At 28.2% G+C, this 57,301-nt stretch carries 60 protein-coding genes and 6 tRNA genes (2 of these 66 running past the window's edge); 51 read left to right on the top strand and 15 right to left on the bottom strand.

What is annotated here, in order from left to right; all coding sequences use genetic code 11:
• The 3 genes from AC5SL3_RS03465 to AC5SL3_RS03455 all read left to right on the top strand — a co-directional run.
• A protein-coding gene (locus AC5SL3_RS03465; protein WP_494578766.1) for an amino acid ABC transporter permease crosses the window boundary here: on the top strand, positions 1 to 1,234 show its 3' portion. The gene continues 47 nt to the left of window position 1, outside the view; the window shows 1,234 of its 1,281 coding nt (coding positions 48-1,281); the start codon falls outside the window, past its left edge; the stop codon is at positions 1,232 to 1,234.
• A gap of 3 nt (positions 1,235 to 1,237) precedes the next feature.
• Positions 1,238 to 1,972 (top strand): amino acid ABC transporter ATP-binding protein, encoded by a 735-nt coding sequence (locus tag AC5SL3_RS03460; protein ID WP_006996961.1) that lies wholly within the window; start codon positions 1,238 to 1,240, stop codon positions 1,970 to 1,972.
• 173 nt (positions 1,973 to 2,145) lie between these two features.
• The gene (locus tag AC5SL3_RS03455) at positions 2,146 to 2,517 is read left to right on the top strand and encodes a helix-turn-helix domain-containing protein (protein ID WP_018414103.1); all 372 of its coding nucleotides are present in this window, start codon (positions 2,146 to 2,148) and stop codon (positions 2,515 to 2,517) included.
• Between the two features lie 112 nt (positions 2,518 to 2,629).
• Here AC5SL3_RS03455 and AC5SL3_RS03450 read toward each other — a convergent pair.
• A tRNA-Asn gene (locus tag AC5SL3_RS03450) sits at positions 2,630 to 2,705 on the bottom strand.
• Positions 2,706 to 2,755: 50 nt separating this feature from the next.
• Positions 2,756 to 2,829, bottom strand: a tRNA-Cys gene (locus AC5SL3_RS03445).
• A 128-nt stretch (positions 2,830 to 2,957) separates the two neighbouring features.
• On the opposite strand from AC5SL3_RS03445, the gene AC5SL3_RS03440 reads away from it, so the two are divergent.
• The 3 genes from AC5SL3_RS03440 to AC5SL3_RS03430 are packed head-to-tail and all read left to right on the top strand — an operon-like array spanning position 2,958 to position 8,508.
• Complete coding sequence (locus tag AC5SL3_RS03440; RefSeq protein WP_494578765.1) at positions 2,958 to 5,585, top strand: valine--tRNA ligase; 2,628 nt, start codon at positions 2,958 to 2,960, stop codon at positions 5,583 to 5,585.
• Entirely contained in the window at positions 5,585 to 7,303 is a 1,719-nt protein-coding gene (ilvD, locus tag AC5SL3_RS03435) for a dihydroxy-acid dehydratase (protein WP_027306939.1), read from the top strand. Before AC5SL3_RS03440 ends, ilvD begins: the two co-directional genes overlap by 1 nt.
• On the top strand, positions 7,303 to 8,508 hold the full coding sequence (locus AC5SL3_RS03430; protein ID WP_494578763.1) for a sugar phosphate nucleotidyltransferase: 1,206 nt from the start codon (positions 7,303 to 7,305) through the stop codon (positions 8,506 to 8,508). The genes ilvD and AC5SL3_RS03430 overlap by 1 nt, the downstream gene beginning before the upstream one ends.
• 3 nt (positions 8,509 to 8,511) lie before the next feature.
• Here the strand turns inward: AC5SL3_RS03430 and AC5SL3_RS03425 are convergent, their stop codons facing one another.
• Both AC5SL3_RS03425 and AC5SL3_RS03420 read right to left on the bottom strand, forming a co-directional pair.
• Complete coding sequence (locus tag AC5SL3_RS03425; protein ID WP_494577388.1) at positions 8,512 to 9,030, bottom strand: hypothetical protein; 519 nt, start codon at positions 9,028 to 9,030, stop codon at positions 8,512 to 8,514.
• Between the two features lie 12 nt (positions 9,031 to 9,042).
• Positions 9,043 to 9,180 (bottom strand): hypothetical protein, encoded by a 138-nt coding sequence (locus tag AC5SL3_RS03420; protein ID WP_494577387.1) that lies wholly within the window; start codon positions 9,178 to 9,180, stop codon positions 9,043 to 9,045.
• A gap of 299 nt (positions 9,181 to 9,479) precedes the next feature.
• Here AC5SL3_RS03420 and AC5SL3_RS03415 point away from each other — a divergent pair, with 299 nt between their 5' ends.
• From AC5SL3_RS03415 to AC5SL3_RS03405, 3 genes are read left to right on the top strand one after another with little or no spacing between them, the layout of a single operon-like run.
• The gene (locus AC5SL3_RS03415; RefSeq protein WP_494577386.1) at positions 9,480 to 9,842 is read left to right on the top strand and encodes a Fur family transcriptional regulator; all 363 of its coding nucleotides are present in this window, start codon (positions 9,480 to 9,482) and stop codon (positions 9,840 to 9,842) included.
• A complete protein-coding gene (locus tag AC5SL3_RS03410; RefSeq protein ID WP_494577385.1) occupies positions 9,842 to 10,240 on the top strand; it encodes a hypothetical protein in 399 nt (132 codons plus the stop codon). Before AC5SL3_RS03415 ends, AC5SL3_RS03410 begins: the two co-directional genes overlap by 1 nt.
• A 14-nt stretch (positions 10,241 to 10,254) precedes the next feature.
• Entirely contained in the window at positions 10,255 to 11,253 is a 999-nt protein-coding gene (locus AC5SL3_RS03405) for an Ldh family oxidoreductase (RefSeq protein ID WP_494577384.1), read from the top strand.
• On the opposite strand, the gene xth is transcribed toward AC5SL3_RS03405, so the two are convergent.
• Positions 11,245 to 12,021, bottom strand: coding sequence for an exodeoxyribonuclease III (gene xth, locus AC5SL3_RS03400; RefSeq protein ID WP_494578761.1), 777 nt, complete (start codon positions 12,019 to 12,021; stop codon positions 11,245 to 11,247). The genes AC5SL3_RS03405 and xth overlap by 9 nt on opposite strands.
• On the bottom strand, positions 12,021 to 12,338 hold the full coding sequence (locus tag AC5SL3_RS03395; protein ID WP_006996950.1) for a HesB/IscA family protein: 318 nt from the start codon (positions 12,336 to 12,338) through the stop codon (positions 12,021 to 12,023). Before AC5SL3_RS03395 ends, xth begins: the two co-directional genes overlap by 1 nt.
• A gap of 50 nt (positions 12,339 to 12,388) precedes the next feature.
• Between AC5SL3_RS03395 and AC5SL3_RS03390 the strand changes: the two genes are divergently transcribed.
• From AC5SL3_RS03390 to secF, 13 genes are read left to right on the top strand one after another with little or no spacing between them, the layout of a single operon-like run.
• On the top strand, positions 12,389 to 13,504 hold the full coding sequence (locus tag AC5SL3_RS03390; RefSeq protein WP_494578760.1) for a deoxyguanosinetriphosphate triphosphohydrolase: 1,116 nt from the start codon (positions 12,389 to 12,391) through the stop codon (positions 13,502 to 13,504).
• Positions 13,504 to 15,237 (top strand): arginine--tRNA ligase, encoded by a 1,734-nt coding sequence (argS, locus tag AC5SL3_RS03385; RefSeq protein WP_494578758.1) that lies wholly within the window; start codon positions 13,504 to 13,506, stop codon positions 15,235 to 15,237. Before AC5SL3_RS03390 ends, argS begins: the two co-directional genes overlap by 1 nt.
• Positions 15,237 to 15,500 carry a hypothetical protein gene (locus AC5SL3_RS03380; RefSeq protein WP_011282074.1) on the top strand — a complete coding sequence of 88 codons (264 nt, stop codon included), beginning with the start codon at positions 15,237 to 15,239 and terminating at the stop codon, positions 15,498 to 15,500. The genes argS and AC5SL3_RS03380 overlap by 1 nt, the downstream gene beginning before the upstream one ends.
• Complete coding sequence (locus AC5SL3_RS03375) at positions 15,493 to 16,440, top strand: glycoside hydrolase family 3 N-terminal domain-containing protein (protein ID WP_494578756.1); 948 nt, start codon at positions 15,493 to 15,495, stop codon at positions 16,438 to 16,440. The genes AC5SL3_RS03380 and AC5SL3_RS03375 overlap by 8 nt, the downstream gene beginning before the upstream one ends.
• 8 nt (positions 16,441 to 16,448) lie before the next feature.
• Positions 16,449 to 17,189, top strand: coding sequence for a segregation and condensation protein A (locus tag AC5SL3_RS03370; RefSeq protein WP_494577379.1), 741 nt, complete (start codon positions 16,449 to 16,451; stop codon positions 17,187 to 17,189).
• A complete protein-coding gene (scpB, locus tag AC5SL3_RS03365) occupies positions 17,186 to 17,887 on the top strand; it encodes an SMC-Scp complex subunit ScpB (protein ID WP_494577378.1) in 702 nt (233 codons plus the stop codon). The genes AC5SL3_RS03370 and scpB overlap by 4 nt, the downstream gene beginning before the upstream one ends.
• Before the next feature lie 42 nt (positions 17,888 to 17,929).
• Entirely contained in the window at positions 17,930 to 18,130 is a 201-nt protein-coding gene (gene tatA, locus AC5SL3_RS03360) for a twin-arginine translocase TatA/TatE family subunit (protein WP_006996943.1), read from the top strand.
• Positions 18,131 to 18,135: 5 nt separating this feature from the next.
• Entirely contained in the window at positions 18,136 to 18,357 is a 222-nt protein-coding gene (tatB, locus tag AC5SL3_RS03355; protein WP_020169402.1) for a Sec-independent protein translocase protein TatB, read from the top strand.
• Positions 18,344 to 19,108: a twin-arginine translocase subunit TatC gene (gene tatC / locus AC5SL3_RS03350; RefSeq protein ID WP_494578754.1), complete on the top strand. Its 765-nt coding sequence runs from the start codon at positions 18,344 to 18,346 to the stop codon at positions 19,106 to 19,108. The genes tatB and tatC overlap by 14 nt, the downstream gene beginning before the upstream one ends.
• A complete protein-coding gene (gene serS / locus AC5SL3_RS03345; protein ID WP_494577376.1) occupies positions 19,101 to 20,360 on the top strand; it encodes a serine--tRNA ligase in 1,260 nt (419 codons plus the stop codon). The genes tatC and serS overlap by 8 nt, the downstream gene beginning before the upstream one ends.
• A gap of 50 nt (positions 20,361 to 20,410) precedes the next feature.
• A complete protein-coding gene (gene yajC / locus AC5SL3_RS03340) occupies positions 20,411 to 20,698 on the top strand; it encodes a preprotein translocase subunit YajC (RefSeq protein ID WP_420887231.1) in 288 nt (95 codons plus the stop codon).
• A gap of 12 nt (positions 20,699 to 20,710) precedes the next feature.
• Positions 20,711 to 22,264, top strand: coding sequence for a protein translocase subunit SecD (gene secD, locus AC5SL3_RS03335; RefSeq protein ID WP_494578752.1), 1,554 nt, complete (start codon positions 20,711 to 20,713; stop codon positions 22,262 to 22,264).
• Positions 22,264 to 23,151, top strand: coding sequence for a protein translocase subunit SecF (secF, locus tag AC5SL3_RS03330; RefSeq protein ID WP_020169406.1), 888 nt, complete (start codon positions 22,264 to 22,266; stop codon positions 23,149 to 23,151). The genes secD and secF overlap by 1 nt, the downstream gene beginning before the upstream one ends.
• 2 nt (positions 23,152 to 23,153) lie before the next feature.
• On the opposite strand, the gene AC5SL3_RS03325 is transcribed toward secF, so the two are convergent.
• Both AC5SL3_RS03325 and uvrA read right to left on the bottom strand, forming a co-directional pair.
• Positions 23,154 to 23,747: a urate hydroxylase PuuD gene (locus AC5SL3_RS03325; protein WP_020169407.1), complete on the bottom strand. Its 594-nt coding sequence runs from the start codon at positions 23,745 to 23,747 to the stop codon at positions 23,154 to 23,156.
• Between the two features lie 27 nt (positions 23,748 to 23,774).
• Positions 23,775 to 26,654 carry an excinuclease ABC subunit UvrA gene (uvrA, locus tag AC5SL3_RS03320; RefSeq protein ID WP_494578750.1) on the bottom strand — a complete coding sequence of 960 codons (2,880 nt, stop codon included), beginning with the start codon at positions 26,652 to 26,654 and terminating at the stop codon, positions 23,775 to 23,777.
• A gap of 90 nt (positions 26,655 to 26,744) precedes the next feature.
• On the opposite strand from uvrA, the gene ssb reads away from it, so the two are divergent.
• From ssb to AC5SL3_RS03290, 6 genes are all read left to right on the top strand, one after another.
• Entirely contained in the window at positions 26,745 to 27,203 is a 459-nt protein-coding gene (gene ssb / locus AC5SL3_RS03315; RefSeq protein ID WP_494577373.1) for a single-stranded DNA-binding protein, read from the top strand.
• A 5-nt stretch (positions 27,204 to 27,208) separates the two neighbouring features.
• Complete coding sequence (gene gyrA / locus AC5SL3_RS03310; RefSeq protein ID WP_271486805.1) at positions 27,209 to 29,758, top strand: DNA gyrase subunit A; 2,550 nt, start codon at positions 27,209 to 27,211, stop codon at positions 29,756 to 29,758.
• Entirely contained in the window at positions 29,758 to 30,252 is a 495-nt protein-coding gene (gene coaD, locus AC5SL3_RS03305; protein WP_011282085.1) for a pantetheine-phosphate adenylyltransferase, read from the top strand. Before gyrA ends, coaD begins: the two co-directional genes overlap by 1 nt.
• Positions 30,245 to 30,799: a peptidylprolyl isomerase gene (locus AC5SL3_RS03300; RefSeq protein WP_494577372.1), complete on the top strand. Its 555-nt coding sequence runs from the start codon at positions 30,245 to 30,247 to the stop codon at positions 30,797 to 30,799. Before coaD ends, AC5SL3_RS03300 begins: the two co-directional genes overlap by 8 nt.
• Positions 30,800 to 30,817: 18 nt before the next feature.
• Positions 30,818 to 31,930, top strand: a complete 1,113-nt coding sequence (gene tgt / locus AC5SL3_RS03295; protein WP_494577371.1) for a tRNA guanosine(34) transglycosylase Tgt — start codon at positions 30,818 to 30,820, stop codon at positions 31,928 to 31,930.
• 199 nt (positions 31,931 to 32,129) lie between these two features.
• Positions 32,130 to 32,205: transfer RNA gene (locus tag AC5SL3_RS03290), tRNA-Lys, on the top strand.
• A 20-nt stretch (positions 32,206 to 32,225) separates the two neighbouring features.
• On the opposite strand, the gene AC5SL3_RS03285 is transcribed toward AC5SL3_RS03290, so the two are convergent.
• Entirely contained in the window at positions 32,226 to 33,053 is an 828-nt protein-coding gene (locus AC5SL3_RS03285) for a M48 family metallopeptidase (protein ID WP_494577370.1), read from the bottom strand.
• Between the two features lie 123 nt (positions 33,054 to 33,176).
• Between AC5SL3_RS03285 and AC5SL3_RS03280 the strand changes: the two genes are divergently transcribed.
• Positions 33,177 to 33,791, top strand: coding sequence for a DUF502 domain-containing protein (locus tag AC5SL3_RS03280; RefSeq protein ID WP_494578748.1), 615 nt, complete (start codon positions 33,177 to 33,179; stop codon positions 33,789 to 33,791).
• Here AC5SL3_RS03280 and AC5SL3_RS03275 read toward each other — a convergent pair.
• Entirely contained in the window at positions 33,788 to 35,839 is a 2,052-nt protein-coding gene (locus AC5SL3_RS03275) for an ATP-dependent DNA helicase RecG (protein WP_494577368.1), read from the bottom strand. The genes AC5SL3_RS03280 and AC5SL3_RS03275 overlap by 4 nt on opposite strands.
• Positions 35,840 to 35,863: 24 nt before the next feature.
• On the opposite strand from AC5SL3_RS03275, the gene AC5SL3_RS03270 reads away from it, so the two are divergent.
• A complete protein-coding gene (locus tag AC5SL3_RS03270; RefSeq protein WP_018414115.1) occupies positions 35,864 to 36,130 on the top strand; it encodes a succinate dehydrogenase assembly factor 2 in 267 nt (88 codons plus the stop codon).
• On the opposite strand, the gene AC5SL3_RS03265 is transcribed toward AC5SL3_RS03270, so the two are convergent.
• Positions 36,131 to 36,220: transfer RNA gene (locus tag AC5SL3_RS03265), tRNA-Ser, on the bottom strand.
• Between the two features lie 92 nt (positions 36,221 to 36,312).
• Here AC5SL3_RS03265 and rarD point away from each other — a divergent pair.
• From rarD to AC5SL3_RS03220, 9 genes are read left to right on the top strand one after another with little or no spacing between them, the layout of a single operon-like run.
• Positions 36,313 to 37,194 (top strand): EamA family transporter RarD, encoded by an 882-nt coding sequence (gene rarD / locus AC5SL3_RS03260; protein WP_494577367.1) that lies wholly within the window; start codon positions 36,313 to 36,315, stop codon positions 37,192 to 37,194.
• Positions 37,181 to 38,182: a lytic murein transglycosylase gene (locus AC5SL3_RS03255; RefSeq protein WP_494577366.1), complete on the top strand. Its 1,002-nt coding sequence runs from the start codon at positions 37,181 to 37,183 to the stop codon at positions 38,180 to 38,182. The genes rarD and AC5SL3_RS03255 overlap by 14 nt, the downstream gene beginning before the upstream one ends.
• A complete protein-coding gene (locus tag AC5SL3_RS03250; protein ID WP_494577365.1) occupies positions 38,172 to 38,930 on the top strand; it encodes a hypothetical protein in 759 nt (252 codons plus the stop codon). Before AC5SL3_RS03255 ends, AC5SL3_RS03250 begins: the two co-directional genes overlap by 11 nt.
• On the top strand, positions 38,923 to 40,074 hold the full coding sequence (locus AC5SL3_RS03245; protein ID WP_494577364.1) for a D-alanyl-D-alanine carboxypeptidase family protein: 1,152 nt from the start codon (positions 38,923 to 38,925) through the stop codon (positions 40,072 to 40,074). The genes AC5SL3_RS03250 and AC5SL3_RS03245 overlap by 8 nt, the downstream gene beginning before the upstream one ends.
• Positions 40,067 to 40,678 (top strand): dTMP kinase, encoded by a 612-nt coding sequence (gene tmk / locus AC5SL3_RS03240; protein ID WP_494577363.1) that lies wholly within the window; start codon positions 40,067 to 40,069, stop codon positions 40,676 to 40,678. The genes AC5SL3_RS03245 and tmk overlap by 8 nt, the downstream gene beginning before the upstream one ends.
• Before the next feature lie 4 nt (positions 40,679 to 40,682).
• Positions 40,683 to 41,615 carry a DNA polymerase III delta subunit-related protein gene (locus AC5SL3_RS03235; RefSeq protein ID WP_494578746.1) on the top strand — a complete coding sequence of 311 codons (933 nt, stop codon included), beginning with the start codon at positions 40,683 to 40,685 and terminating at the stop codon, positions 41,613 to 41,615.
• Positions 41,616 to 43,157 carry a methionine--tRNA ligase gene (metG, locus tag AC5SL3_RS03230; protein WP_494578744.1) on the top strand — a complete coding sequence of 514 codons (1,542 nt, stop codon included), beginning with the start codon at positions 41,616 to 41,618 and terminating at the stop codon, positions 43,155 to 43,157.
• Entirely contained in the window at positions 43,150 to 43,914 is a 765-nt protein-coding gene (locus tag AC5SL3_RS03225) for a TatD family hydrolase (protein WP_494577360.1), read from the top strand. The genes metG and AC5SL3_RS03225 overlap by 8 nt, the downstream gene beginning before the upstream one ends.
• Entirely contained in the window at positions 43,914 to 44,693 is a 780-nt protein-coding gene (locus AC5SL3_RS03220; protein WP_494578742.1) for an MBL fold metallo-hydrolase, read from the top strand. The genes AC5SL3_RS03225 and AC5SL3_RS03220 overlap by 1 nt, the downstream gene beginning before the upstream one ends.
• Here AC5SL3_RS03220 and AC5SL3_RS03215 read toward each other — a convergent pair.
• The 3 genes from AC5SL3_RS03215 to AC5SL3_RS03205 are packed head-to-tail and all read right to left on the bottom strand — an operon-like array spanning position 44,682 to position 46,929.
• Positions 44,682 to 45,236 carry a glutathione peroxidase gene (locus AC5SL3_RS03215; protein WP_494577358.1) on the bottom strand — a complete coding sequence of 185 codons (555 nt, stop codon included), beginning with the start codon at positions 45,234 to 45,236 and terminating at the stop codon, positions 44,682 to 44,684. The genes AC5SL3_RS03220 and AC5SL3_RS03215 overlap by 12 nt on opposite strands.
• A gap of 3 nt (positions 45,237 to 45,239) precedes the next feature.
• Positions 45,240 to 46,412 carry a Na+/H+ antiporter NhaA gene (nhaA, locus tag AC5SL3_RS03210; RefSeq protein WP_494577357.1) on the bottom strand — a complete coding sequence of 391 codons (1,173 nt, stop codon included), beginning with the start codon at positions 46,410 to 46,412 and terminating at the stop codon, positions 45,240 to 45,242.
• Between the two features lie 4 nt (positions 46,413 to 46,416).
• Positions 46,417 to 46,929: a zinc-ribbon domain-containing protein gene (locus tag AC5SL3_RS03205; RefSeq protein ID WP_494577356.1), complete on the bottom strand. Its 513-nt coding sequence runs from the start codon at positions 46,927 to 46,929 to the stop codon at positions 46,417 to 46,419.
• 93 nt (positions 46,930 to 47,022) lie between these two features.
• Here AC5SL3_RS03205 and AC5SL3_RS03200 point away from each other — a divergent pair.
• From AC5SL3_RS03200 to AC5SL3_RS03145, 12 genes are all read left to right on the top strand, one after another.
• Positions 47,023 to 47,099 (top strand) — tRNA-Pro (locus AC5SL3_RS03200).
• 4 nt (positions 47,100 to 47,103) lie between these two features.
• Positions 47,104 to 47,385: an ETC complex I subunit gene (locus tag AC5SL3_RS03195; RefSeq protein WP_006996913.1), complete on the top strand. Its 282-nt coding sequence runs from the start codon at positions 47,104 to 47,106 to the stop codon at positions 47,383 to 47,385.
• Positions 47,386 to 47,387: 2 nt separating this feature from the next.
• Positions 47,388 to 48,380 carry a putative transporter gene (locus tag AC5SL3_RS03190; RefSeq protein ID WP_494578740.1) on the top strand — a complete coding sequence of 331 codons (993 nt, stop codon included), beginning with the start codon at positions 47,388 to 47,390 and terminating at the stop codon, positions 48,378 to 48,380.
• Positions 48,380 to 49,327, top strand: coding sequence for a class II fructose-bisphosphatase (gene glpX / locus AC5SL3_RS03185; RefSeq protein WP_494578738.1), 948 nt, complete (start codon positions 48,380 to 48,382; stop codon positions 49,325 to 49,327). The genes AC5SL3_RS03190 and glpX overlap by 1 nt, the downstream gene beginning before the upstream one ends.
• On the top strand, positions 49,324 to 51,018 hold the full coding sequence (gene recJ / locus AC5SL3_RS03180) for a single-stranded-DNA-specific exonuclease RecJ (RefSeq protein ID WP_494578736.1): 1,695 nt from the start codon (positions 49,324 to 49,326) through the stop codon (positions 51,016 to 51,018). Before glpX ends, recJ begins: the two co-directional genes overlap by 4 nt.
• 50 nt (positions 51,019 to 51,068) lie before the next feature.
• Positions 51,069 to 51,143 (top strand) — tRNA-Glu (locus AC5SL3_RS03175).
• Between the two features lie 26 nt (positions 51,144 to 51,169).
• The gene (locus AC5SL3_RS03170; RefSeq protein ID WP_494578734.1) at positions 51,170 to 51,406 is read left to right on the top strand and encodes a GIY-YIG nuclease family protein; all 237 of its coding nucleotides are present in this window, start codon (positions 51,170 to 51,172) and stop codon (positions 51,404 to 51,406) included.
• A complete protein-coding gene (locus tag AC5SL3_RS03165; RefSeq protein ID WP_494578732.1) occupies positions 51,403 to 53,523 on the top strand; it encodes a glycosyltransferase in 2,121 nt (706 codons plus the stop codon). Before AC5SL3_RS03170 ends, AC5SL3_RS03165 begins: the two co-directional genes overlap by 4 nt.
• A 6-nt stretch (positions 53,524 to 53,529) precedes the next feature.
• Entirely contained in the window at positions 53,530 to 54,063 is a 534-nt protein-coding gene (rfbC, locus tag AC5SL3_RS03160; RefSeq protein ID WP_494578730.1) for a dTDP-4-dehydrorhamnose 3,5-epimerase, read from the top strand.
• A complete protein-coding gene (locus AC5SL3_RS03155) occupies positions 54,063 to 54,809 on the top strand; it encodes an FkbM family methyltransferase (RefSeq protein ID WP_494578729.1) in 747 nt (248 codons plus the stop codon). Before rfbC ends, AC5SL3_RS03155 begins: the two co-directional genes overlap by 1 nt.
• Positions 54,810 to 54,811: 2 nt before the next feature.
• Positions 54,812 to 55,693: a glycosyltransferase family 2 protein gene (locus AC5SL3_RS03150; protein ID WP_494578727.1), complete on the top strand. Its 882-nt coding sequence runs from the start codon at positions 54,812 to 54,814 to the stop codon at positions 55,691 to 55,693.
• Between the two features lie 2 nt (positions 55,694 to 55,695).
• Positions 55,696 to 56,697: a glycosyltransferase gene (locus AC5SL3_RS03145; RefSeq protein WP_494578725.1), complete on the top strand. Its 1,002-nt coding sequence runs from the start codon at positions 55,696 to 55,698 to the stop codon at positions 56,695 to 56,697.
• Here AC5SL3_RS03145 and AC5SL3_RS03140 read toward each other — a convergent pair.
• Positions 56,673 to 57,301, bottom strand: partial view of a hypothetical protein gene (locus AC5SL3_RS03140; protein ID WP_494578724.1) — the 3' portion only. 97 nt of this gene lie beyond the right edge of the window; the window shows 629 of its 726 coding nt (coding positions 98-726); the start codon falls outside the window, past its right edge — the gene reads right to left on this strand; the stop codon is at positions 56,673 to 56,675. The genes AC5SL3_RS03145 and AC5SL3_RS03140 overlap by 25 nt on opposite strands.

Below are 57,301 nucleotides of genomic sequence, written 5' to 3'. Positions count from 1 at the left end.
TAGAAATACTTCTCTGATTATTGGAACTTTATTTTTTTTCTTAGGTATTTTTGATTTTTGTTTAAATAATTTCTTAGGTACAAATATTACCTCTTTCTTACCTAGGTTTATTAACTTTTTTACCCCCTTAATCTTTGGGGTAATTGGACTTCATTTTATTAGAATTGAATTTTCAGGTATTAAAATTTTAGATAGTCTTAATAAAAATATTAACCCAAGTAATTTTAATGCAGCTTTAAGTTTGTGTATTATTTTTCTTATAATATTTGCACTTCCACCACTATTAAATTGGTTCATTTTTGATGCTAATATTTCTGGTGACACTAAAGAAGCATGTACAGGTGGTGGTGCTTGTTGGGTTTATATTAAAGTATGGTTTAATAGATTTATGTATGGAATGTATCCTAATGCAGAGCAATGGAGAATTAATGTTACATTTATTGCTGTATTAGCCTTCATGGCAGCTGGGTTTTTTGTACCTGCTAAATTTAGAAATTATCTTTCTCTTTATTACACTCTTATATTGCCAATTATTTCCTTTATCTTAATCTATTATTTAATTTCAGGAGGGTCTTTTGGACTTGAGTGGGTTGAAACTGGTGCATGGGGTGGTTTATCTTTAACCTTTATTGTTTCTTTCTTCTCTTTAATTTTTTGTTTTCCAATAGGTATGATGTTGGCTCTTGGAAGAAGATCTGATTTACCTATTGTTAAATATTCATCTCTTTCATTCATAGAATTTTGGAGGGGCGTTCCTTTAATTACAGTTCTATTTATGTCAGCAGTAATGTTTCCAATGTTTTTACCAGATGGAACTTATGTTGATAAACTGATTAGAGTAGTTGTGGCGATTACTTTATTTGAAGCGGCTTATACAGCTGAAGTTATAAGGGGAGGACTACAAGCTCTTCCAAGAGGCCAATATGATGCAGCTAAGTCACTTGGGATGGGTTACTGGAAACTTCATATTTTTGTTATCCTTCCACAAGCTTTAAAATTAGTAATTCCAGGAATTGCGAATACATTCTTAGCACTTGTAAAAGATACACCACTAATTTTTGTAGTAGGTCTTTTAGAGGTAGTTGGTATGTTAAATTTAGCTAAAACTAATCCCGAATGGCTAGGATTTTCGATGGAAGGATACGTATTTGCTGGAATAATATTCTGGATTATTTGTTATAGTATGAGTAAATATAGCCAAAAATTAGAATTAAAATATAAAACAGATAGATAAATTATGTCAGATTCAATTATTCAAATTCAAAATGTAAACAAATGGTTTGGGGACTTTCAAGTACTAAAAGAAATAAACCTTGAGGTTAAACCTAAAGAAAAAATTGTTGTTTGTGGACCATCAGGATCTGGAAAATCTACACTAATTAGATGTATCAATAGACTAGAAGAGCATCAAAAAGGATCAATCATTGTTGATGGCACTGAAATTTCAGAAGACACTAAAAATATAGAACAAGTTAGAGCTGAAGTTGGGATGGTTTTTCAACAATTTAATTTATTTCCTCATTTATCTATTTTAGATAATTGTACGTTAGCTCCAATTTGGGTAAAAAAAATGCCCAAAAAAGAAGCAGAAAAATTGGCATTAGAACACCTTGAAAGAGTACAAATTTTAGATCAAGCTCAAAAATTCCCAGGTCAATTATCGGGTGGACAACAACAAAGAGTTGCTATTGCAAGAGCACTTTGTATGGAACCTAAAATTATGTTATTTGATGAACCTACTTCTGCATTAGATCCTGAAATGATTAAAGAGGTACTAGATGTTATGGTTAATTTAGCAAAACAAGGTATGACTATGATTGTTGTAACTCATGAGATGGGCTTTGCTAAAGAGGTAGCTGACCAAATGATATTTATGGATGAAGGAATGATTGTAGAAAAGGCCACTACCAAAGACTTTTTTGCTAATCCTAAAAGTGATCGTACTAAACTTTTCTTAAGCCAAATTTTATAAGTCTTTTTAAGTCTTATAGGGCAACAATTTATTTATTCATTTAATATTATAAGTACTTGACACATTTTGTTATTTTCAATTTAAATCTATAAAATAAATAAATTTATGTGTTGCGATATTAGTCAAAAATTAGTTCAATGGGTTTTTAAAAACAAACTTTAAGAGGGGTCTTAATGGAAGATAATTTTAACAAACATTTAGGTAATAAATTAAAGCTAAGAAGATTAGCTTTAGGTCTCACGCAAACAAAAGTTGCAAAAGCAATTAATGTTACTTTTCAACAAATTCAAAAATATGAAAAAGGAACTAATGGAGTTAGCTCAATAAGACTTCTTCAATTAGCAAATTATTTAAAAGTTCCAGTAAATTATTTTTTTGAAGATTTTTCAGAATATTTAATAAATCTAGAAAGATCTCAAGAAGGTCACATGAATGTAAATTATAATTTTTTAGTTAAATTATATTCTGAACTTAGTAACGATCAAAAACTAAAATTTAGTAAATCTTTACAAATTTCAAATATTGGAGTTTCAAAAGTAGGCTAATATAAATCATAGTTTAAGACCCTAATAAATTTAAATAATTTCATTTAAATAAACTAATAATTCTAAGTTCTTTTTTAATAAGATTTATCAATAATAAAGAAAGTAATTTTTTTGGCTCCTCGGGCAGGACTCGAACCTGCGACCAATTGATTAACAGTCAACTGCTCTACCAACTGAGCTACCGAGGAATATCAAAAACACAACTTACTTTTTTTTAAGAGTAAAACAAGATTTTTTTTGGAGGCATCGCCCAGAATCGAACTGGGATACAAGGATTTGCAATCCTCTGCGTAACCATTCCGCCACGATGCCCTCTCATCTCAATTTAAATTAAATAGAGAGCCTTTTATATATTAAATATATAAAATTAGTCTACCAAATAAGCCTTCAAAATGATTATTGTTAATTCATATTATTAAATTATAAACTTATAATCACCTATGAGTAACGACAAATACATACATACAGATGTTGAAGATAAGATTTATTCTTATTGGGAAAAAAATAATTTATTTAAACCCACTAAAAATAAGAAACAATTTTCAGTGGTTATACCTCCGCCCAATGTAACAGGTAGCCTTCATATGGGGCACGCTTTGAATAATTCAATTCAAGATCTTTTGGTAAGATATCACCGTATGAATAATTACGAAACATTATGGCAACCTGGAACAGATCACGCAGGTATTGCTACACAGGCTTTAGTTGAGAAAAAATTAACCACTGAAGGTATTGATAAAAATCAAATTGGAAGGAAAAAATTTATAGAAAAGGTTTGGGAATGGAAAGAAGAGCATGGTGATATCATTTTAAATCAACTAAAAAAATTAGGTTGTTCTTGTGATTGGTCGAGAAATGCTTTTACAATGGATGAAAATCTTTCAAAATCAGTTTTAAAAGTTTTTGTAGAGCTTCATAAAAAAGGTTTAATCTATAAGGATAAAAAACTAGTTAATTGGGATACAGTTTTAAAAACTGCAATATCTGACTTAGAAGTTGATCAAAGAGAAGTTAATTCTAAAATTTATTACATTCAATATCCAATTGAAGGTTCTAGTGATTTTATAACTATAGCTACAACTAGACCTGAAACTATGTTGGGTGATTCTGCCATCGCTGTAAATCCTAAAGATGATCGATTTAAACATTTAGTTGATAAATTTGTAACAGTTCCAATTGTTGGAAGAAAAATAAAAATAATCAAAGACGATTATGCCGATCCAGAAATGGGAACTGGTGCTTTAAAAATAACGCCTGCTCATGATTTTAATGACTATCAAGTTGGACAAAGAAATAATTTAGAAATCATAAATATTTTTACTGAAGGTGGTAAAGTCAATGATAATGCTCCCAAAGAATATATTGGCCTTGATAGATTTGAAGCTAGAAAAAAAATTTTAAAAGAACTTAAAGAAAAAGAATTCTTTGTTAAGGAAGAAAATATAAAGAATAAAGTTCCCTATGGGGATAGATCTAACTCGATAATTGAACCTTTTTTAACAGAACAATGGTTTGTAGATGCAAAAAAATTATCAGTTAAAGCTAAAGATATAGTTAACTCTAAAAAAACTAATTTTTTTCCTACTAATTGGTCAAAAACCTATTTTCAATGGATGAATAATATTGAGCCATGGTGTATCTCAAGACAGCTTTGGTGGGGACATCAAATACCAGCATGGTATGGGCCAGATAAAAAAATCTTCGTTGCAATAAATGAAGACGAAGCAAAAGCAGAAGCCAAAAAATTCTATAATAAAGAAGTAGAATTAATTCGTGATCCAGATGTATTAGATACTTGGTTTTCATCAGGCTTATGGCCTTTTGCTACATTAGGGTGGCCTGACGATAAAGAATATGTTGATAAATTTTACCCTACATCAGTACTTGTTACAGGGTTTGATATTATATTTTTCTGGGTAGCTCGAATGATTATGTTTGGAATGGAGTTTCTAGACAAAGAACCTTTTAAAGATGTTTATGTTCACGCCCTTGTTAAAGATGAGAAAGGGCAGAAAATGTCTAAATCTAAAGGAAACGTAATTAACCCTTTAGATTTGATTGAAAAATATAGTGCTGATGCTTTAAGATTTACTTTACTTTCAATGGCATCACCTGGAACGGATGTAAAACTTTCTGAAGATAGAGTTAAAGGTTATAGAAATTTTTTAAATAAATTATGGAATGCAAATAATTTTTTAATTACTAATAATTGTGATTTTTCTAAAATTAATGAAAAACCAAGTTTATCAATTAATATTAATAAATGGATATATTCTGAACTTATAGAAACTAAAAATAAAATTGAAAAAAATCTTAAAGATTACAGGTTTGATGAAGCTGCAAAAAATGCCTATCAATTCACTTGGCACTCTTATTGTGATTGGTATTTAGAGCTATCTAAAACAATACTATTTTCAGAAGATGAAAAAGCAAAAGACGAAGTAAAACAGGTATCTGCTTATGTGTTTAGACAAATATTAATAATATTACATCCATTTATTCCCTTCGTGACTGAAGAAATTTGGCTAAATAATAAATTTGATAACTCAGGTAAAGACTTTTTAATGTTAGCTAATTGGCCTTCTGGAGAGCTTGAAAGTGATTCATCTAATAATCAAGTAAAGAAGATTATAAGTATAGTCTCAGAATTAAGATCGTTTAAAAATGAATTAAGTGTAAGCCCTGGCTCATTTATAGATATTTCAATAGAAACTGTTAGTAAAAAAGAGCAATCATTTTTTATTAATAATGAAATTATTCTTAAAAAACTTGGTCGCATTAGAAATTTACATAATAAAGATTTAGACAAACCAGCTGCTACATTGATGGTTTCTGGAGATCTGTTTAAAGTATATTTTGATGAAGATGTTGATTTAAAATTAATTAAAAAAAACTTAACTACAAGACAAGATAAATACCAAGAGGAAATGAATAAGATATCAGAAAGATTAGCTAATAAAAGCTTTGTTGATAGAGCACCAAAAGATATTGTTGATCAGGAAAAAACTAATTATAATAATTTAAAAAATGATGTTGAGAGAATATCAATAACTATAAAGGGTTTATAATGGCAAAATTTAATAAAAAGAAATTACCAAGCAGACATACTTCATTAGGTGCTGATAGAGCTCCACATAGATCATTTTACTATGCGATGGGTGAAACTGAAAAAGATGTAGCAAAACCTTTTGTTGGTGTTGTGTCAACTTGGAATGAAGCTGCTCCTTGTAATATTGCTTTAATGAGACAAGCTCAATCGGTTAAAAAAGGTGTTAGAGCCTCAGGTGGTACTCCTAGAGAATTTTGTACAATAACAGTAACTGATGGTATTGCGATGGGTCATGAGGGAATGAAATCGTCTTTAATTTCTCGTGAAGTAATTGCTGATTCAACTGAACTTACTGTACGTGGTCATTGTTATGATGCATTAGTTGGTATTGCAGGATGTGATAAATCTTTACCTGCTTTAATGATGGCAATGGTTAGATTAAATGTCCCAAGTGTATTTATTTATGGTGGCTCAATACTTCCAGGTCAATACAAAGGAAAAGACGTAACTGTTGTTGATGTATTTGAAGCAGTTGGAAAACATTCGGCAGGACAAATGACTGCTAAAGAATTAAGAAAATTAGAATTGGTTGCATGTCCAAGTGCTGGTGCATGTGGAGGTCAATTTACTGCAAATACTATGGCCTGCGTTTCTGAAGCTATTGGTTTAGCATTACCTTATTCAGCTGGAACACCTGCTCCATACGAAGAACGTGATAAGTATGCATTATTGAGTGGAAAGACTGTAATGAATTTATTACAAAAAAATATTCGTCCAAGAGATATTGTTACCAAAAAATCTTTAGAAAATGCTGCAACAATAGTTGCGGCAACTGGTGGATCAACGAATGCTGCTTTACACTTACCTGCTATTGCTAATGAAATCGGAATTAAGTTTGATTTAATGGATGTAGCCAAAATATTTAAAAAAACTCCTTATCTTGCTGATTTAAAACCAGGTGGAAAATATGTTGCAAAAGATATGTGGTTAGCTGGTGGAGTTCCAATGTTATTAAAAACTCTTTTTGATGGTGGTTTTATTCATGGTGATTGCATGACTGTTACTGGAAAAACGATGAAACAAAATTTAAAAAATATTAAATTTAATCCTAAACAAAAAGTTTTAAGAGCTTATGATAATCCCTTATCACCAGATGGAGGAGTTGTTGGCCTTAAAGGTAACTTAGCTCCTGATGGTGGAATTGTTAAAATTGCTGGTTTAAAAAAATTACAATTTACTGGAAAAGCTAGATGTTTTGATAATGAAGAAGCTGCAATGGCTTGTGTGCAAAATAAAAAATATAAAGCAGGTGATGTAATTATCATTCGTTATGAAGGACCAGTTGGGGGACCTGGTATGAGAGAAATGCTTTCAACAACGGGTGCTATTTATGGTCAAGGTATGGGTGAGAAGGTTGCCTTAATTACTGATGGAAGGTTTTCAGGTGCCACGAGGGGCTTTTGTGTGGGTCATGTTGGCCCTGAAGCGGCCTTAGGCGGCCCTTTAGCTCTTTTACGTAATGGTGATGTAATTGATATAGATGCTAAAAAAGGAACTATTAACGTTAGATTAACTAAATCACAATTAGCCACAAGACATAAAAAGTGGAAAGCAAAAAAATCAAGCTTTGGATCTGGTACTATTTGGAAATACGCTCAAACAGTAGGTCCCGCTTATTTAGGTGCACCAACACATCCTGGTAAAAGAAAAGAAGTAAAAGTTTACGCTGATATTTAATGAAAATTAAACCCGTTATTTTATGTGGTGGAGCAGGAACTAGACTTTGGCCTAATTCTAAAAATCATCAAGCAAAGCAATTTATTGATTTCGGTAATTGGACTTTATTGGGAAAAACTCTTGGTAGAGTTAAATCTTCAACTTTCGATGCACCTATCATAAGTACAAATCTTAAATATTTAAAAGAAGTTAAAAAACATCTTAAGAAACATAAGATAAGTAAATATAAGATTGTTTTAGAGCCTGCAAAAAGAAATACAGCACCAGCAATTCTTGCATCAGCATTAATTAAAGATATTCCAAATGAACAACCCTTAATGTTTTTTGCAGCAGACCACTTAATAGAAAAAGCAAGCATTTTTAATAAAGCTATCAATAAGAATAAAACTAATTTAACAGACAAAAATATATTCATCTTTGGAATTAAACCAACATCACCATCGAGTGAATATGGTTATTTTTTAACAAAAAAAGTTAAAGGAAATATTAATAAAGTAACAAAATTTATTGAAAAACCAAAAGAAGCTAAAGCTAAACAAGTCATTAAACAAAAAGGTTATTGGAATTCTGGTATGTTTTTTTTGAGAAAAGACTCAATAATAAATAACTTTAAAAAATACCAACCTGCAATATATAAAAATTGTGTTAATGCTGTTTTAAAAGCTAAACTTAAAGATAATACGTATTACTTGAATAAAGCTTCATTTGAAAAAGCTACTGCAAAATCTTTTGATTATGCAATTTTAGAAAAAACTAAACAAATAAACGCTATTAAATTAGATATACCTTGGTCAGATCTTGGCAGCTGGAAAGAGATCTTAAAAATGTATGATAAAAATAAGAATAAATATTATAAGAAAAAAAATGTTTATTACCGACCTTGGGGTAGGTATGTTAATTTGTTTGAAGGCAAAGGTTTTTTAATTAAAGAACTATTTGTAAAACCAAAAGGTATATTAAGTTTACAAAAACATCATCATAGATCAGAACATTGGTTGGTAACCGAAGGAACTCCCAAAATTACACTTAACAAAGATAGCTTTTTAAAAAAACAAAACGATCATATATTCATTCCATTAGAAGCAATTCATAGAATTGAAAATCCTGGTAATAAACCTGTTAAAATCATTGAAGCTCAAGTAGGCTCAATTTTAAAAGAGAGTGATATTGTTAGGTATCAAGACGTATACGGCAGAGTAAAATAGATTTTAAGGTTTTTCAGAAATTTTTAATGGCAGATCTGATGTTACGTCAAATCTTTCTTTTTTTGTTATATCTTCAACCTGTTTAGCTTTTTTTTCTAAACACCATTTTTCATAAATTTTACAAAATGTGAATATCCCATTGTATCTATCAATCATTTTTACATTATCCAATTCGTCTTTTATCAAAAATTTAATATCATATAATTCTTTAATATTAACTTCTGTTAGAATTTCTCTTGAGTCTGGATTGTAATATCCAGAACCATCTTCACAGGGGGTTTCTAAAGCCTCATCTATATATTTTTGAAAAATTTTTCCTCTGATAAAATTTTCTTCAAAGTCTTGAGAGTTAATAGTTTCATAAATTAATCTTCTTAAAGGAGGTTTATTCATCTCAAACCACATTATAAGTAATTCGTAATAAATTAATTCATACAACCTTATATGTATGGGTTTGCCCTTAACTATTCTTGACCAATTAAGATATCTTCTTATATCTATATTTCTTTCAATACTTTTCATGATAAGTATTTTTTATTTACCTCCTTTAATTGTAATGTAACCACATCTTTTGCACTCAAGTGTTGTAACTCTATCTGTTGGTCCAAAACCAAACTCAATATTTAACGTTTTGTAGTCATGTATGCCCATAAAACAGAGTATTTTTATCATTTTCAAAAACATAATTTTGACACTTTAAATTGTTAAATTTATTTTTTGATGGTCAGCAGATAGCTGAAATGATTGCGGTGATTTAAGAAATAACTATACCGCAGAATTAGATAAAGTTCTACAAGTGTTCAGCTATTTTAAACTTATTTAATTAAGTAGAGATCTTTTTAAACTTTTTTTAAAAACATAGTCTCCTTTATATGTAATTTTGTTATGAATTTATTACAATTATAGATGAAACAATAATCTTTATTATCAGGGTATTGACATAATAAAGTGTTATGTTATAACATCACATAATGAATAATAATGATATAGTTTTTGATATAATTAAGAAATCTAAGAAGCATTTAACTGCTTATGAAATATTAGACAAATTTCAGAAATTTAAGAAGATACAACCGATGGCTGTTTACAGATCTTTAAAAAAACTAATAGAAGAGGATAAGATACATAAATCTAATCAAAATAAGACTTATGTATTGTGTAGTCATGAACATGTTAAGCATAATCCATCTATAGCCATTTGTAGAGATTGTGGAGACACAGAAGAGCTTAAATCAGAATTATTTGAAACAATATTTAAAAAAAACCCAATCAAAAAATATGACTTCAACAAGTTTCAGCTTGAAGTTTCAACAATATGTAGGAGATGTAACTAATGGAACACGCACACGAATTACCAGAATTTCTTCATTTTTTAGAAGAACTTATAGAAGAATATGGAATATTAAGAGGTTTTATCTTTGGTTTCGTACATACCCTAATACCATTAATTGGTTTTTATTCAGGTTGGAGCATAAACCGTTTTTTAAAATTAGTTTCTAACGGTGCAATTGCTGGAATAATTGGAATAGTTCTAGCTCATATTATAGCAGACTTTATAGCAGCCTTACTTGATCCTAATTTAAAAAGTGCAGCATTTGGAATTGTACTTGGTGGTTTCATACCTTTATTAGCTGTACCTTTTTTAGAAAAATATGTGACCAAAAGCCAATATCATAATGTCGTTGGTGATCATGAAGATCTAAAAAAAGATTTGAAAAGCAAGCATAAATAATATTTAATATTGGGATGAGTACAGTTCCCTTAACATTAAATGAAATTTTAGAATTAGCTAAAAAAACATTATTAGCTAATGGTTGTGATGAGGAAAATGCTAGTATTTTAGCAGATACTATTATGAGAGCTGAAAGAGATGGTTCTGTTTCTCATGGTTTGTTTAGATTGCCTGCTTATGTGTCTGGTTTAAAAAGTAAAAAAATTAACGGTAAAGCAAGACCAGAATTAGAAAATGTTGCTCCAAGTATTATTAAAGTATTAGGTAATAATGCAGTTGCTCCTATGGTTTTAAGCTTAGGATTACCTGCAGTTATTGATTTAGCAAAAAAAAATGGTGTAGCAGTTCTTGCTATAAAAAATTCACATCACATGGCAGCTCTTTGGCCTGAAACTGAAGCTATTGCTGAAGCTGGTCTTGTTGGTATCGCTTGTACATCTTACAAGCCTGCCGTTGCACCAGCGGGTGCTACGAAACCTTTATATGGTACAAATCCAATTTCTTTTGCTTGGCCTAGACCTGGTAAAACTCCAGTTGTCTACGATATGGCAACAGCCTCAATGGCAATGGGTGAAGTTCAGATAGCAAAAAGAGAAGGGCACAAAGTTCCTCTTGGAACAGGTTTAACTAAAGATGGTAAAGAAACAACTGATCCTGCAGAAATCGCTGATGGTGGAGTTATACTTCCTTTTGGTGGCTACAAAGGATCTAGTATAGCAATGATGGTTGAATTATTAGCTGGTGCATTAATTGGTGAAAATTTTAGTTTTGAAACTGCTGCTAAAGACAATAATGACGGTGGTCCTCCAAGTGGTGGTGAATTTATTATAGCAATTTCACCTGATAAAATTTCTGGTAAAGGTTGGGATAAACATGCTGATGATTTTTTTAGTAAAATGTCAGCTATGGATGGTGTTAGACTTCCAGGTGAAAGAAGACATAAAAATAGACTAGATAAAGGTCCAAGAAACATTAACGAAGAACTTGTTAATAAAATTAAATCTTTAAGTTAATTCAATTTCAATAGGTGTGTGATCTGAGGGTTTTTCTTTTCCTCTGGGGTCTTTATTAATATTAACATTCTTAACTATATTTAATAAAGAATTTGATACTAAGAAGTGATCAATTCTTAATCCGTTATTTTTCTGCCAAGCACCTCTCATATAATCCCAATAAGTATAACCTTCCTTTTCACCATGAATGTGACGGTAGGCATCATGAAAACCTAGATTAATCATTTCTCTAAATTTTTTTCTTATCTCAAGTCTGTATAAAGCGTCATCTTCAAACCCTTTAATATTATAAGCATCTTCAGCTGAGGGAAGAATATTAAAATCTCCAGCTAAGATAATATTTTCATTTTTCTTTGAAAGAGTTTTTAATTGTTTAATTAATTTATCTAACCAACTTTTTTTATAAGTGTATTTATCAGTATCTACAGGATTACCATTTGGAGTATAAATATTAATCAGTTGAACATTTTTTTTCTTATGTTTTAGTTCTGCTGAAATAATTCTAGATTGTTTCAATTTATCTTTAATTAAATCTATTCTAACATTTTCTAGTTTATGTTTGGATATAATAGCAACACCATTATAACTTTTTTGTCCAAATACATGACTCTCATAATCTAATGCTGAAAAATCATCATAGGGAAAAGTCTCATCTTGTGTTTTAATTTCCTGCATCATAACAACATCTGGAGAAAATTTTTGAAGATATTCTTTAATATTTTCAATTCTTGCTCTAACAGAATTAACATTCCAAGATGTAATAATCATTATATAGAGAAAGAAACACCACAACCGCAAGAAGATTTACTTTGTGGGTTAGTGATCTTGAATTGATCGCCAATTAGTTCTGAAACAAAGTCCACTTCTGAACCTTTTAATAAGTCTGCTGAAGTTTTATCTATAAGAATATTTTCATGTTTTAAGTCGTCAGCTTCTAATTTTTTGTCAAAAGTAAACTCATATTGAAAACCTGAACAACCACCGCCTTTAATAGCGATTCTAAAAAATGACCCTGGATCTTTTTGAGACAACAAATTATTAATCTGTTTTATAGCTTTATCTGTAAATTTAATTTCTTTAATCATATAACAACACTGATAATACTAATATAATATCAATTTATTAAATTTAAAGTATGAATAATTACTCAAATTTAGCTTTATCTAAAAGCAAAGGTCGTATTTTTAAAGAAGCTAATTCACTTTACAGAACTCCATTTCAAAGAGACAGAGATAGAATTATTCACAGTGCCTCATTCAGAAGGTTAAAACATAAAACACAAGTTTTTGTTAACACAGAAGGGGATCATTTTAGAACTAGAATTACCCATTCAATTGAGGTTGCGCAAATTGCAAGATCAATAGCTAAACATTTAGGTTTAAATGATGATCTAGCTGAAACCTTAAGTTTGGCTCACGACTTAGGGCATACACCGTTCGGACATGCTGGAGAAGATGCTCTTAATGAATGTATGGTTAACTTTGGAGGCTTTGACCACAATCTTCAAACCTTAAGGATAGTTATGTTTCTTGAGCATAAATACCTTAAATTTAAAGGCCTGAACTTAACATTAGAAACTTTAGATGGATTATTAAAGCACAATGGCGCGATTGATGATCTCTCCACAGTTAATAGGTTGATTGGATTAAAAAGTTTTAAGAATAAAATAAACTTTACTAACTCTGGTTCATTGGAAGCTCAAATATCAGCAATCTCAGATGACATTGCTTATAATAATCATGACATACAAGATGGAATTAGAGCTAAAATGTTTAATTTAAACGACTTGATTGAAATTAATTTTTTTAAAGATATTTATAAATCACACAAAAATAATATTAAAAACAACAATAAAGATATTTTGATATATCAAATAATACGAGATTCAATTGATTTAATGGTTAGAGATTTAATTAAGAATACTAAAAATAATTTAAAAAATAATAAAGTCAAATCTTTAAAAAATGTTTATAACTTAGATGATCCTATAGTGTGTTTTTCAAGTAAATTTCTTAAAATTGAAAAAGAAGTTAGGTTTTTCCTTAGAAGCAAAATGTATAACAATAAAAAAGTATTATTAAAAAATAATCATGGAAAAAAAATTATTAATAAACTCTTTTATAAAATTAAGAATAAGCCCAAAAAATTTTTAAACGATGATCAATTAAAGAATGACCTAAATAGAGCAATAGCTGATTTTATCTCAGGTATGACAGATAGATATGCAATCAATTTAAATAAAGGTATTTAATGAACATTTTTGATCTCTACTTGGATAAAATAATAATCTTGATTAAAAAGCTTAATAAAGATGGTTCTTTAGAATTACCTGAATCTTTAAATGGAATTAATGTAGATATACCACCATCAAATTTTGACTGCGATATATCAACCAATGTAGCCATGGTGCTCTCTAAGGCTAATAAAAAATCTCCAATTGATATTGCAAATATTTTAATTGAATTAATTAAAAATGAAGATGAAAAAATAGAATCTATTTCTGCAGCAAAACCAGGATTTATTAATATTAAATTTAAGACAATATATTGGAATAATTTTATTAAAAGTATTAATCAAAATCACAAGGATTACGGTGTCAATAATAAAGAAAAAAAACAAAAATATCTTATAGAATTTGTTTCAGCTAATCCCACTGGCCCTCTTCATGTTGGACATTGTAGAGGTGCAATATTGGGAGATGTTATTTCAAATATATTAATTTTTAACAAGCATGATGTTTCAAAAGAATATTATGTTAACGATTATGGTAATCAAATCATAAATTTTACAAAATCTGTTTTTTTTAGAATTAGAGAAATACTTTTTAATGAAAAATTCCCTATTGAAAACTCAGATTTATATCCTGGTGATTACTTAGTTGATATTGCTAAAAATATTATAAAATCTAATAAAGTTTTAAAATTTGATAAATTTGAAAATGTTTCAAAAGAACTAACTTTATTATCGGTTTCAGAATCTTTAAAATTGATTAAAAATAATTTATCAAATCTTGGAATAGTGCACGATAGATTTACAAGTGAAACTGATATTGTCTTAAATAATGAAGTTCAGAAAGCAATTGATAAATTAAAGGAAAAAAAGCTAGTTTATAGTGGAAAAATTAAGGCTCCCAAAGGTGAAGATGATGAAAACTGGGTAGAAAGGGAGCAACTTTTATTTAAATCAACAGATTTTGGTGACGATAAAGATAGAGCACTTCAAAAGTCTGATAAATCGTGGACTTACTTTGCTAGTGATGTTGCCTATCATGATAATAAATTAAATAGAAATTACGATACGCTTATTAATATATTAGGGGCTGACCATGCTGGCTATATTAAAAGAATAACTTCTGTCGTTGAAGCTCTATCAGGAGATAAAAAAAAATTGATTTGTAAAGTAAGTCAACTCGTTAAATTAATTAAAGATGGAAAACCTTTTAAAATGTCAAAAAGAAAAGGTGACTATATAACAGTTGAAGACTTGATAGCCGAAGTTGGTAAAGATGCTACGAGATTTATTATGCTTAATAGAAGTAGCGATGTAGAGTTAGATTTTGATTTTACAAAAGTTAAAGAAAAATCTAAAGATAACCCACTTTATTATGTCCAATACTGTTATGCCAGAATATCATCTGTCTTTAGACACGTAAATCTTAATATAGAAAATGATTTGAATATAAAAGATTACGAATTTGAATATACTGGTGATGAAATAAAGATATTAAAAAAAATAGCAGAATGGCCCAAGTGTATTGAAGCTGCAAGTCTAAGACTTGAACCACACAGAATACCAGTTTATCTTTACGAACTATCATCAGAATTTCATTCTTATTGGAATATGGGCAAAGAGGATCAATCAAAAAGGTTTATTAACGAACAAAAGAAAATTTCAAATGATAAATTAGTTTTTTTAAAAGTTATATCTAATGTTATCAAATCTGGAATGGATATTGTTGGAGTAGACACTCCTCAAAAAATGTAATGTTAAAAGAACTTAAATATCTTTTATTTTTGATTGTTATAATTTTATTTTTTTTTCTATCTTTCAAATATTATTTTTCAAATGAAAATAAAAAAAATTCATACCGATCTTTGAAAAATATTGAGGATAAAACTGAAAATTATTCTCGTAATCTTATTATACTTAAAAGTGATACTGTTGATATTGTTGAATATGTTGAAAAAACCATAGATAAAAATAAAAAGAATTACAAGTTTTGGGAACTAATTAATAATGATGGATAATCGTAAAAGTTTCATAGTTGGTTTAAAATCTACTAAATTATTGACTAGTGAAAAAAAATTTCTAATTAAACATAAACCTTGGGGAATAATACTTTTTTCAAGAAATATTAAAAATATTACACAAGTAAAAAAATTAACAGGTCAAATTAGAAAAATATTCAATGATAAAAAATATCCTATTTTAATTGATCAAGAGGGTGGTAGAGTTAATAGAGTAAAAAAATTTTTTAAAGCAGATAAGTTTACTGGAGAATTTTTTGGTAATCTTTATCTTAAAGATAAAAAAAAATTTTATATCGAATACAAAAAGTTTATCAATAAAACTGTCTTATTATTAAAAAATATAGGAATTAACATAAATACTTTACCAGTCCTTGATGTTAGATCCAAAGGATCAAGTGCAATAATTGGTGACAGAGCCTTTTCAGACAATACAAAGATTGTTTCAGAAATTGGAGATATTTGTATTAAAGAGTTTCATAATAATAAAATTGCCACTGTGATAAAGCATATACCAGGCCATGGCTTAGCAAAGGTCGATAGTCATAAAAAAACCCCTACAATCAATAAGGAATTAAGATATTTGAATAATCATGACTTTATGGCATTCAAAAATAAAAATAGTTTATTTGCAATGACAGCACATCTTATTTATAAAAAAATTGACAAAGTCAACACAGCAACACATTCAAAGAAAATTATAAAATTAATAAGAAATAAAATTAAATTTAGAAATATTTTGATGTCTGACGATATATCAATGAAAAGTTTAAAGGGCTCTATAGCAATTAATACAAAGAAATCCTTTGCTGCAGGTTGTGATTTAGTTCTTCATTGTAATGGAGATTTAAAAGAAATGAATGATGTAGCCCTATATTCACCAGTTATAAGTAAGTTTATTATAAAAAAAACATCACAATTTTATAAGATTATAAGCTAATATTTGACATGTCTGATACTGATTCTAAAAACTTTAATGTAGATCTTGACAATTATAACGGCCCACTTGATGTGTTATTAGATTTGGCAAAAGCTCAAAAAGTTAACCTTGAGGATATTTCTATAACTTTACTGGCTGATCAATTTCACAATTATATTACTAATGAAAAAAATCTAAATCTAGAATCTGCATCAGAATACTTGTTGATGGCTACATGGTTAACTTATCTTAAATCAAAACTTTTATTGCCAGGAAATCCAGAAGAAGAATTTAAAGTTTTAGAAGTTGCTGAAAAATTAAAATTACAATTAAAAAAATTAGAATTGATTAGATTACTTTCTGACCAAATGTTACAAAGAAAAAGACTTGGTAGAGAAATAAGAACTAGAGGAATTAAAGGATATATACGATCTATATATAGTACTGAATATAAACTAAATCTTTACGAACTTTTAAAATCTTATTCCTCAATTATTATGACCAAAGATTTTCAAAGGATGAATATTCCTAAACTTCCAGTTTTTACCACTGAAGATGGCATCAAAAGAATCAAAGAATTCTTTGGTAATTTAATTGATTGGAGAAATATTAATGAACTAATACCTTCTTCATTTAAAAGTGGCTCAAAATATAAAACAACTGGTAAAGCAGGAATTTTTGCTGGTTCCTTAGAGTTGGTTAAAGAGGGCAATCTGACTATAAAGCAAGAAAACTTATTTGATGATATTTATATTAAAGAATTAAAATGACAAAAATAAAAAAAAAAACAAATAACAATATAGTTACTTTCCCATCAAAAATAAATGATGGTGAAAGAGAAGTTGAGGCAATAATTTTTGCTGCTGCTGAACCATTAGATATTGACACTATCGAATCTAAAATTTCAAAAAAAATTGATGTTTTAAAATCATTACAGAAATTACAAAAAGAATATTCATCAAGAGGAATTAATTTAGTTTGTATTTCTAATAAATGGTCTTTTAGAACTTCTGAAAATTTATCGAACCTTATGTCTCAGGAAAAAACTGTAGAAAAAAAATTGTCAAGAGCTGCAGTTGAAACATTAGCAATAATTGTTTATCACCAACCTGTTACTAGAGCTGAAATAGAAGAAATAAGAGGTGTTGCTTTTGGAACAAACACACTTGAGATTTTAATGGAGCTAAATTGGGTAAAACCACAAGGCCGTAAAGACGTACCCGGTAAACCAATTCAGTATGGAACAACTGATGATTTCTTAAGTCATTTTAGTCTTCAAAAATTGTCTGATTTACCTACAGTTGACGAATTGGGATCTGCCGGTCTTATTGATAGCTCAAATATTGATAATGCAATATTTGGTACTGGTAAATTTTACAAAGAGAAACAAGTTGAAAAAAAAGAGGATATTTATGAAAATATCGATGAGATGTTAGGTGGAACACTAAGTCCAGATGAAGAAAAGTAAAAAGTTACTTTAAAAATAAATTTAAAAGAGGTATAAAATATTATGAGCATCGGAATTTGGCAAATAGCAATCGTAGTTATTCTTGTTGTACTTTTATTTGGTAGAGGCAAGATATCTAGCTTAATGGGCGATGTAGCCAAAGGTATAAAAAGTTTTAAAAAAGGTATGGCTACAGACATTACAGACGAACCTGAGCCTAAAAATGTTTCAGAAAATAATCAAGATAGCAAAGACAAAGAATAGATTAAATGCCCACTATTGGCTGGTTTGAGATTTTAATAGTTGTTGCTGTTGCAATCATTGTTATTGGACCCAAGGACTTCCCCTATATGTTAAAAAAAGTTGGTTCGTGGATTGGAACCACAAAAAGATATATTAGCAATATACAAAATGAAGTAGCTGACCTTGATATCAATTCTAATGAAATAGAAAAACCCATAGAAGAAAAAAAAGATAATGACAAAATCTGAAAATGAAGGCGGTTTTGTAAGCCATCTAACTGAACTTAGAAAAAGATTAATTCATTCTTTTATTTTTTTATTCATTTTTTTTATTGGATGTTATTTTTTTTCAGAACATTTATATGGTTTTTTAGTTGAGCCTTTCGCTAAAGCAGTAAATGAAAGTGGAACTGATAGAAGGTTAATTTTTACAGCTTTACAGGAAACATTTTTAACATACTTAAAGGTTTCTTTTTTTGCAGCATTCTTTGTTACATGTCCCTATATATTGGTACAAATATGGAAATTTATTGCACCAGGACTCTATAAGCATGAAAAAATTGCAATTGTTCCTTATCTAGTTTTAACGCCTATATTATTTTTTCTAGGAGGCATGCTTGTTTATTATTTAATAATGCCGCTAGCTATTAAGTTTTTTCTCTCTTTTGAGAGTACAGGAGCTTCAACAGGATTACCCATTCAATTGGAAGCTAAAGTTAGCGAATATCTTTCTCTGGTTATGAAATTAATTTTTGCATTCGGTATAAGTTTTCAGTTGCCAGTTGTCCTTAGCTTATTAGCTAGAGTAGGTATTGTTGATGCTGAATTTCTTAGAAAAAAAAGAAAATATGTCGTTGTAATAATTTTTGCTGCAGCTGCACTATTAACACCACCTGATCCCATAACTCAAATTGGACTAGCAATACCATTATTGATTTTATATGAATTATCTATATTTTCTGTAAACATTATTGATAAGAAGAATAAAAAAAATGCATAATATTAAAGAAATTAGAAATGATGTTGAGACTTTTAAAAAAGCTTTGAATAAAAGATTTATAGAAATAGATGTGGATAAGATTTTATCATTGGATGAGAATAATAGAGAGTACATCCAACAAAGAGAATTACTTGAAAAAGAAAAAAAAGATATCTCAAAGTCTAAAGATCAATCACTTTTTGAAAAATCAAAAAAGATAACTGTTGAAATAGATAATATTAGTAAATTACAAGCTAGTGTTAAAAATGAATTGGAAACAATTTTGTCATCAATACCAAATATACCTCATCCAGACGTTCCTACAGGTAAAGATGAAAACTCAAATGTAGAAATTTCTAAATCAGGAACAATACCAAATTTTAAATTTAAACCTAAATCACATTATGAATTAGGTGAAGACTTAAACATGCTTGATTTTGATCTAGCAACGAAAACTACTGGTTCAAGATTTGTTTTTGTAAAAGATAAATTGGCCATGCTAGAAAGAGCTTTATCAAATTTTATGCTTGATACACATGTGAATACTAATGGTTATGAAGAAATATCCCCGCCACTAATTGCAACAGATGCTACTATGTATGGTACGGGACAATTACCTAAATTTGATAATGATCAGTTTGAACTTAAATTAGACGATTCTAGTGACAGAAAATTTTTAATTCCAACTGCTGAAGTTATTTTAACCAATATTGTAAAAGACCAAATTATTGATAAAAAAAAACTTCCAATGCGAATGGTTGCCTCAACACCCTGTTTTAGAAAAGAAGCAGGAAGTTATGGTAAAGATACTAAGGGAATGATTAGACAGCACCAATTTTACAAAGTTGAAATGGTGAGTATTGTTGAAATTGATAAGTGCTTACCTGAACTTGATAGAATGACTGATTGTGCAACTAAAATTTTAGATTTACTAAAACTTCCATACCGAAAAATTGTTTTATGTACTGGCGATATGGGTTTTAGTGCTGAAAAAACTTTTGATATTGAGGTGTGGCTTCCATCAGAAGATAAATATAGAGAAATCTCAAGTTGTTCTTCATGTGGATCATTTCAAGCTAGAAGAATGAAAGCCAGATATAAAAACGAAAAAAAAGAAACTGTGCTTGTTGGCACCTTAAACGGCAGTGGTTTAGCAGTTGGTAGAACATTAGTTGCCATATTAGAAAATTATCAACAAGAAGACGGGTCTATTCTAGTGCCAGAAGCTTTAAAGCCTTACATGAATAATATTGAAAAAATCGTTAAGATTTAAAGTTGTTTTAATTAGATAGATGTTGTAAGAATTCATTTTAATTAAGGAGAATTATGGATCAAGGAATAGGGCAATTTATACCACTAATTTTAATTTTTGTTATTTTTTACTTTTTTTTAATAAGACCTCAACAAAAGAAAGTTAAAGAGCATAAAGCCATGGTAGAAAACTTATCAAGAGGAGACAAGGTTGTCACTTCTGCTGGTATTATTGGGACAGTTGAAAGAATTATTGATAATGAAAAAGTTGAAGTGCAAATTGCTGACAACGTTAAAGTAGAAATTATCAAATCTACAGGTATTCAAGGATTACTTAACTCCCCTGAAGTAAAAAAATAACATTTTACTAAAGTGTTATACTTTTCTAAATTAAGAATTATCTTAGTTTCCTTAGTATCAATTTTTTTTATTTTTATTGCTGCATCAAATTTTCAAAACCCTGAAGACAGTTTTATTTCTAAAAAGATAAATCTAGGTTTAGATTTACAAGGCGGATCATATCTTTTGCTTGAAATTGATAATGAACCCGTTGAAATTCAAAAATTACAAAATACAACAACTGTTATTAGAAATTTTTTAAAAGATAAGAAAATATCTTTTAATGATCTAAGAATTGAAGATAAAAAAATAATATTCATTATACCCAATGATAATATTGAGTTGGTTCAATCTTTTTTTCTTGATAAAGAAAGTGATATTAACCCTTATTATTTTCAATATAAATCACATCAGTTTGATGTAAATATTCAAAATAATGAATTTACGCTAACTCTATCAAAATATGGACTTATTGAAATTAAAACATCTTCACAAGATCAAGCTATAGAAATAGTTAGAAGAAGAGTTGATGAAGTTGGTACAAATGAACCTAATATACTGAAAAGAGGTAATAATAGAATTCTAGTTGAGCTTCCTGGTCTTGATGATCCCATGCGTATCAAGTCACTTTTAGGAAAAACTGCAAATTTAACATTTAGATTTGTAACTCAAAATAATAATGACACTTTTGGTACTGAAATGCTTCAATTTGAAGATGGAACTAGCGAAGCAATGGTTAGCAAAAGAATAATCTTAAATGGTGAGAATTTATTGGATGCTCAACCACAAATGAATAATCAAACCAACGAAACAGTAGTATCATTTACACTTGATAGAGTGGGGGCAAAAAGATTTGGTAAAGCAACCAGTACAGGAATTGGCAAACAATTAGCAATAGTTTTAGATGGTAAAATTGTTAGTGCTCCAGTAATAAGAGATACTATAGCAAGTGGAAATGGTCAGATCAGTGGAAATTTTACATTTCAATCTGCAACAGACTTGGCATTACTTCTAAGATCAGGAGCGTTACCAGCTCCACTTAACATTATTGAAGAAAGAACAGTTGGACCTGACCTTGGTCAAGATTCAATTAATGCAGGAGTTATAGCCCTTATGATTGGTTTCTTATTAGTGATAATTTTTATGTTTGTTAAATATAGAATTTTTGGTCTAATTGCTAACATAACACTATTAATTAACTTATTTTTTTTAGTCGGTATTTTAACTTTATTTGAAGCAACATTAACACTTCCTGGAATAGCAGGTATCATTTTAACGGTTGGTATGGCAGTTGACGCTAACGTATTAATTTTTGAAAGAATTAAAGAAGAATGCAAGAAAGAAAAAAATAATATTATAGCTTTTGATACAGGTTATGTGAAATCAAAAACTGCAATTATAGACGCAAATATAACCACATTAATTGCAGCTGTAATCTTATTCTTTATGGGCTCTGGACCTGTTAAAGGTTTCTCTGTGACTTTAGCTGTAGGAATTTTTACAACACTGTTTTCAGTTTATTTTATTGCAAGAATGCTTACGGGTCTTTATGTCGTAAGAAATAAAGAAAAGACTGAACTAATATAATGATTAATTTTAATAAATTTTATAAACTATTTAATCTAATCTCTTTAAGTTTAGTTGTTGCATCTGTTCTATTATTATTTTTTAAAGGACTTAATTTTGGCGTAGATTTTAAAGGTGGAACTTTAATAGAACTAAGGTCTAACGATAAAAATATTAACGTTACTTCTTTAAGGCAATCTTTTAACAAAATGAATTTAGGAGATTTTAATATTAAAAAATTTGGCAATGAAAATGATTTTTTAATAAAAATAGAGAAAAAAGATACAAGTGCAAACGCTATAGAAGTTATAAAAAAAGATTTAACATCTTCATTGGGGAGTTCTTTTAATTTCAGAAGAGTTGAAAATGTAGGTCCAAAAGTTAGTTCTGAATTATTAAAGTCTGGTATTATTGCAATTGCATTGTCTCTAGCTGCAATGTTATTTTACATATGGATAAGATTTGAATGGCAATTTAGCTTAGGTGCTATTTTAGCTCTATTTCATGATGTCATTATAACACTTGGTCTTTTTTCATTATTTAGTTTGGAAATAAATCTATCAATAGTTGCCGCCGTTTTAACTATAGTTGGTTATTCAATGAACGATACTGTTGTCATTTATGACAGAGTTAGAGAAAATTTAAGAAAGTTTTCTGATATCAAGATTTATGAACTTACAAATATCTCAATCAATGAAACACTTTCTAGAACTATAATTACATCAGCCACAACATTGCTTGCTTTAGTTTCAATTTATTTATTTGGTGGAGAAATATTAAAAGGTTTTTCTCTAGCTATGATAATGGGTGTTGTATTTGGAACTTATTCTTCAATTTATATAGCTAATCCTATACTTGTGAAACTTAGAGTTTCCCAAAAAACAATCCTAAAAGAAGATACAGAATAGATCTAATAAAGATTTTGAGCTGCTACCATTGAAAGTAACATTGGTAACGATAAAAGAGTATTTGTTCTTGAAAACAACATTGCTGTCCTTGCTGATTTTGCTTTAACATCAGGTTCGCACTCAACAATACCTAGTGCTCTTTTTTGATTTGGCCAAATTATAAACCAAACATTAAAAGCCATGTATAAGCCAAGCCACATTCCAATACCAATAGCTGTACTTTTTCCACCACCACCTAAAGTCATAGCATCATGTAAATAACCATTTAAATAAGCTAAAATCAATCCAGACAATACTGTTAGTAAAGCTGCCCATCTAAAATAAAACAAAGCTGCTGGCGCAATAACTTTACCTATAGCAGGTTTTTGTTCGTCAGGAATTTTAGGCATGTTTGGAATTTGAACAAAGTTAAAATACCAAAGAAGTCCAATCCACATAATAGCAACCGTTACGTGAATAAATCTTGTTAACCAACTCCAAAAAATTGTATCAAAATCAAAACCACCATTACCATAAAATAATCCTAGAAAAAGGATAATAGCTAAAGCTAATGATGCATGAATTGTCTTTGGAAGAGATGATAGTAAATTACCCATAATTAGAATCACTTATACACTAATTTTTTAAATCTTTAACTTCTTTTTAAATTTTTCTTCCAGCATAGGTTTTAAGAATTCCCCAGTATAACTACCTTTTATTTTTATAATATCCTCAGGTTTGCCTTCTGCGATAATATTTCCTCCTTTGACACCACCCTCAGGACCCATATCAACAATATAATCAGCTGTTTTAATTACATCTAAATTATGCTCAATAACAACAACAGTATTTCCTAGAGCCACAAACGTATGTAGTATTTCTAATAATTTTTTAATATCATGTTGGTGAAGTCCAGTAGTTGGTTCATCTAAAATATACATAGTTCTTCCTGTAGATCTTTTCGATAGTTCCTTGGCCAACTTAATACGCTGAGCCTCTCCACCAGATAATGTTGTAGCCTGTTGTCCAATCTTTATATAACCAAGTCCAACTTTTTTTAATGTTAATAGTTTGGTTTTTATATTTGAAATATTTTCAAAGTATTCACATCCTTCATCAACAGACATATTTAATACATCGGCTATACTTTTATCCTTAAACTTTATTTCAAGAGTTTCTCTATTATACCTAGTTCCCTTACATTCATCACATTGTATATAAACATCAGGTAAAAAATGCATCTCGTATGTAATTACTCCATCGCCCTCACAAGCTTCACATCTTCCACCTTTAACATTAAATGAAAATCTTCCAGGTTTATATCCTCTTGTTTTTGACTCAGGTAGTGCCGTAAACCAATCTCTAATAGGCCCAAAGGCTCCAGTATAGGTTGCTGGATTTGATCTTGGTGTTCTCCCAATTGGTGATTGATCTATATCAATTATCTTATCTATAAGCTCAACACCCTTATAACCTTTAAACGCTTTTGGAACTTTTCTAGCTTTGTTATTTAAGGTTAAATTTAATGCATGATATAATGTTTGCAATATTAATGTAGATTTACCACTGCCAGAAACTCCAGTCACGCATGTAAAGCTTCCTGTTGGAATTTTAAGATTAACGTTATTCAAATTATTTCCACTAGCTCCATTAATTTCTACAAATCTACCATTCTTAGCAAGTCTTCTAGTTCTTGGAATTTCTATATATTTTTTATGAGATAGGTATTGACCAGTGATACTATTTTTATTTTTAAGTATCTCGTTATAAGTTCCTTGTGCAATGATCTCACCACCGTTAGTACCAGCTTCTGGTCCTAAATCTATTATGTGGTCAGCATTTTCCATAGTTTCAGTGTCATGCTCAACAACGATTACTGTGTTTCCAAGATCTCTTAGTCTTTTCAATGCATTAATTAGTTTAATATTATCTTTTTGGTGCAAACCTATAGAAGGTTCGTCAAGAACATATAATACTCCTGTCAATCCTGAACCAATTTGTGAAGCAAGCCTAATTCTTTGTGCCTCTCCACCGGAAAGAGTCCCTGACTCTCTTGATAAAGTTAAGTACTCAAGTCCAACATTTAAAAGAAACGTTAACCTCTCATTAATTTCTTTTAAGATATGTTCTGCTATTTTAAATTGTCTTTTATCAAGATTTTGTTCCAACCCTTTAAACCAGTTAGCAGCATCTAAAATAGATTTTTTTGTAACATCGCTTATATTTTGATTATCAATTTTAACACATAAAGCTTCCTCTTTTAGTCTATTACCATTACAACCTTCACATGCAGAGTCTGATTGATATTCTGCTATAGCTTCTCTCTTCCACTCACTGTCAGATTCAAGAAATCTTCTTTCAAGATTGTTTATGACACCTTCAAAAGTTTTTTTATGAGAGTATTTTTCATATCCATCATCATAGACAAATTTTATTTCTTCTTCGTCTGATCCAAATAAAATCACATCTTTAAATTTTTTGGGTAATTTTTTCCATTTTTCATCTAAAGAAAATCCATAGTGCTTAGCAATAGAGGCTAATGTTTGAGCATAATATAGTGTGGTTGATTTAGCCCACGGTTCTATAGCACCATCAGCTATACTTTTTTTTTCATCAGGAACTACTAAATTTGGATCTACATTTAATTTAATCCCAATACCCTCACATTCAGCACAAGCCCCATATGGACTATTAAAAGAAAAAAGTCTTGGTTCAATTTCTTCGATTGTAAAACCACTTTCTGGACATGCAAATTTTGTTGAGTAAATTAATTTTTCAATTTTTCTAAATTTTTGAGGTAAAGTTTCGTCTTCGTACTCAACAAATACAAGACCATTTGATAAATTTACAGCTGTTTCAATACTTTCAGCTAAACGATTTCCTAGATTTGAGTTCAAAACAATTCTGTCAATTAAAACAGATATATCATGCTTAAGTTTTTTATCTAATTCAGGTGCTTTATCTATGTCATAAAGAATCTCATCAATTTTAATTTTTCTAAAGCCTCTTCTTTTATAGCTTAAAATATCTTTTCTATATTCACCTTTACGGCCACGGACCACTGGCGCATATATATAAATTGTAGATTTTTTGGGAAGTTTTTTTATTAAATCGACAATCTGTGTAATTGTTTGTGATGTTATTGGTTTTCCAGTAAAGGGTGAATAGGGCACACCAGCTCTCGCATAGAGCACACGCATATAATCATAAATTTCTGTAACTGTAGCAACAGTTGATCTTGGGTTCTTTGATGTGTTTTTTTGTTCAATAGCTATTGCTGGACTCAATCCTTCAATAAGATCAACGTTAGGTTTTTTCATTTTATCTAAAAATTGACGAGCATAAGCAGATAAACTTTCAACATATCTTCTTTGTCCCTCTGCATAGATAGTGTCAAACGCTAATGAAGATTTTCCAGAACCGGAAAGTCCAGTAATAACAACAAATTGATCTTTGGGTATTTCTACAGAAACATTCTTTAAATTATGCTCCTTTGCACCCTTGATAACTATCTTTTTGATCATAATTTTAGTTGCTTTAAATTAATAAAATTAATATTGAGTTTATATTGTGATATAAAAACTAAATAATTAAATAAACACTTATAAAATATTATGGCTGGAAGTTTAAATAAAGTATTATTAATTGGGCGTTTAGGCGCAGACCCTGAAATTAAACAAATGGTAAACGGCAAAAGCGTTGCAAGATTGAGTTTAGCAACAAGTCAATCATGGAAAGACAAGACAACAGGTGAAAAAAAAGAAAAAACGGAGTGGCACCGAATAGTTGTATTCAATGATGGGTTAGTAAATGTTGTGCAGCAATATTTAAAAAAAGGAGCTCAAATTTATGTTGAAGGACAAATAACTACTAGAAAATGGAAAGATGAACAATCTGGACAAGACAAATATTCTACAGAAATTGTAATTCAAGGATATAACTCTTCACTAACAATGTTAGGTGGAGGAAATACAGGTGGTGGAATCCAAAATGATAACTCACAAGCACCTGCTAATAATTTTGAAGATAGTCCACAAACTTCAAATGATATGGATGACGAAATTCCATTTTAGTTTCTATGAAAGACACAGAAATACCTAAAGATAAAAATATTAAACTTATCTCAATGCATGATGAGATGAGTTCATCGTATTTGTCATATGCGATGAGTGTAATTGTGAGTAGAGCTCTTCCTGATGTTAGGGACGGACTTAAACCTGTTCATAGAAGAATATTATTTGCCATGTATAAAGGTGGTTACGATTGGTCAAAACAATTTAGAAAATCTGCAAGAATAGTTGGAGATGTTATTGGTAAATATCACCCACATGGAGATCAGTCTGTTTATGATGCTCTAGTTAGAATGGTTCAGGATTTTTCTATGAGTTTACCTCTTGTTCAGGGCCAAGGTAACTTTGGATCTATTGATGGAGATCCAGCTGCGGCTATGAGGTATACTGAGACTAGATTAGCTAAAGTTTCGCAATACTTAATAGACGATATTGAAAAGGATACCATCGAATACAAGAGTAACTACGATGAAACAGAAAAAGAACCATCAGTTTTACCCGCTCAATATCCCAATTTATTGGTTAATGGAGCTGGTGGTATAGCAGTTGGAATGGCAACAAGCATACCTCCACATAATTTAGGTGAAATCATTGATGGAACATTAGCCTTAATTGAAAATAAAGATATTAAGATTAAAGAATTAATGAAACACATTCCAGGTCCTGATTTTCCTACAGGTGGTGTCATCATTGGGAAAGAAATTATTAAGGCAGGATATAATGTAGGTCGTGGGTCATTTAAAATTAGAGGTGAAATAAGTGTTGAAGCACAAAAAAATGGTAGAGAAAGATTAGTTATTACTTCTGTACCTTATCAAGTAAATAAATCAGTTTTAAATGAAAGAATTGCCCAACTTGTTAGAGAGAAAAAAATTGAAGGAATAAAAGATATTAGGGATGAGTCTAATAGAGAAGGGATTAGAGTAGCAATTGATTTAAGAAATGGTGTTGAGCCAGAAACTATTAAGCGATTACTTTATAAAAATACTTCGATAGAAAGTTCTTTTGGTTTTAATACTTTAGCAATCGTTGATGGCAAACCTAAAATATGTAATTTAAAAGAGTTTTTAACAAATTTTTTAACGTTTCGTGAAGATGTTGTTATTAAGAAAACTAAATTTGACTTAAAAAAAGCAGAGGACAGAGCTCATATTTTGATTGGGTTATCTGTATCTGTTGAGAATTTAGATAAGATTATAAAAATTATACGGTCTTCAAAAACTCCTGATGATGCTAAAAAATCATTATTAAACACTAAGTGGAAAATTAATAAATCTTTAAAGTTAATTTCACTTGTCGAAGATAAGAAGGGGAAAAATTTATACTCATTATCTGACCCTCAAGTAATTGCTATTTTAGAACTTAGACTTCAAAAACTTACAGCTCTTGGTATTAATGAAATAGAAGTCGAAATTAAAAAATTAGCTGATTTAATTAAGGGATATAAGAAAATAATTAATTCCAAAAAAGAACTTTTAAACGTAATAAGTGAAGAGCTTAAAACTATTAAAGAAAAATTTGCTGTACCACGAAGAACTAAAATTATAGATGCTATTTTAAACTATGATATTGAAGAAACTATTCAAAAAGAGTCTGTTATTATTACAGTTACACTTCAGGGATATATTAAAAGAGGAGCATTAAGCAGCGTTAAACAACAAAAAAGAGGTGGCAAGGGTAAATCTGGGATTACAACGAGAGATGAAGATTCTGTAGTACAAACTTTATCAGTTAACACACACACTTCTGTTCTTTTCTTTTCGACAGAAGGACTTGTCTACAAAATTAAAGCTTGGAAGATACCTGAGGGATCAACTACATCAAAAGGTAAATCTCTATTTAATATCTTACCTTTAAAAAATCATCAATCAATCAGTTCAATTATGCCATTCCCTGATGATGAAAGTGATACGAAAAATCTTCAAATTGTTTTTGCAACTGCAAAGGGCAAGGTTAGAAAAAACAGTCTAGAAGACTTTTCTTCCATTAATTCAGCTGGAAAAATTGCAATAAAATTAGATCCCAATGATAAAATCGTAGGAGTTGAAATTTGTAAAGATGATCAAGATGTAATGCTAAGTACAAAAAATGGTAAATGCATTAGATTTGAATCAAAAAAACTAAGAATATTTAAGGGTAGATCCTCAAAAGGTATAAAGGGTATAGAGCTATCTCCTAATGATGAGATTGTTTCTCTTTCAATAACAAATAAAGAAAAAATAAAAAAAGATACTAAATCTGATGGAAGGTTTGTTTTATCAATTACAGAAAATGGATACGGCAAAAAAACTTTAAACAATGAATATAGAGTTACCAATAGAGGTGGTAAAGGCATAATTGGAATTGTTAACTCACCTAGAAATGGCAGTATATGTTCGTCATTTCCTGTTATAGAGGGAGATGATGTGATGATTTCAACAAATAAAGGTAGAGTGATTAGAGTTGCCGTTAAAGAAATCAGAACAGCGGGAAGAAATACTCAAGGTGTAAGAATTATCAAATTATCTGGTGATGAAAAAGTTGTTTCAGCAATAAAAATTGATGATAACTTGGAGTAATGAAAAAAGTTGCCGTATATCCTGGAACATTTGACCCAATTACCTTTGGTCATATTGATGTTATAAATAAAGCTTTAAAATTATTTGATAAAGTTATTATTGCTGCTTCTGATGGCGCTAATAAAAATTATCTTTTCAATTCACTTGAAAGAGTACAATTAATTAAAAAAGCCTTATTTGTTGATTTAAAGTTTGATAAAAAGAAGATTGAAGTTATTTCATTTACATCATTGACAACTGATTTATGCAAAAAATATAAATCTAATATTATTTTAAGAGGTTTAAGAGCAGTATCTGATTTCGAATATGAATTTCAACTAGCTGGAATGAATAGAAAATTGAACAATAATATAGAAACAATTTTTTTAATGTCTGATGTTGAAAATCAAATCATTTCATCAAGATTTGTTAAAGAAATAGTTAGACTAAAAGGTGATATCAAAAAATTTACTACAAAAAGTACAATAAAATCTTTAAAAGAAAAATATGAATAAACTTATAACAAAATTTTTAATTTTATTATTTATACTAACCAACAACACAATCGCAGAGGAGAATATTATGATTTTAAAGCTTAAAGATGGAGACGTTAAAATAGAACTTTTTGAAGATGTGGCACCTAATCATGTCAAAAGAATTAAGCAATTAGCAAAAGATGGTAAATACGATGGTGTTGTATTTCACAGAGTAATTGATGGCTTTATGGCGCAAACTGGTGATGTTCAGTTTGGTAACTCTTCTAATGATCAATTTGATTTAAGAAGAGCTGGAATGGGTGGCTCTGATTTACCTGATCTTAAAGAGGAATTTAGTGATTTACCTCATGAAAGAGGAACGCTATCTATGGCTAGATCACAAGATCCAAATAGTGCAAACAGCCAATTTTTTATATGTTTTAAAGAGGCGTCTTTTTTAGATAGACAATATACGGTATTTGGTAAAGTTATTGAAGGCATGGATCTTGTTGATAAAATCAAAAGAGGAGATCAAAACAATAACGGTTCTGTTTCTAACCCAGATAAGATCATTAGCTTTAAATAATTTTAGTTCACAAATTTCATGGCGTTAAAGAATTTCAAATTTAATGTCTTAGAGAGCGATAAATTTGCTAGAGTTGGAGTAATCGAAACTCATAGAGGCAATATTCAAACACCTGCTTTCATGCCTGTTGGAACACAAGCTACAGTTAAAGCATGTTTAATTGATGATATTGTTAAAACTGGGTCTGAAATAATTTTATCAAATACCTATCATTTAATGATCAGACCAGGTGTTGATAGAATTATTTCTGCTGGTGGTCTACATAAATTTATGAATTGTAAGCTTCCCATACTTACAGATTCTGGCGGGTTTCAAGTTATGTCTCTTTCTAAATTAAACAAAGTAGACAGAGAAAAGGGTGCAATATTTAACTCTCATGTAGATGGTAAAAAATTTATATTAAGTCCAGAAGAAAGCATAAGAGTTCAAAAAGGTTTAGATTCGGATATTGTTATGATTATGGATGAGTGTCCTAAGAAAACTACTGACTTTAAAGTAATTAACAAATCTATGGAACTATCCATTTATTGGGCTGAAAGATCTAAAATAGCTTTTGGATTAAATCCGCATAAAGCTTTATTTGGAATAGTCCAGGGTGGTTTATTCAAAGATCTAAGAACAAAATCTCTTAATGAGTTAATTAAAATTGGCTTTGATGGATATGCGATTGGAGGACTTGCTGTAGGAGAAAGTCAAAATGAAATGTTTAATGTTTTAGATGATTTAAAAAATATTATGCCAGATGACAAACCTAGGTATTTAATGGGGGTTGGAACCCCTGCTGATATTCTTGGAGCCGTTAAGAGAGGTGTTGATATGTTTGATTGTGTAATGCCTACCAGATCTGGAAGAACTGGTTTAGCTTTTACATGGAATGGCCGTATGAATATCAAAAATAATAAATATAAAAATGACAATGAACCACTTGATCCTGATTGTTCAAATTTAAGTCTTAATAAGTATTCAAAAAACTATTTAAATCATCTTTTCAATACAAATGAAATCCTAGGTTCGACACTTTTAACCCTACATAACATCAACTTTTATCAAGAATTAATGTCATCTATTAGAGAAAATATTAAAAAAGGAACATTTGATAAATTTCATGATGAATACATTGATAAGTTGTAATTTAAATATTTGCAATTTCCGATGTTATGGAATAAATAATTGCTTTTTGGTAATAAAAATTATTTAAGTTAGATATTTTTTTATTGTTTAAATTTTTAAGTGTAAAGAAATTTAAAAATTTTAAAGAAGACTTCACCAAAAGTTTTTTTTTAAAATTAAATAAAAAAAACTTTTATCTCAACTTTAATAATTTATATGTGGGCCCTTAGCTCAGTTGGTAGAGCAATTCCCTTTTAAGGAATGGGTCGATGGTTCGAGTCCATCAGGGCTCACCACTAAAAAAATCTTTTAAATATTAGCTAATTATAATCGGTGGATAGTCTAAAATGACACTATTTTCCCATTCTGATAAATCTTTTATTCTTTTTGAGGATGATGGGTGGGTGCTCATAAATTGAGGTGGTTCTTTGCCTTTATTTTCTGCCTTCATCCTTTCCCATAACTTTTTAGTTTCCCTTATATCAAAGCCAGATAAAGATGCAAAAATCATTCCCAGGTAATCAGCTTCACTTTCTTGAGTCCTTGAGAAAGGATTCATTATTCCTATTTGTGATAATAGACCTACGGTGTTCATGCCTGTAGCTTGATTGATTTGCCCTAACTTTCCACCTGAAAAAATATCGATCAAAGAAGTTCCAGTTTGTAAAAGTGCACTTCTACTGGCTCTTTCAACTGAATGTTTAGCAACAGCATGTGCAATCTCATGACCCATAACTGAGGCAAGACCGTTTGTATTTTTTGTAACATCAAGTATTCCTGTGTACACGGCTATTTTACCACCTGGCATGCACCAAGCATTTTTTACTTTTTTGTTATCTATTAAAATATACTCCCAATCAAAATTAACAGTTGGATCATTTTGACCTGCTCTATAAAAATACTCAGATATAGCGTCTTCCATTCTTTTTCCAATATCTTTAATTTCATTGAGTGTTTTAGTGTCATTACTCATTTTTTCTTTTTCTTTAACTTTTTCAAAAATTTGAGCTGCCTGAGCATTTAATTTTGATTCAGGTATAATTTTCAATTGTCTTCTGTCTGTTATTGGAGCCGTAGAACAAGCACCGAGCATTAAGCCCGAACATCCACATCCAATATAATTTAAAAATTTTCTTCTATTCATTTTATTAAAATTTTGATAATCATATAAATATATACTTTTATGAATTTAAACAATAAAATCTTGGTTGTGCTTTTTGTTATAGCTGTATCTTTTGTAATTTATTCTAGCTATCATTAAATTTTTATGTCTATTAAGAAGAAAAAATCATTTGCTTTAAGATTAAGGAACTATTTTTTTACTGGTGTAATTGTTTTAATTCCAATTGGTTTTACTCTTTATTTAAGTAAATTTTTAATTAATTTTTCTACTAAATTAGTACCATCAGGTCTAAATCCTAATACTTATCTTCCTTATGCGATACCAGGTATTGAAATAATTTTAACAATTCTTTTTATTACAGTTGTTGGTGGCCTTTCTTTAACTTTTATAGGTAAAAAATTTTTACAAATAATTGATGATTTGTTTAAAAGAATGCCAATATTAAGAACAATCTACTCTGCCATTGGACAAATGACAGATTCTTTTCGGGAGCAAGAAGGTAATAAAAAAAGTGTTGTACTAGTTGAGTATCCAAGAAAAGGATCTTGGGCCGTAGGTTTTGCTACGAAAGAAAATTCAGGTGAAATTAAAGCCAAAACAAATATTAACTTAGTTAATGTTTTTGTTCCAACAACTCCAAACCCAACAAGTGGGTTTTTATTAATGATACCGAAAGATGATTTGATCTATTTAGATATGACATTTGAAGAAGCATCAAAATTTATAGTCTCAGCTGGAACCTCTAAGCCTAAAAGTTAAACCATATCATTAATTATATCTGCTTGATCATATAACTTGAGTAAAGCTTTATATTTTTTAATATCAGTATTTTCTAATTCTATCTTTTTAATTTGTTTCTCTGCCATTAAAAATAAATCTTCATTTTGAATGGGGTCTGCTAACCTAAAATTTTTAATTCCACTTTGCTTAAAACCAAGTAAATCACCAAAACCTCTTAACTTCATATCTTCTTCTGAAATTTCAAAACCATCATTAGAGTTTTTTAAAATATTAATTCTTTTTTTAGCATTCACGCTTAAATTTGACTTAAACATCAATATACAGCTTGCTTGTTTTGTTCCACGTCCAACTCTTCCTCTTAATTGATGTAACTGAGATAATCCAAATTTGTTGGCATTTTCTATTATGATTACATTAGCATTAGGAAAGTCAATACCAACTTCTATAATTGTCGTTGAAACTAAAATTGAATATTTTTTATTAAGAAATTTATTTAATATTTCTTCCTTCTCTTCATTTTCAATTTTCCCATGTAATAGTGCAACTTTATTTGGGAAAATTTCATTAAGAAATTTATATTTCGTAACTGATGATTGGTGATCTAATTTTTTTGACTCCTCTATCAAAGGACACACCCAGAAGATTTGGTTTCCTTCTTTTATTTCTTTTTTTACAAAGTTGATAACATCATCTATTTTACTTTCTAATTTACTATAAGTTTTAACTTCCTTTCTATTACTTGGTTTTTCTTTAATAATAGAAACATCCATATCACCATAAACTGACATCGTTAGAGTTCTCGGAATTGGTGTCGCTGACATTAAAAGAACATCACAATTATCACCCCCTTTATCTGATAAAAGTTTTCTTTGTCTAACACCGAATTTGTGCTGTTCATCAATTATAATATAACCAAGGTTTGCAAAAATTATTTTTTTTTGAAAAATTGCATGCGTGCCAAATACCATTTGAATTTCATTGTTTTCCAAGTTTTTTATAATTCTCTTTTTTTCACTATTTTCACTCTTACTAGAAAGTAATTCAATTTTTATATCTTCAGGAAATAATTTTTTTGCTAAAGTATAATGCTGTCTTGCCAATATTTCAGTAGGAGCCATTAATGCAACTTGGAACCCTGAACTAATGACATTCAACGAAGAAATTAATGCGACAATAGTTTTACCACTCCCAACGTCACCTTGTAAAAGTCTAAACATTTTACTTTTAGAATTTAGATCCTTATTAATATCATCCAATGAATTTTTTTGATCATTGGTAAGTGTAAAGTTTAATTTATTAACTATATTCTTATGAGCTTTTTCACTGAAGTTTTTAGAAATTTTTTTAATTTTCTTAATTTTTTTTCGAATTTCTGAATTAACTAAAAAAGATGCTAATATTTCATCATAAGCAAGTCTTTTATAAAAGTCGGATTTATAATTTTCAATATTTTTTGGATCATGTAACTTTATTATAGATTCATTCCAACTTTCATTATTAAAAATTTTTAGAATATCTTTATCGTGCCACTCTTGTAAAATAGGTATGTTTTTTAAAATTTGATTTATAATTTTATTATAGGTTTTTTCAGTAATACCTTCTGTTAATGAGTATTTATTATCAATATTTTCAATTAATGAACTGTCTTGTGAAATATATGTGGGATTTGTTATTTGATATCGTCCTTTATAATTGCCTATCTTCCCACTAATTGTCACTTCTTCATTTAGTGGTAAAATTTTTCTTACATATCCTTCATGACTATTAAAAAATATACAGTCAATCTTTCCAGTTTCATCAATACAATTAACTCTATTAGGTAAGTTTCTAACTCTTGGAAATTGATATTTTAATGGAACAATCCTGATAGTTTGGATTACACCTATTTGAAGATCGCAAACTTTACTAACGAGCGTTCTGTCTGTATATGATTTAGGCAGTCTCCAGAGCAAGTCAAAAATATTATTTATTTTTTTTTTCTTCAAAATTTCCATGGTTTTTTTACCCACACCATTTAATTTTGTTAGATCAGCTAATAAATAATCATAATTATTCTTATTTTTCATATTAGTTGTAATATATTAAATATTATGACCATTAATATAAAGGATTTAAAAAATAAAATAACTTATAGAGCTAACTATAGAGGCACTAAAGAAATGGATAAATTGTTAGGTTCATTTACTAAAAAATATATTGATCAGTTTAATGAACAAGAGCTAACCCTTTTGTGTGATTTGTTAGACTTTGATGATGAGAATCTTTATAAATTTAATCAAGGTCAAAATCCAACAATTCAAATTGAATTAAACAAGGTTTCAGAGATGTTTAAAAATTATAATTATGCAAGTGAATAGTGGCGGAGAGACTGAGATTCGAACTCAGGAAAGAGTTGCCCCTTTGCCGGTTTTCAAGACCGGTGCATTCAACCACTCTGCCATCTCTCCGTTAGCAACGTTTTATTATTATAAATTTTTAATTCAACAATAAAATTGATAAATTAAACAGATAATCGTTTAATAGGTATAAATTTATTACTGTGGAAAAGCAAAAATTCAATACAGGTATAGGATTAACTGCACTAGGTTCTTTTTGGTGGGGTGTTATTGGTGTTATTTACTTCAAATATATTTCATTTGCAGGATCTATAGAGGTAGTGATCCATCGTTGTGTGTGGACATCTGTAGCTTTAATAATAACTACTTTTTATTTTTCTAAATGGGATATTTTTTTTGAAATTATAAAAAATAAAAGAAATATAATTTATTTATTTTTTTCAAGCTTACTAATTTTTATAAATTGGGCAACCTGGATTTATGCAGTGGGCACAGAAAAAATTATCGATGCAAGCTTTGGTTATTTTATTATGCCAATCTTAAGCGTATTTCTAGGATATATCTTTTATGGTGAAAAAATTAATAAAAGAAGAGGTCTTTCCATACTTCTTGTTTTGCTGTCTATATCATTTCTTTTGTTTAAAAGTTTTCATTCAATACCATGGGTTGGAATAATTGTAGCTCTAAGTTGGGGTTTTTACAATCTTCTTAGAAAAAAAGTAAATGTCGATACCGATGTTGGACTTTTAATAGAAAGTCTTTTTATATTACCATTTGCGTTATTTGCTTTTTTTTTACTTTTTAAAAATAATTTAAATATTTTTAGTATTAATGAGCCTTCATTAATGTTTATACTAATGTTAGCTGGACCAATGACTGTTATACCTCTATTTCTATATGTAAGAGGTGTTGAGTTGTGTGGCCTTGGACCCACTGGAATGATTTTCTACATAACCCCAACATTTCAATTTTTATTGGGCTTTTTTTATTATGATGAGGCTTTTTCTTTCGATAAATCATTAAGTTTCATTTTAATATGGATTGCTGTAATTATTTATTTAAAAGATTTATATGAACATAATTAAATATCTTATAGTTATATTTTTCACATTTATTCACGGAACACTAAATGCCAATGAAAAAGAATTTAAGGAGTGGTTGGTTAATTTCAAAGCCTATGCTTTAGAAAAAAAAATTTCAGAAAAGACATTCAATTTAGCAATGTCTGATGTTGTATTTTTACCTGATGTAATAAAATATGACCGTTTTCAACCTGAGTTTTATGAAGATACTAAAACTTACATATCCAAAAGAACTTCTAAACAAAAAGTAAGTGCGGGCATTAAACTTTATGAATTAAATAAAGATTTCATAAATTCGGTAGATAATAAATTTTCTGTTGAGAAAGAGTTACTTTTAGCATTAATGGGAATAGAGACTAATTTTGGAACTTATGTTGGAAAAATGGATATATTATCATCACTTGCAACTTTAAGTTATGATCAACGTAGATCTGATTTCTTTACCAAAGAATTAATTACTATTCTTCAATTAATAGATGAGGGGAAAATAGACCATAACATTTTATATGGATCATGGGCAGGTGCCTTTGGTTTTTTTCAATTTATGCCATCAACAATAGACAACTATGCAATAGACTATGATAAAAATAATATTATTGAGCTTAAATCAACTAAAGATTCATTTGCATCTGCAGCAAACTACATAAATAAAATAGGATGGAAAAAAAACCAACCTTGTTTCATTAAAGTAAAATTAAAAGAAAATATACCTAACAATATATTAAATATATCTGCAAAAAAACTTCACAATAAAATTAAATTTAAGCTTTTAAAGAAATATATAATTAATCAAGATAGTTTTAATTCTATTAATGAAAATTTGATTGCATCAATAATAACGCCAGACAAAGATATAATACCAGATGCACAAAACTTAGATCCGGCCTACATTGTTTTTGATAATTATGAAAAAATACTACAATGGAATAGATCTTTAAGATTCAGTCTCGCAGTATGCACATTAAAAGAAAAGTTTGAAAATGCTTTATAAAAAACTATTAACTCTATGCTGTTTAATTTTATTAAATAACTGTACAGCAACTACCTCAACCAAAAATAAAAATCTTAATTCATTGGAAAATCCATTTATAAATAAAGGATTTAGCCTTATTTATAATGATAAGTTTTATTATGATAAGGTTATTTCCAAAAAAATTGATGAACGAAGCTTAGTTATTTTTCAAAAAAATTTAAAAAAAAATACAATTGTTAAAATTACTAATATTTTAAATAACAAATCAATTATAGGCACTGTTGGTAGTAATGCTGATTATCCTTTATTTAATAATGCAGTATTATCATTGAGAATAGCAGATGAAATTGGTTTGAATGAAAATGAACCTTATGTAGAGATTTTAGAAGTTCTAGAAGATGCAATATTTGTTGCAAAAAGAGCAAAAACATTTGAAGAAGAAAAAAAAGTTGCTAACAAAGCACCAGTTAACAATATTAATATTAGTGATCTTAACACTAAACAAACAAATACTAAAAATGAATTAAGTAAAAAGTTTTCTTATGAAATAAAAATAGCCGATTTTTATTTTAATAATACAGCATCTTTGCTAGTCGATAGAATCGTAAAAGAAACCATGATTAAAAATGTCAAAATCAAAAAAATTAATGAAAAAAAATATAGAGTATATGTAGGTCCTTTTAATAACATTAACTCTCTACAAAAATCATTTAATGATATAAGCATACTTGAATTTGAAAATATTGAGATTATAAAAAATGATTAAATTAAGACTTATAACAATTATATTGACGCTATTACTAACAGCTAATGCTAATGCAGCATTTGATGTAAAGGCGAGAACAGCAATATTACAAGATTATCTTTCTGGTGAAATATTATTTGAAAAAGATGCCGATAAATCAATTTACCCTGCATCAATGACAAAAATTATGACAGCCATTATTGCGTTTGATTTAATTAGAAGTGGTGATCTAAGTTTAGATGAAAAATTTTTAGTATCAGAGAATGCCTGGAGACTTTCATCAGCTGGCTATTCATCTATGTTTATAATGGTTGGTGATGAAGTTAGTGTGGAAAATTTACTTAGGGGAATAATTGTTGCATCTGGTAATGACGCATGTGTTGCGTTAGCAGAAGGTATAGCTGGAACAGAGGATGAATTTGCAGTGATGATGACAGCTAAAGCTAAAGAAATAGGAATGAATAATACTAATTTTGCTAACTCATCAGGAATTAATGATACTGAAAACCTATCAACTGTAAGAGATATTATGCTTATGTCTAATTATCTTATTAAAGAGTTTCCTGAAGAATATAAGTATTTTGCAGAAAAAGAATTTACTTGGGATAGAACAGGGGGTGATCCCATTACTCAAGGTAATAGAAATCCGTTATTATATAAAAGCCTTGAGGCAGATGGAATTAAAACTGGTTATTTAGCTGTTGAAAAATATTCACTGGCATCATCTGTTGAAAGAAATGGTAGACGACTAATAGCTGTAGGTAGTGGCTTCAATACTAAAAATGATAGATCTCGCGAAAGTGCCAAACTTTTAACATGGGGTTTAACTAATTTTGACCTGGTTGAAATTACAAAAGCAAACACACCAATAGAAGACATTGATGTTTGGTTGGGTAAAAAGGATACTGTTAAAACCTATATAAAAAATGATATCTACAAAACTATTCCTAAAGCAAAAAAAAGACTATTGAAGGTATCATTGAATTATAATGGTCCAATTCAAGCACCAATTAAAAAAGATGATATCTTAGGTAAATTAAAGCTAATCTTTGATGGTGAACTTATCGAGGAATATGATCTACTTGCTTATGAAGATGTTAAGAAATTAAATGTTTTTTCACGGTTAATGAAATCAATTAATTTTTTAATTTGGGGCGATGTCTAAAAAACCAATAATTGTTTTTGAAGGTATAGAGGGGACAGGTAAATCTCATCATATTAAAAATGTTGCTAAATACTTAGCACGTAAAAAAATTAAATTTATTCAAATTAGAGAACCTGGTGGCAGTGCAAATTCAGAAAAAATAAGAAATCTTATTCTTAATAACAAATCTACATTTAATAAAGAAACTGATTTACTACTTTATCTTTCGGCAAGAAGTGAAAATATAGAAATTATAAGAAAAAACGTTGGTAAAAAAATAATATTGATAGATAGGTTTTCAGATTCAACTATTGCCTACCAACATTATGGTATGGGTGTAAACCTTAAGTTTATACAAAATATTAACAATCACCTTTTAAAAAATATTAAAATTGATTTTACTTTTTTAAATACAGTAAATTTATCAAATATGAAAAAAAGGCTTAAACTAAGAAAAAAGCTTAACAGATATGATAAATTTAACAGTAAATTTTATGAAAAAGTACAAAATGGTTTTATAAAGATATTAAAAAAAAATCCTAAAAAATATATTAGAATAAATTCAAATCTAGATATAGATCTTAATGAAAATATAATATTAAATAAAATTAACGACTTAATTTAGATTTATGAATTTAAAACCATCTGAAAACACTAAAATTTATGGTATGGAAAATTTTTTTCATGAATTAAGTGGACTATATAAGCTCAAAAAATTGCCTAATAAAATTTTACTGTCTGGAAAAAAAGGTTCAGGAAAATCAACATTAGCCTATCATTTAATCAACTATATTTTATCCGAAAATGAGGATTATAAATATAATTTAGAAAATTTTTGCATCAATAAGGATAATAAATCCTATAAACTTTTGCAAAATAACTCCCATCCAAATTTCTATTTAATAGATTTATTAACAGAAAAAAAAAGCATTGATGTAGGTCAAATACGTGAAATGATTAGTTACACAAATAAATCAACATTTAATAATATGGCAAGATTTATTTTAATAGATAACGTTGAAAATCTAAATAAGAATTCTGTCAACGCATTACTTAAAATTATTGAAGAACCAAATGAAAATGTTTTTTTTATCTTAATAAATAATAGTGAAAAAAATATACTACCCACACTAAAATCAAGATGTTTAACATTCAAGATTAATTTTACATTTAATGAGTCCTTAAGTATTTCAAATTTAATACTGGATAAAAATGTACTTGATTTTATTAATTATGACTTACTAAGTTTTTATAATTCACCTGGTGAAATCATTAGTTTGTTTAATTTTGCTGAAGAAAAATCAATTAATTTAAAAAGTCACTCTATTTCAAGCTTTATAAGATCGATAATAGAAAATAATTATTATAAGAAAAATAAACCTGTCAAAATTTTATTAATAAATCTAATCGAGTTATTCTTTTTGAAAAAATATCTGATAACAAATTCGAAGGTTACATTAATTAATTTTTATCAAAAATTTATAAAAAAAATTTATGATACGGAAAAATTTAATCTAGATGAAGAAACTTTATTTTTAGAATTTAAATCAAAATTGTTATAAATGGATAAAAATTACTATATCACTACACCAATCTATTACCCTTCTGCAAGACCTCACATGGGTCATGCATACTCAAGTATTGTTGCTGATTTTTTTGCAAGATTTAAACGTATAGACGGGTTCAATGTTCATTTTTTAACAGGTACTGATGAGCATGGTTTAAAAATACAACGAGCAGCAGAGAGAAAAAAAATTGATCCCCAAACTTTTTGTGATGAAATTAGTCAAACGTTTAGAGATCTTTCAAAAACATTAAATTTATCTAATACTGATTTCATTAGAACTACCGAAGAAAGACACAAAAAAACAGTTCAACATCTATGGAATGAACTTGAAAAAAATGACGATATTTATTTATCAAAATACTCTGGTTGGTATTCTGTTTCTGATGAAGCTTATTACGGTAATGAAGAAATTATTGAAAAAGAAAATGTTAAAATCGCCATTTCATCTGGTTCTCTGGTCGAATGGATAGAAGAAGAGTCTTATTTTTTTAGATTATCTAAGTGGCAAGATAAACTACTAAATTATTATGAAAAAAACCCAGACTTTATTTCACCAAAATCCAGAAAAAATGAAGTAATTAGTTTTGTAAAAGGTGGGTTAAAAGACTTATCCATAAGCCGTAAAGCATTCTCTTGGGGCATCAAGGTTCCTAATAGTCAAGATCATGTAATTTATGTTTGGCTTGATGCACTAACCAATTATATAAGTGCTTTAAACTACCCAGACACAAATGATGAGCTGTTTAAAAAATTTTGGCCTGCATCTGTTCATTTAATAGGTAAGGATATATTAAGATTTCACTCTGTGTATTGGCCAGCATTTTTAATGGCTGCAAAAATACCTTTACCTAAAAAAGTATATGGTCATGGCTGGATTTTATCTGGTGATGAAAAAATGTCAAAATCAAAAGGAAATATTCTTGATCCCTTAGATATTATCAAAATTTATGGACTTGACCCATTAAGATATTATTTGATTAAAGAAGTTTCATTTGGAAATGATGGTAATATTTCACAAGATAGATTAGAGGATTGCATCAATAGTGATTTGGCTAATAATTATGGCAATCTATGTCAAAGAGTGACTGCATTTGCTGAGAAGAATTGCTCTTCATTAGTACCAGATAATACAAAATTTAATGATGAAGATTTAGTGATGCTAAATAAATTTACTGATAATTTAGATCTAATAAGAACTGAAATTGATAATCAAAATATTAATTATTATATTAATTTCATTGTTAGCGCTTTATTTGAAGCAAATAAGTATTTTAACGATCAAGAGCCTTGGAAAAAAAAAGATGATAAAGATAGATTAAATACCATTGTCTATACATCTTTAGAAATGATTAGAAAAATTTCATTTATGCTTTATCCAATAATTCCAAGCTCAATAGAAAAAGCCTTAAAGATTTTTGATTTAAATATTGATGCAATTAATTTAGAATCTATCGCAAAACATGACTATCTAATATCTGGAAAACCAATCAACAAAATAGATATTTTGTTTAAAAAAATTGAAAAGAAAAATGATTGATTCTCATTGTCATTTAGATCATGAACCTTTACTTGAAAATTTAAATGAAGTTGTAAAAAGATCTAAAGAAGTCGGAATCTCAAAATTATTAACCATATGCACTACACCTGAAAGTTTTGATAGGATAAAAAAAATTATTAAAACCGACCCAATGATTTATGGAACTTTTGGTATTCACCCTCATGAAACTGAGAAAAGTCATTTAATTGATAAAAATTATATAACAAGTCAAGTAAATCAAAATGAACGAATTATTGGTATTGGTGAAACAGGCTTAGATTTTTTTTATAATCATAGTAATAAAGAAAGGCAAATTGATAGTTTTAAAGCTCATATAGAGGCTTCTATAGAGCTTAATATGCCTATTATCATACATTCTAGAAATGCAGAGAATGAAACATATGAAATTTTAAAATCATATAAATCAGAAAAACTTAAAATTTTAATGCACTGTTTTACTGGTTCGTTAAATTTTGCAAATAAATTAATAGAATTAAATGCCTTTTTTTCAGCAAGCGGAATAATTACTTTTAAAAATAGTTTAGAACTTCAGGAAACTTTTAAAAACATTCCCTTAGATAAACTGCTTGTTGAAACAGATAGTCCATTTTTAGCGCCCATACCAATGAGAGGGAAAAAAAATGAACCAAGTTTTATTAAATATACTTTAGAAAAATTATCTATTTTAAAAGAAAAAACTGATCAAGAAATGTCCGATTTAACTACTCAAAATTTTAATAAACTTTTTAATCTATAATGTCTCTTAAATTTATTATTTTGGGTAGTGGTAGCTCAATGGGTGTACCTAGAGCAGATGGATATTCTGGAGATTGTGATTTAAGAAATAAAAAGAATTTTAGAACAAGGTGTTCTGCTCTAATTAAATTTAACGATCAAAATATTTTAATAGATACATCGCCAGATTTGAGGTCACAACTTCTAAAAAATAAGATTAAATCTATTAATAAAGTTTTTTATACCCATCTTCATGCTGACCAGACACATGGTATTAATGACCTTCGACCATTTTTTTTGATAAACAAGAAACAAATTCCAGTCTATGCAGATCCCAATACTAAGAAATATTTGTTTTCAACTTTTAAATATTGTTTTAAATCATCCTATGGTTATCCATCAACTTTGAATATTAATAGCCTTAAAAAAAAACATGAATTTATAAATAAAGATAAAAAAATTAAAATTGAATCAATAACCGTTCAACACGGTAAGATTAAAAGTATTTGCTATCTAATTAATAATAAATTAGCCTATGCAAGTGATATTAGCCTATTCTTTAAAAAAGATTACAAAAAATTAAAAAATTTAGAATATTTGATTATTGATTGTCTGTGGTACCATAATCATTCAGCCCATTTCAATTTAGATCAAGTTTTAGAAATAGTTAAAATCCTTACTCCTAAAAAAACTATATTAACAAATATGCATAGCGATTTAGATTATGTAAAACTTAAGAAAAAATTACCCAAAAATATTATTCCTGGTTTTGATGGTTTGACCGTTAGTTTAAAGAATTAAATCTATTTGTTTTGTTATCTTGTCTGACATTGGTGTAATAAAAGAATTGAACGTGTCCTGTATTTTTCCTTCTTTATTAATTAAAATCTTATGAAAGTTCCACTTAGGAACTGTAGAATTACCATAATTTTTTTTTGCCCATTTATATAAGTCATGTGCATTATTACCTTTAACATCAGTCTTGTCTGTTATTGGAAAAGTAATATTAAAATTAGTTTCACAAAAATCTTTAATTTCTGAATTAGTACCTGGTTCTTGACCACCAAATTGATTTGACGGAACGCCAATTACATAGAAGCCTCTGTCTTTATACTTTTCATAAAGTTCTTGCAGACCTGTATATTGCTTGGTAAATCCACACTTACTAGCAACATTTACCAAAAGTATAGTTTTTCCTTTGTATTGATTTAAATCAATAGTTTCATTATTTATATCTTTTATCGAATGATCAAAAAATAGCTTTTCGTATTTAGCATCAACTTTTTCAAAAAATGTAAACATAGATAGAATTAATAAAATTAATAAATTATTTTTATAAACCATGGTTTACTTTTTAGATGCATACAACAATATAAAATATCCGAATACAGTAGACAATAAAGATCCAGCAAGAACACCAATTTTTACTCCATCAATATATTGAATATTTTCGGCAAAGGCTAAGTTTCCAACAAACAAGCTCATAGTAAAACCAACCCCTGTTAATATTGAAACTCCGTATAAGCTTAACCAGCTAGACTTATCAGGCATTTGTGCCACACCAAATTTAACAGCAATGAAAGAAACAAGCATAACCCCAACTTGTTTACCCACGAATAACCCCAAAAGAATACCTAATGGAACAGGTTCTAATAATGAAGTTAATGATAGCCCCTCCAAAGACACGCCTGCATTAGCAAATGCAAATATAGGCATTATCATAAAAGCAACATAAGGACTGATTGCATGTTCTAATTTAATTAATAAAGAGAAATCTTTTTCTTTAATTCTGTGAGGTATGGTTGAAGCTAATAGAACACCTGCTATTGTTGCGTGAATTCCAGACTTATATGTGAAGAACCACATAAAGGCACCAATTATTAAATAGGGAATAAACTTTTTAACACCAAATTTATTTAAAGTAAGTAGTAAAATATATGAAATTAAGATTAAACTTAAATAGCTTATGCTTAAGTCACCTGAGTAGAAAAAAGCTATAATTAATATTGCACCAAGATCATCGATTATAGCAAGAGCCGTTAAAAAAACTTTTAAAGAAATTGGAACTCTTGAACCAAGTAAGGATAAAATTCCCAATGAAAATGCTATGTCTGTAGCAGATGGAATTGCCCAACCATTTAATGTTTCAGAATTACCAAGGTTTATAAAAACATAGACTAGAGCAGGGACCACCATTCCTCCAACAGCTCCTATAATTGGCAGCAATGCTTTTTTTAAATTAGAAAGCTCACCTTGAATGAACTCTCGTTTTATTTCTAGTGTTACAAAGAAAAAGAAAATTGCCATTAACAAGTCATTAATCCAGTGATGTACGGAAAGTTTTAAACCGAAATCATTAATACCTATAAATAGATATTGATTTAATGTATCAAAATATAAATTACTTAAACTAGAATTGCTTATTACCAGAGCAATAATTGCTGCAATTAACAATACAAGACCACTTGCCGCTTCTAATTGAAAAAACCATTTAAAAGGTTTTGAAAGATTTTTAATCATAATTTTATATTAAATCTCTAATAAATAATGAGATATCTTTAATACTTTCATACAAATTATAAAGTATAAATTCGACATTTGGGACAATTTTCCCAATAGGATATTTAAACGTGTCCACAATAATTATAAAAGCTACGAATGAAATAATTGATACAACAAAAATATTTAATATTTTAAAATTTTTTTGTTTTTTTGGCTGTGTATTTACTTGTTTGCTTTCACCTTTATTTATCTCAATTTTTTCTTTATTTTTTTCTTCTAAGTTAACTTCTACTTCGTCATTAGACGCATCTGATACACTTTCTACATCAATGATCGGTGAATTATTTTGTTCAAAAATATTAGCATTATCATTAGCAATATCTTCATCAATTGAACTTACTGGGTTTTCAGGAACTGCTTTTTTAAAAAACCATTTATGATCACAGCTAGCACACTGCAATAAACGACCCATGTCGGGAATTAAACTCGAGTCTACATCGAATTTTTTATTACAATTATTGCAAGTGATGATCATAAATGATGTATATCTGATTCTTGTAAAAAAGCCTTATTTTTGATGTTCTTTATTCTTTGAAATTATCAATATCTAATGTATTAGTACCTCAATCGGGGCGTAGCGCAGCCTGGTAGCGCATCTGGTTTGGGACCAGAGGGTCGCAGGTTCAAATCCTGCCGCCCCGACCATTTTATGAAAAAAGCAAAGATTTATATACCCACTAAAAATTCAATGCAGTCTGGCTTAGGTAAATCAGACAAATGGTTAATTGAATTTGAAACTGAAGATACAGGAATTAATCCCTTAATGGGTTGGGAAACTAACTCTAATACTCTTTCAGAATTAAATTTAGAATTTTCTTCTAAAGAATTAGCAATAGAATATGCAAAAAAAAATAAAATTGACTTTGAAATCATTGAACCTCAAAAAAGAAAAACTGTTAAAAAATCTTACGCAGATAATTTTTTAAAATAATAATGTTTAAATTTTTCACTCAAAAAGAATGGCGATTATGGTCATGGGTTGGTTCATTTATTATTCTTTCATCGCTTTGGGTTCAGGTACAAATTGATGTTAAAATAAATGAATGGTTTGGTCAGTTCTATGACATGATACAAAAAGCCTTAGCAGCCCCGAACTCAATCACAATTGGAGAGTACTGGGCAAGCTTGTTATCATTTATTACATTGGCTGGTATTTATGTGGCTTTAGCTACAGTTGTTGCTTTCTTTACCTCACATTATTTATTCAGATGGAGAACTGCAATGATTGATTGGTATCACAGTGTCTATGATAAGGCCCGAACTATTGAAGGGGCTTCACAAAGGGTTCAGGAAGATACAATAAAGTTTTCAAGAATTATGGAAGGACTTGGTACAAGTTTTATAGAAGCGATAATGATGCTTGTTGAGTTCACCCCTATATTATTTGGTTTAAGTGTTGGAATACCTATTTTATTTTTTGGAGATTGGAATTATGGTTTAGTGACAGGTGCATTTATATGGACTGTAGGCGGAACTCTTTTCTTAATTATATTAGGTTCAATTTTAAGATTAGTTGGAGTAGAATACGATCTTCAAAAAAATGAAGCCTCTTATAGAAAATTACTTGTTATAGCCGAAGACAATATAACAATAAGACCAAAGAATTTAGATGAATTATTTAATGATGTAAGAAAAATTCATTTTAAGTCTTACTTAAGATATTTTTATTTTAATTTGGGTCGTATAACTTATCTTCAAGCGAATGTTCTCTCAGCCTATGTTTTTTTAGCTCCAGCAATAGTAGCAGGCGTTGTGACATTAGGGGTAATGCAGCAAATTATAAGAGCTTTTGGTAGGGTAGAAGGGTCTATGCAATATATCTTTAGATCATGGCCTACTATCATAGAACTTGCCAGTGTTTATAAAAGGTTAAAAGAATTTGAATCCAAGATCAACGCTACTGAATCAATTACTCAAAAAGACTAATGACTATTGATAAAAAATATGTTGATCAAATTTTAAAAGTTTCTGAAAAAGCAGCACTTGCGTCTTCATATTTAGTTGGAAAAAAAGATAAGATTGCAGCAGATCAAGCGGCTGTTGATGCAATGCGATCAGAATTAAATAAAATTGATATGAATGGTGAAGTTGTTATTGGTGAAGGTTCACTTGATGAGGCACCCATGCTTTATACAGGTGAAAAACTTGGAAATAAAAATGGACCTTATTTTGATATTGCTGTTGATCCTTTAGAAGGAACAAATTTTGCAGCAAATAATTTACCTGGAGCAACATCTGTTATTGCGATTGCCGAAAAAGGAAATCTATTTAATGCACCAGAAACTTATATGGATAAAATTGCTACTGGACCAATTGAAAAAGGATTAGTTGATCTAGATTTTCCTTTAAAGAAAAATGTAACAAATCTTGCAGACTTTCTAAAAAAAGATATTTCATCTCTGACAGCATGTGTCATGGACAGACCAAGACACAAAAAAATAATTGATGAATTACAGCAACTAAGTATTAATATTAAATTAATTACAGATGGTGACGTACTTGGTGCATTATATGTGACAAATCCAAAATATAATGTTGATATATTTTTGGGTATTGGTGGCGGTCCAGAAGGAGTGTTAGCAGCATCAGCTCTTGATGCTTTTGACTGTTACTTTCAAGGGAGATTTATATTTGATAATGACAAGGATATTAAAGATGCAAACAAAATGGGAATAACTGATTTGAATAAAAAATACGAATTAAATGAAATTATAAGAGGAGACTCTATATTTTGTTCAACAGGAATTACCACAAGTGAGATGTTAGCTGGTGTAAAAATTGATAACAACAAATATACAACCGAAACACTGGTTACACACAAAAGTTTAAAATTTAAAGAAACGATAAAAAGAACAAATCTTATCGAAGAATGATTTCTGTTTCAGGTAAGAAGTGGGAACAAAAAAAAATTAATCAAAATTTAGTTGATAAAATAAAACAAGATTTTAATTTTAGTGATATTTTATCTAGACTAATTATTTCAAGAAAATTTGAAGATAATGAAATTGCAACAATCACTTCAGATTTAGATTTAAACAACGTTTTCTTAAATAATAAAGATTTCAGTCAATCTATTAATCTTGTTGTAAATTCTATCAATAATAATGACAAAATTTGTATTTTAGGCGATTATGACGTTGATGGATCTGCTGCTACATCATTATTTGTTAAGTTTTTAGAAGATATAAATCACCCCTTTTTTTACTATATACCCGACAGGGAAAAAGATGGTTATGGTGCTACCAAAAAATTATTCCAAAAACTGATCTTGGAAAAACCTAAATTAATTATAATGGTGGATTGTGGTTCTACTTCTAACGAAGCGATAGATTTTTTGAACGAAAATGAAATAAAGTCTTTAATTATTGATCATCACGAAATTAACAAACCCTTTCCTAATGCAAACTCAATTATAAATCCTAAAAAAGATAATGGCTACAGAGAATATGACTATTTTTGTGCAACAACACTTACATATTTTTTTTTAGATTTACTGATTAAGGAAATCAAAAGTGAAATAAATATTTCTGATTATTTGATATATGTTTTATTAGCTACTGTCTGTGATGTTATGCCTTTAAGAAAACTTAATAGATTAATTGCTTTAAATGCAATCAAAAATTTTGATATCACAAAAAATTTACCTCTTAATTCTTTATTTGAATTAAATAATAAAAAAAATAAAATTAGTATTAATGACCTAGGTTATTTAATTGGTCCCATATTGAATGCTGGTGGTAGATTAGGTAAGTCTAAATATGCTGCAGAATTATTATCTTCTAATAATGATCAAGTTGTCAAAGACCGGTGTAATCACTTAATTAAATTGAATAATAAAAGAAAAAAAATTGAAACTTTAATATTAAATGAAATTGATTTTCAAAAAATTGAAAAAGAAAATAAAGGAGTAATTATTTATTATAATCCAAATATTAACGAAGGTTTAATTGGAATTATTGCAGCAAGATTAAAAGATTATTTTAATAAGCCAGCTATTGTTATAACCACGTCTAATGAATTATTAAAGGGATCTGCAAGATCGGTTTATAATTATAATATTGGGTGTGTAATTAAAAATTCACTAGATCAAGGTATAATTTTAAAAGGTGGTGGCCATAATATGGCTGCAGGATTTACACTGAATAAGTCTAGCCTAAAAGATTTTGAAAACTACATATTAAAAGATTTTTTAAAATCTAATACAGTAAATCATAATAATTTCTCATACGAATCAGAAATTTCATCACTCGCATTTAACAAAGATTTTTATGAGCATATAAGGAAATTAGAGCCTTTTGGGACAGGAAACCCAGTACCAACATTTCTTATGAAAGACTTAAAAATAATTAAACCTACTTTATTAAATAATAAGCACATATCTACAATACTAAAATCAAAAACAGGATATTTGATTAAATCAATTTCATTTAATTCTATTAATACTAAGATGGGTGAATACTTAATGAGTTATAAAAATAGCATTAATGTAATAGGTCAAATCAATGAAAATATCTGGAATAATAAAAAAACTCTTCAATTAACTATTAGAGACCTTATCTTATAGCTTAATTGCGCTTGATAAATAATAACTTTTAAAATAAAAGATCACAACGTGGTCCCTTCGTCTATCGGTTAGGACAGCTGGTTTTCATCCTGCAAAGGGGGGTTCGATTCCCCCAGGGACCGCCATAATCCTCATGTATTATTTTACATATATGCTTAAATCTATCACTCCAGGGACTAAAAAGAGTTATGTTGGATATACTATAGATATTGATAAAAGATTAAATAAACACAATTCCAATAAAGGTGCAAAATCTACTAAAGGTTACAAATGGAAATTAATTTATAAAAAAAAATTTAAAAGTAAAAATGAAGCGATGTCATTTGAATATAAATTAAAACACAATAAAGTATTAAGAAAAGAGATTTTAGAAAAATATAATAAATGAAAATTTCTATATTATTGCCTTATAAAGAAAATTATTCACCTCAATATGCAGGTGCGGTATCACTATTTGTAAACGATATTACCAAGATAAGTTATTTTAACAAAGATATCCTTATTTTTGGTAACACTCAATCAAAAAAAAGATTATCAAAAAATTATATTAACTTAGAATTAAATAAAAAAATATTTCAAAGTACTAGTAAAATTTATGTTGAAACTTTTCTGAAGGCTCAAAAGAAATTAAATACAGAACTTATAGAAGTTCACAATAGACCAAATTATATAAAAATAATTAAACAAAAATATATAAATAAATTGTTTTTATATTTTCACAATGATCCTCTAACAATGAATGGTTCCAAAGCTATAAAGGAGCGAATATTTCTTCTAAATAATGTTGATAAGATTATTTTTAATAGTGTATGGTCACAAAAACGTTTTTTTATTGGTTTATTGAACCAAAAAAATTTCCTTAGTAAAACATCTGTTTGTTTTCAGTCATCATCAAAAACTAAGATTAATTTTAAAAATAAAAAAAATATAATATCTTTTGTTGGAAAATTAAATAAAGCTAAGGGATATGATATATTTGGTCAGGCTATAATTAAAATATTAGATAAATATCCTAATTGGTCTGCTAAAGTTTTTGGAGATGAACCAAGAGAGAGATTATCATTTAAACACAAAAATTTAAAAATATTAGGTTTTAAGAATAATGAATATATATTAGATAATCTAAAAGAAATTAGTATTTCTGTGGTGTGTTCTAGATGGGAGGAACCTTTTGGTAGAACAAGCTTAGAAGCTGCTAGCAGAGGTTCAGCTGTTATAATTAGTGGAAGAGGAGGCTTACCTGAAACAAGTAGTTCAGCAGTAATTTTAAAAAGATTAAATCACATCAGTTTATTTAATAGTATTGAGAGTCTTATTAAAAATAAAAAAAAATTGTTAAAAACTCAAAAAGAAAATTACAATAATTTTATTTACACTCACAAATATGTTTCTGATATTATTGATAACTTAAGAAAAGTTTTCATATCTAAAGAAATAAAAAATTTTTATATCAAAAAGAAATATCCACTAAAGATTATTCATATAACAAATTTCAACCAACGTTTTAATGGTCGTTTACATTACAATACAGGAAAAAGATTACAAAATGGATTTGTTAGATTGGGTCATAATGTTTTAGCTATAAGTGATAGAGATATAATTAATAAAAATAAATCTTTACAAGATATTAGTGGAAAAAAAAGTTTACAAAATTCAATTATTAAAACATATAAAAATTTTAAAGCTGATTGTATTATTTTAGGTCATGCAGACTCTGTTGAAAATAATACCTTACAAGAATTAAAAGATTCAAATAAAAACTTAAAAATATGCCAATGGTTTTTAGACCCTGTAGTAAAAAATGGACCAGATTACATTAAAAATAATGAAAGAATTAACGACAAAGTAAAATATTTAGATGCAACATTTTTGACAACTGACCCAATAATATTAAGAGATAAAATTAAAAATTCTTTTTTCATTCCAAATCCTTCGGATCATTCTTTTGAAACATTAAAAAATTATGAAAAAAATTGTAATAACGATATTTTCTTTGCAATGAGTCATGGAGTACATCGAGGTTTGTTAAAAAAAGGCAAGTATGATGATAGGGAATTCTTTATAAATAAACTTATTAATAAAAACAAACTTATCAAATTTGATTTATATGGTATGAACAATGTGCAGCCAGTCTGGGGAGATGATTTTTTATCAAAAATATCTAATTCTTCAATGGGGCTTAATTTAAGCAGAGGGCCAGCTATTAAATATTATAGTAGTGATCGTGTGGCGCAACTATTTGGTAATGGACTACTTACATTTATTAATAAAATAGCTCAATTTGATGATTTTTTACCAAAAAATACCTTTATAAGTTATCAAGACATTGATGATCTTAGTTTTAAAATTAATAAATATAAGAAAGACGACAAAGAAAGAAAGAAAATAGCAAAAAATGGTAGGGATTTTTATTTAAGATATATAAATTCAACTATTGTAGCTGATTATATTTTGTCTAAAACATTAGATATAAAAAGTAAAAATAGTTTTGTGTGGGAAAAATAAAGCTTAATGAAGATTAAAAAAAATAGATTTAAAGATTTACTAATAATTGAAGGTCAATTACATGCGGATAATAGGGGATATTTAAGAGAAGTTTACATAGAAAAATTAATAAAAAAAAAATTTAAATTTCAAATAATCTCTAAGTCAAAAAAAAATGTTTTAAGGGGACTGCATGCTCAAACTATAAATCCACAAGGTAAATATTTGTCAGTTATAAAAGGTAAAATATATGATGTTATGGTTGATTTAAGATCTAGATCCAAAACTTTTGGTCAATATTTCTCTGTATTGTTGAGCGAAAAAAACTGTAAAAGTGTTTATATTCCAGAAGGATTTGCCCATGGTTTTATCGCTCTAGATAATGAAAATATAATTTCTTATAATTGTACGAATTATAGAAATGCAAAGTCTGAGATAACATTAAAATGGAATGATAGTGATATCAATATTAAGTGGCCAAAAATTAAGCCTATTTTATCAAATAAAGATAACAATGGATTGTCATTAAACGACTTTATTAAAAAAGTTAAGAATTTTTAATGAAAATTGAGGAACGTCTTAAGGAAAAGTTCTTATACCAAAAAGGTTTTAATTTTTTTAAATTTTTTTATTTTATTTATCAATACTTAAAAACTAAAAAAGCTCTTAAACAAAAAGTTTTTTATTCTAATTGGGGTTTAGACATGCTCGCTGATGATTTTTTTAAAAAAAAAAAATATGGTGTTTATATAGACATTGGTTGTCATCAACCTTTTTTAAACAATAATACTTATAGACTATACAAAAGAGGGTGGACTGGAATAAATATTGATTTAGATTTTAATAGTATTGATTTATTTAATTTTTTCAGGAAAAAAGATTTTAATATCAATGCAGCAGTTTCAAGCAAAAATGAAGAAACGGACTTATATTTTTTTCATAATAGATCGGCTATTAACACATTGTCAAAAGAATCTGGTGTTAAAGCTAAAGAGATTAGAAAAATTAAAACTCTCACATTAAATGATATTATTGAAAATAGTCCTTTTAAAGATAAAAAAATAAACTATTTAAGCATCGATGTAGAAGGTCATGAGATAAGTGTTCTAAATGGTTTTGACTTAAATAAATACAAACCAGAATTAGTTATTATAGAATTTATAGATATTAATATTAAAGAATATTACCTAAATAAAATTGATAACATCTTATCTTCAGATATTTATAACTTTATGAAAAAACATGATTATAAACTAATTAACTGGGTTCATGATGATCTTATCTTTGTCCCAAATAATATAAAGTAAAAATGATATCTATAATAATTCCCACCTTTAATAATTTAGATTATTTAAAACTTGCAATTGAAAGTATAAAAAAAAATTCATTTTATAAAAATGAAATTTTAGTTCATGTTAATGAGGGAATAGATGGGACAGTTCAATATTTAAAAGAAAATGAAATTAAATTTACACACTCTAAAACAAATATTGGATTATGTAAGGCTTGTAATCTAATTTCAAAAGATAGTAGTTTTGATTACATTTTATACTCACATGATGATATGTATTTTCTACCTAAATGGGATAAATTTTTAATTGATCGTGTTAATGAACTCAATGATAAAAGATTTTATCTTTCAAGCATAATGATTAATGGTGACCCTAAACTAAATGGTCATCTGAATTTTAATGCTGGAGAAACAATAAATGAATTTGATGAAAATTTACTTCTAAATAATTACGAAAAACTTCATCATGATGATTTTCAAGGTTCTACATGGGCGCCGCACTTAATACATCGTGATATTTGGAATAAAGTTGGTGGATTTAGTGAAGAATTTTCACCTGGAGCTGGATCAGATCCTGATTTGAATATGAAACTTTGGAATATAGGTGTAAGATTTTTTCAATGTTTAGGTAAATCAAAAGTTTATCATTTTGGATCAGTAACAATCAGAAAAAAAAATATTGATTTATTTAAAAAAAACCAAGGATCAAAAGCAAATAAAATTTTTTTACTTAAATGGGGCATCTCTATCAAAACTTTTAAAAAGTTTTATCTTAAAGCTAATTCTATACATAATAATAAATTAACAAGTCCTGATAAAAATATCATTTATCTAATTTCAATTATCAAAGATAAAATTTCTTTTATATATTATAAAATATTAAAGAATATTAAATTTTGATAATGAATATTTTATTTTATTGCCCTTTTAATTTTGATTTAAAATCAAAATCCTTAAACCATCTTGGTGGTATTGAAACATTAAACTTAGGCTTATCTAGATTGCTTGCTGATAAAGGACATAAAATTTTTTTATCAACTAAGTGTAAGAAAATAACTAAAAGAAAAAACTTAACAAACCTACCGATAGATAAAGTTTTAACAAAAAATAACAAAACTAGGTTTGATTATATTATTTCATCAAATGATACACAAATATTTGATTTTTACAAATTGCCAAAAAAAATCTTTTGGATGCATAATACTTTGGCTATTGAAAAAGCTATTAGAAAAAAAAAATTGTTAACATTAATAAGAAATAAAATTACCGCTGTGTTTGTTAGCGAATATCTTGAGAATATTACTTCTAAAATTTATCTATTTAACAAAAAGATAGTTATACCTAATTTTTTATCAAAAGAATTCAATAAAATCAAAATTAATTATAAAAGAAAAAAGATAATCATTTGGTCTGTTCAAAGAAATAGGGGTCTTCAAGAGACTTTAGATATGTGGATTAAATCTGTTTATCCTAAAAATAAAGATGCAATGTTTTATGTTTTTGGGATTAGTAAAAATGATTATTCCAAAAAAATGAGCTTTTATAAAAAATATAATATTTTTTTTTTTGGTAGAGTTTCCAAAATTAAACTAAGAAATGTCTACTCTGAGTCACTTGGTATGATTTGTTTAGGTTACGATGAAACTTTTTGCTTAAATGCCCTGGAGGGTAATTCTTGTGGATTGCCAGTTTTCACTTTTGGGAAAACAGCTTTAAATGAATTAATTCAAGATAAAAATAATGGCATGATTTCAAACGATTTTAGTCAACTTGCATTTAATTTAAATAAATTCTTAAATTATAATTTAACTATTAGAAAACGATATATAATTAATTCATTTAATTATTCAAAAAAATTTACTTTAGACAAAATTATTAATCACTGGATTAAGTTACTGAAATAGTTGAATATTCTAAATTTACAATATTCTATCTTAGCTATTTTTCTTCTATTTAGAAAACCTTTAGATAATTCGTTTTTTATAGAATCTATATCTGAATGTATTTTGTAAACTATATTTTTATTAGTTTTGATTTTAAATTCCTCACTCAAATCTTCAATTTTGTTATTTTTAATAAATTGCAAATACAATGAAATCCATAAATCATCATTTAAGAATAAATTTTTATTATTTGAAACATATTTTTGGTAAAATTTATTAATTTTGTCTAAATCTTTTGTGTTTATTAGTATACCATCTGCACCTTGTCCCATATTTAATTTAAAAACTTTTTGAACGTAAAAGCTATAATTTTTTTTATTTTTTGTGAACTCATTAATTAAAATTTCAAACATTTTTTTATGATAAACATGATCATCATCTAAAATTATTACACAATCATATTTTTCAATGTCCTTTAAAGAGCCCATCAGTTTTGTGGAGGGTCCATAATCTTCACATCGATTTATATTAAGATTATACTTATCTAAATCTTTTAATTGTTTTTCTGTAAACGCATAATCTTTAAATCTTTTAAATTTATAAGGTAGATTTAAAAAAACACTAT

This window comes from Candidatus Pelagibacter sp. PS_34 (assembly GCF_059417845.1).
Note: the sequence above shows the minus strand (reverse complement) of the source record. Positions and strands in the feature narration are given on the sequence as shown.

What these genes read in the sequence shown, in the direction of transcription:
- AC5SL3_RS03460 (WP_006996961.1), top strand. Translation starts at nt 1,238, where the DNA reads ATGTCAGATTCAATTATTCAAATTCAAAATGTAAACAAATGGTTTGGG.
- AC5SL3_RS03455 (WP_018414103.1), top strand. Translation starts at nt 2,146, where the DNA reads ATGGAAGATAATTTTAACAAACATTTAGGTAATAAATTAAAGCTAAGA.
- AC5SL3_RS03440 (WP_494578765.1), top strand. Translation starts at nt 2,958, where the DNA reads ATGAGTAACGACAAATACATACATACAGATGTTGAAGATAAGATTTAT.
- ilvD (WP_027306939.1), top strand. Translation starts at nt 5,585, where the DNA reads ATGGCAAAATTTAATAAAAAGAAATTACCAAGCAGACATACTTCATTA.
- AC5SL3_RS03430 (WP_494578763.1), top strand. Translation starts at nt 7,303, where the DNA reads ATGAAAATTAAACCCGTTATTTTATGTGGTGGAGCAGGAACTAGACTT.
- AC5SL3_RS03425 (WP_494577388.1), bottom strand. Translation starts at nt 9,030, where the DNA reads ATGAAAAGTATTGAAAGAAATATAGATATAAGAAGATATCTTAATTGG.
- AC5SL3_RS03420 (WP_494577387.1), bottom strand. Translation starts at nt 9,180, where the DNA reads ATGATAAAAATACTCTGTTTTATGGGCATACATGACTACAAAACGTTA.
- AC5SL3_RS03415 (WP_494577386.1), top strand. Translation starts at nt 9,480, where the DNA reads ATGAATAATAATGATATAGTTTTTGATATAATTAAGAAATCTAAGAAG.
- AC5SL3_RS03410 (WP_494577385.1), top strand. Translation starts at nt 9,842, where the DNA reads ATGGAACACGCACACGAATTACCAGAATTTCTTCATTTTTTAGAAGAA.
- AC5SL3_RS03405 (WP_494577384.1), top strand. Translation starts at nt 10,255, where the DNA reads ATGAGTACAGTTCCCTTAACATTAAATGAAATTTTAGAATTAGCTAAA.
- xth (WP_494578761.1), bottom strand. Translation starts at nt 12,021, where the DNA reads ATGATTATTACATCTTGGAATGTTAATTCTGTTAGAGCAAGAATTGAA.
- AC5SL3_RS03395 (WP_006996950.1), bottom strand. Translation starts at nt 12,338, where the DNA reads ATGATTAAAGAAATTAAATTTACAGATAAAGCTATAAAACAGATTAAT.
- AC5SL3_RS03390 (WP_494578760.1), top strand. Translation starts at nt 12,389, where the DNA reads ATGAATAATTACTCAAATTTAGCTTTATCTAAAAGCAAAGGTCGTATT.
- argS (WP_494578758.1), top strand. Translation starts at nt 13,504, where the DNA reads ATGAACATTTTTGATCTCTACTTGGATAAAATAATAATCTTGATTAAA.
- AC5SL3_RS03380 (WP_011282074.1), top strand. Translation starts at nt 15,237, where the DNA reads ATGTTAAAAGAACTTAAATATCTTTTATTTTTGATTGTTATAATTTTA.
- AC5SL3_RS03375 (WP_494578756.1), top strand. Translation starts at nt 15,493, where the DNA reads ATGGATAATCGTAAAAGTTTCATAGTTGGTTTAAAATCTACTAAATTA.
- AC5SL3_RS03370 (WP_494577379.1), top strand. Translation starts at nt 16,449, where the DNA reads ATGTCTGATACTGATTCTAAAAACTTTAATGTAGATCTTGACAATTAT.
- scpB (WP_494577378.1), top strand. Translation starts at nt 17,186, where the DNA reads ATGACAAAAATAAAAAAAAAAACAAATAACAATATAGTTACTTTCCCA.
- tatA (WP_006996943.1), top strand. Translation starts at nt 17,930, where the DNA reads ATGAGCATCGGAATTTGGCAAATAGCAATCGTAGTTATTCTTGTTGTA.
- tatB (WP_020169402.1), top strand. Translation starts at nt 18,136, where the DNA reads ATGCCCACTATTGGCTGGTTTGAGATTTTAATAGTTGTTGCTGTTGCA.
- tatC (WP_494578754.1), top strand. Translation starts at nt 18,344, where the DNA reads ATGACAAAATCTGAAAATGAAGGCGGTTTTGTAAGCCATCTAACTGAA.
- serS (WP_494577376.1), top strand. Translation starts at nt 19,101, where the DNA reads ATGCATAATATTAAAGAAATTAGAAATGATGTTGAGACTTTTAAAAAA.
- secF (WP_020169406.1), top strand. Translation starts at nt 22,264, where the DNA reads ATGATTAATTTTAATAAATTTTATAAACTATTTAATCTAATCTCTTTA.
- AC5SL3_RS03325 (WP_020169407.1), bottom strand. Translation starts at nt 23,747, where the DNA reads ATGGGTAATTTACTATCATCTCTTCCAAAGACAATTCATGCATCATTA.
- uvrA (WP_494578750.1), bottom strand. Translation starts at nt 26,654, where the DNA reads ATGATCAAAAAGATAGTTATCAAGGGTGCAAAGGAGCATAATTTAAAG.
- ssb (WP_494577373.1), top strand. Translation starts at nt 26,745, where the DNA reads ATGGCTGGAAGTTTAAATAAAGTATTATTAATTGGGCGTTTAGGCGCA.
- gyrA (WP_271486805.1), top strand. Translation starts at nt 27,209, where the DNA reads ATGAAAGACACAGAAATACCTAAAGATAAAAATATTAAACTTATCTCA.
- coaD (WP_011282085.1), top strand. Translation starts at nt 29,758, where the DNA reads ATGAAAAAAGTTGCCGTATATCCTGGAACATTTGACCCAATTACCTTT.
- AC5SL3_RS03300 (WP_494577372.1), top strand. Translation starts at nt 30,245, where the DNA reads ATGAATAAACTTATAACAAAATTTTTAATTTTATTATTTATACTAACC.
- tgt (WP_494577371.1), top strand. Translation starts at nt 30,818, where the DNA reads ATGGCGTTAAAGAATTTCAAATTTAATGTCTTAGAGAGCGATAAATTT.
- AC5SL3_RS03285 (WP_494577370.1), bottom strand. Translation starts at nt 33,053, where the DNA reads ATGAATAGAAGAAAATTTTTAAATTATATTGGATGTGGATGTTCGGGC.
- AC5SL3_RS03280 (WP_494578748.1), top strand. Translation starts at nt 33,177, where the DNA reads ATGTCTATTAAGAAGAAAAAATCATTTGCTTTAAGATTAAGGAACTAT.
- AC5SL3_RS03275 (WP_494577368.1), bottom strand. Translation starts at nt 35,839, where the DNA reads ATGAAAAATAAGAATAATTATGATTATTTATTAGCTGATCTAACAAAA.
- AC5SL3_RS03270 (WP_018414115.1), top strand. Translation starts at nt 35,864, where the DNA reads ATGACCATTAATATAAAGGATTTAAAAAATAAAATAACTTATAGAGCT.
- AC5SL3_RS03255 (WP_494577366.1), top strand. Translation starts at nt 37,181, where the DNA reads ATGAACATAATTAAATATCTTATAGTTATATTTTTCACATTTATTCAC.
- AC5SL3_RS03250 (WP_494577365.1), top strand. Translation starts at nt 38,172, where the DNA reads ATGCTTTATAAAAAACTATTAACTCTATGCTGTTTAATTTTATTAAAT.
- AC5SL3_RS03245 (WP_494577364.1), top strand. Translation starts at nt 38,923, where the DNA reads ATGATTAAATTAAGACTTATAACAATTATATTGACGCTATTACTAACA.
- tmk (WP_494577363.1), top strand. Translation starts at nt 40,067, where the DNA reads ATGTCTAAAAAACCAATAATTGTTTTTGAAGGTATAGAGGGGACAGGT.
- AC5SL3_RS03235 (WP_494578746.1), top strand. Translation starts at nt 40,683, where the DNA reads ATGAATTTAAAACCATCTGAAAACACTAAAATTTATGGTATGGAAAAT.
- metG (WP_494578744.1), top strand. Translation starts at nt 41,616, where the DNA reads ATGGATAAAAATTACTATATCACTACACCAATCTATTACCCTTCTGCA.
- AC5SL3_RS03225 (WP_494577360.1), top strand. Translation starts at nt 43,150, where the DNA reads ATGATTGATTCTCATTGTCATTTAGATCATGAACCTTTACTTGAAAAT.
- AC5SL3_RS03220 (WP_494578742.1), top strand. Translation starts at nt 43,914, where the DNA reads ATGTCTCTTAAATTTATTATTTTGGGTAGTGGTAGCTCAATGGGTGTA.
- AC5SL3_RS03215 (WP_494577358.1), bottom strand. Translation starts at nt 45,236, where the DNA reads ATGGTTTATAAAAATAATTTATTAATTTTATTAATTCTATCTATGTTT.
- nhaA (WP_494577357.1), bottom strand. Translation starts at nt 46,412, where the DNA reads ATGATTAAAAATCTTTCAAAACCTTTTAAATGGTTTTTTCAATTAGAA.
- AC5SL3_RS03205 (WP_494577356.1), bottom strand. Translation starts at nt 46,929, where the DNA reads ATGATCATCACTTGCAATAATTGTAATAAAAAATTCGATGTAGACTCG.
- AC5SL3_RS03195 (WP_006996913.1), top strand. Translation starts at nt 47,104, where the DNA reads ATGAAAAAAGCAAAGATTTATATACCCACTAAAAATTCAATGCAGTCT.
- AC5SL3_RS03190 (WP_494578740.1), top strand. Translation starts at nt 47,388, where the DNA reads ATGTTTAAATTTTTCACTCAAAAAGAATGGCGATTATGGTCATGGGTT.
- glpX (WP_494578738.1), top strand. Translation starts at nt 48,380, where the DNA reads ATGACTATTGATAAAAAATATGTTGATCAAATTTTAAAAGTTTCTGAA.
- recJ (WP_494578736.1), top strand. Translation starts at nt 49,324, where the DNA reads ATGATTTCTGTTTCAGGTAAGAAGTGGGAACAAAAAAAAATTAATCAA.
- AC5SL3_RS03170 (WP_494578734.1), top strand. Translation starts at nt 51,170, where the DNA reads ATGCTTAAATCTATCACTCCAGGGACTAAAAAGAGTTATGTTGGATAT.
- AC5SL3_RS03165 (WP_494578732.1), top strand. Translation starts at nt 51,403, where the DNA reads ATGAAAATTTCTATATTATTGCCTTATAAAGAAAATTATTCACCTCAA.
- rfbC (WP_494578730.1), top strand. Translation starts at nt 53,530, where the DNA reads ATGAAGATTAAAAAAAATAGATTTAAAGATTTACTAATAATTGAAGGT.
- AC5SL3_RS03155 (WP_494578729.1), top strand. Translation starts at nt 54,063, where the DNA reads ATGAAAATTGAGGAACGTCTTAAGGAAAAGTTCTTATACCAAAAAGGT.
- AC5SL3_RS03150 (WP_494578727.1), top strand. Translation starts at nt 54,812, where the DNA reads ATGATATCTATAATAATTCCCACCTTTAATAATTTAGATTATTTAAAA.
- AC5SL3_RS03145 (WP_494578725.1), top strand. Translation starts at nt 55,696, where the DNA reads ATGAATATTTTATTTTATTGCCCTTTTAATTTTGATTTAAAATCAAAA.